Origin of the sequence: Escherichia sp. MOD1-EC5990, assembly GCF_002965285.1 — a bacterium.
Lineage (GTDB): Bacteria > Pseudomonadota > Gammaproteobacteria > Enterobacterales > Enterobacteriaceae > Escherichia > Escherichia coli_F.
This window is the reverse complement of the sequence record NZ_PTRV01000005.1, coordinates 230,687-288,357: the sequence shown is the minus strand read 5'-3', so window position 1 is coordinate 288,357 and position 57,671 is coordinate 230,687. Positions and strand designations below refer to the sequence as shown.

49 protein-coding genes and 2 pseudogenes (2 of these 51 running past the window's edge) are annotated in these 57,671 nt (G+C 51.2%); 32 read left to right on the top strand and 19 right to left on the bottom strand.

Translation table 11 applies throughout. From position 1 onward, the window contains the following. The 3 genes from rclC to rclA all read right to left on the bottom strand — a co-directional run. A protein-coding gene (rclC, locus tag BEB42_RS08600; protein WP_001353425.1) for a reactive chlorine species resistance protein RclC crosses the window boundary here: on the bottom strand, nt 1-578 show its 5' portion. Its footprint begins 16 nt before the window's first position; the window shows 578 of its 594 coding nt (coding positions 1-578); the start codon lies at nt 576-578; the stop codon falls past the left edge of the window. Nucleotides 579-589: 11 nt separating this feature from the next. Further along, nucleotides 590-826 (bottom strand): reactive chlorine resistance periplasmic protein RclB, encoded by a 237-nt coding sequence (gene rclB / locus BEB42_RS08595; RefSeq protein ID WP_000474001.1) that lies wholly within the window; start codon nt 824-826, stop codon nt 590-592. A 108-nt stretch (nt 827-934) separates the two neighbouring features. Continuing rightward, entirely contained in the window at nt 935-2,260 is a 1,326-nt protein-coding gene (rclA, locus tag BEB42_RS08590; RefSeq protein ID WP_001046328.1) for a reactive chlorine resistance oxidoreductase RclA, read from the bottom strand. A 225-nt stretch (nt 2,261-2,485) separates the two neighbouring features. On the opposite strand from rclA, the gene rclR reads away from it, so the two are divergent. From rclR to BEB42_RS08570, 4 genes are all read left to right on the top strand, one after another. Beyond that, nucleotides 2,486-3,340 carry a reactive chlorine-specific transcriptional regulator RclR gene (gene rclR / locus BEB42_RS08585; RefSeq protein ID WP_000339584.1) on the top strand — a complete coding sequence of 285 codons (855 nt, stop codon included), beginning with the start codon at nt 2,486-2,488 and terminating at the stop codon, nt 3,338-3,340. 517 nt (nt 3,341-3,857) lie between these two features. Beyond that, nucleotides 3,858-4,577 (top strand): (Fe-S)-binding protein, encoded by a 720-nt coding sequence (locus BEB42_RS08580; RefSeq protein ID WP_001102126.1) that lies wholly within the window; start codon nt 3,858-3,860, stop codon nt 4,575-4,577. A gap of 10 nt (nt 4,578-4,587) precedes the next feature. Further along, nucleotides 4,588-6,015: a LutB/LldF family L-lactate oxidation iron-sulfur protein gene (locus BEB42_RS08575; RefSeq protein WP_000023917.1), complete on the top strand. Its 1,428-nt coding sequence runs from the start codon at nt 4,588-4,590 to the stop codon at nt 6,013-6,015. Beyond that, entirely contained in the window at nt 6,008-6,703 is a 696-nt protein-coding gene (locus BEB42_RS08570; RefSeq protein ID WP_001353424.1) for a LutC/YkgG family protein, read from the top strand. The genes BEB42_RS08575 and BEB42_RS08570 overlap by 8 nt, the downstream gene beginning before the upstream one ends. Nucleotides 6,704-7,021: 318 nt before the next feature. Here the strand turns inward: BEB42_RS08570 and BEB42_RS08555 are convergent. The 4 genes and pseudogenes from BEB42_RS08555 to betI all read right to left on the bottom strand — a co-directional run. Then, a pseudogene (locus BEB42_RS08555) lies at nt 7,022-7,276 on the bottom strand (hypothetical protein); the annotation flags it as partial. Nucleotides 7,277-7,483: 207 nt separating this feature from the next. Further along, nucleotides 7,484-9,172, bottom strand: a complete 1,689-nt coding sequence (betA, locus tag BEB42_RS08550) for a choline dehydrogenase (protein ID WP_001159118.1) — start codon at nt 9,170-9,172, stop codon at nt 7,484-7,486. Between the two features lie 13 nt (nt 9,173-9,185). After that, nucleotides 9,186-10,658, bottom strand: a complete 1,473-nt coding sequence (gene betB / locus BEB42_RS08545; RefSeq protein WP_000089058.1) for a betaine-aldehyde dehydrogenase — start codon at nt 10,656-10,658, stop codon at nt 9,186-9,188. Nucleotides 10,659-10,671: 13 nt separating this feature from the next. Then, entirely contained in the window at nt 10,672-11,259 is a 588-nt protein-coding gene (gene betI, locus BEB42_RS08540) for a transcriptional regulator BetI (protein WP_001353423.1), read from the bottom strand. Nucleotides 11,260-11,387: 128 nt separating this feature from the next. Here betI and betT point away from each other — a divergent pair, with 128 nt between their 5' ends. Together betT and pdeL are read left to right on the top strand one after the other, a co-directional pair. Continuing rightward, complete coding sequence (gene betT, locus BEB42_RS08530; RefSeq protein WP_000131063.1) at nt 11,388-13,421, top strand: choline BCCT transporter BetT; 2,034 nt, start codon at nt 11,388-11,390, stop codon at nt 13,419-13,421. Nucleotides 13,422-14,296: 875 nt separating this feature from the next. After that, nucleotides 14,297-15,385, top strand: a complete 1,089-nt coding sequence (gene pdeL, locus BEB42_RS08520; protein WP_001305451.1) for a DNA-binding transcriptional activator/c-di-GMP phosphodiesterase PdeL — start codon at nt 14,297-14,299, stop codon at nt 15,383-15,385. Nucleotides 15,386-15,426: 41 nt separating this feature from the next. Here the strand turns inward: pdeL and BEB42_RS08515 are convergent, their stop codons facing one another. Both BEB42_RS08515 and BEB42_RS08510 read right to left on the bottom strand, forming a co-directional pair. Next, nucleotides 15,427-16,359, bottom strand: a complete 933-nt coding sequence (locus BEB42_RS08515; protein WP_001084405.1) for a LysR substrate-binding domain-containing protein — start codon at nt 16,357-16,359, stop codon at nt 15,427-15,429. Nucleotides 16,360-16,450: 91 nt separating this feature from the next. Further along, nucleotides 16,451-16,948, bottom strand: a complete 498-nt coding sequence (locus BEB42_RS08510; protein ID WP_001013872.1) for a DUF1097 domain-containing protein — start codon at nt 16,946-16,948, stop codon at nt 16,451-16,453. Nucleotides 16,949-17,205: 257 nt separating this feature from the next. On the opposite strand from BEB42_RS08510, the gene BEB42_RS08500 reads away from it, so the two are divergent. From BEB42_RS08500 to BEB42_RS26480, 15 genes and pseudogenes are all read left to right on the top strand, one after another. After that, nucleotides 17,206-17,811 (top strand): ankyrin repeat domain-containing protein, encoded by a 606-nt coding sequence (locus BEB42_RS08500; RefSeq protein WP_000023646.1) that lies wholly within the window; start codon nt 17,206-17,208, stop codon nt 17,809-17,811. Between the two features lie 39 nt (nt 17,812-17,850). Continuing rightward, the gene (locus BEB42_RS08495; protein WP_001353422.1) at nt 17,851-18,714 is read left to right on the top strand and encodes a DUF2877 domain-containing protein; all 864 of its coding nucleotides are present in this window, start codon (nt 17,851-17,853) and stop codon (nt 18,712-18,714) included. Continuing rightward, nucleotides 18,704-20,251 (top strand): acyl-CoA synthetase FdrA, encoded by a 1,548-nt coding sequence (gene fdrA / locus BEB42_RS08490; RefSeq protein ID WP_000111785.1) that lies wholly within the window; start codon nt 18,704-18,706, stop codon nt 20,249-20,251. The genes BEB42_RS08495 and fdrA overlap by 11 nt, the downstream gene beginning before the upstream one ends. Continuing rightward, the gene (locus BEB42_RS08485) at nt 20,251-21,669 is read left to right on the top strand and encodes a DUF1116 domain-containing protein (protein WP_074500896.1); all 1,419 of its coding nucleotides are present in this window, start codon (nt 20,251-20,253) and stop codon (nt 21,667-21,669) included. Before fdrA ends, BEB42_RS08485 begins: the two co-directional genes overlap by 1 nt. Nucleotides 21,670-21,764: 95 nt before the next feature. After that, nucleotides 21,765-22,715, top strand: a complete 951-nt coding sequence (locus tag BEB42_RS08480; protein ID WP_000661624.1) for a carbamate kinase family protein — start codon at nt 21,765-21,767, stop codon at nt 22,713-22,715. Between the two features lie 9 nt (nt 22,716-22,724). Then, nucleotides 22,725-24,107, top strand: coding sequence for an amidohydrolase family protein (locus BEB42_RS08475; RefSeq protein ID WP_000740015.1), 1,383 nt, complete (start codon nt 22,725-22,727; stop codon nt 24,105-24,107). A 297-nt stretch (nt 24,108-24,404) separates the two neighbouring features. Then, the gene (locus BEB42_RS08470; protein WP_000152767.1) at nt 24,405-24,815 is read left to right on the top strand and encodes an ASCH domain-containing protein; all 411 of its coding nucleotides are present in this window, start codon (nt 24,405-24,407) and stop codon (nt 24,813-24,815) included. 253 nt (nt 24,816-25,068) lie between these two features. Beyond that, the gene (locus tag BEB42_RS08465; protein ID WP_001042116.1) at nt 25,069-26,052 is read left to right on the top strand and encodes an autoinducer 2 ABC transporter substrate-binding protein; all 984 of its coding nucleotides are present in this window, start codon (nt 25,069-25,071) and stop codon (nt 26,050-26,052) included. 48 nt (nt 26,053-26,100) lie between these two features. Continuing rightward, nucleotides 26,101-27,585 carry a sugar ABC transporter ATP-binding protein gene (locus tag BEB42_RS08460; RefSeq protein ID WP_000447340.1) on the top strand — a complete coding sequence of 495 codons (1,485 nt, stop codon included), beginning with the start codon at nt 26,101-26,103 and terminating at the stop codon, nt 27,583-27,585. Further along, nucleotides 27,578-28,549 (top strand): ABC transporter permease, encoded by a 972-nt coding sequence (locus BEB42_RS08455; RefSeq protein ID WP_000229899.1) that lies wholly within the window; start codon nt 27,578-27,580, stop codon nt 28,547-28,549. Before BEB42_RS08460 ends, BEB42_RS08455 begins: the two co-directional genes overlap by 8 nt. Continuing rightward, complete coding sequence (locus tag BEB42_RS08450; RefSeq protein WP_000750346.1) at nt 28,546-29,502, top strand: ABC transporter permease; 957 nt, start codon at nt 28,546-28,548, stop codon at nt 29,500-29,502. The genes BEB42_RS08455 and BEB42_RS08450 overlap by 4 nt, the downstream gene beginning before the upstream one ends. 86 nt (nt 29,503-29,588) lie before the next feature. After that, nucleotides 29,589-30,638: an NADPH-dependent aldehyde reductase YahK gene (gene yahK, locus BEB42_RS08445; protein WP_000692727.1), complete on the top strand. Its 1,050-nt coding sequence runs from the start codon at nt 29,589-29,591 to the stop codon at nt 30,636-30,638. A 242-nt stretch (nt 30,639-30,880) separates the two neighbouring features. Further along, nucleotides 30,881-31,696, top strand: coding sequence for a hypothetical protein (locus tag BEB42_RS08440; protein ID WP_001353421.1), 816 nt, complete (start codon nt 30,881-30,883; stop codon nt 31,694-31,696). Between the two features lie 220 nt (nt 31,697-31,916). Continuing rightward, a complete protein-coding gene (locus BEB42_RS27200; RefSeq protein ID WP_439218385.1) occupies nt 31,917-32,099 on the top strand; it encodes a hypothetical protein in 183 nt (60 codons plus the stop codon). Beyond that, nucleotides 32,069-32,309 (top strand): annotated as a pseudogene (locus BEB42_RS26480) (hypothetical protein). The gene BEB42_RS27200 and the pseudogene BEB42_RS26480 overlap by 31 nt, the downstream one beginning before the upstream one ends. 16 nt (nt 32,310-32,325) lie before the next feature. On the opposite strand, the gene BEB42_RS08435 reads toward BEB42_RS26480, so the two are convergent. Continuing rightward, nucleotides 32,326-32,958, bottom strand: a complete 633-nt coding sequence (locus BEB42_RS08435; protein WP_000371335.1) for a LysE family transporter — start codon at nt 32,956-32,958, stop codon at nt 32,326-32,328. A gap of 184 nt (nt 32,959-33,142) precedes the next feature. On the opposite strand from BEB42_RS08435, the gene yahO reads away from it, so the two are divergent. Further along, the gene (gene yahO, locus BEB42_RS08430) at nt 33,143-33,418 is read left to right on the top strand and encodes a DUF1471 family periplasmic protein YahO (protein WP_000691948.1); all 276 of its coding nucleotides are present in this window, start codon (nt 33,143-33,145) and stop codon (nt 33,416-33,418) included. A 97-nt stretch (nt 33,419-33,515) separates the two neighbouring features. On the opposite strand, the gene prpR is transcribed toward yahO, so the two are convergent. Continuing rightward, entirely contained in the window at nt 33,516-35,102 is a 1,587-nt protein-coding gene (gene prpR / locus BEB42_RS08425) for a propionate catabolism operon regulatory protein PrpR (protein ID WP_000941016.1), read from the bottom strand. 238 nt (nt 35,103-35,340) lie between these two features. Between prpR and prpB the strand changes: the two genes are divergently transcribed. From prpB to codA, 6 genes are all read left to right on the top strand, one after another. Next, complete coding sequence (gene prpB, locus BEB42_RS08420; protein WP_000052177.1) at nt 35,341-36,231, top strand: methylisocitrate lyase; 891 nt, start codon at nt 35,341-35,343, stop codon at nt 36,229-36,231. Between the two features lie 253 nt (nt 36,232-36,484). Then, nucleotides 36,485-37,654 carry a bifunctional 2-methylcitrate synthase/citrate synthase gene (gene prpC / locus BEB42_RS08415; protein WP_001285904.1) on the top strand — a complete coding sequence of 390 codons (1,170 nt, stop codon included), beginning with the start codon at nt 36,485-36,487 and terminating at the stop codon, nt 37,652-37,654. Nucleotides 37,655-37,687: 33 nt separating this feature from the next. Next, a complete protein-coding gene (prpD, locus tag BEB42_RS08410) occupies nt 37,688-39,139 on the top strand; it encodes a 2-methylcitrate dehydratase (protein WP_001275879.1) in 1,452 nt (483 codons plus the stop codon). A 39-nt stretch (nt 39,140-39,178) separates the two neighbouring features. Further along, complete coding sequence (gene prpE, locus BEB42_RS08405; protein ID WP_000010305.1) at nt 39,179-41,065, top strand: propionate--CoA ligase; 1,887 nt, start codon at nt 39,179-39,181, stop codon at nt 41,063-41,065. Between the two features lie 516 nt (nt 41,066-41,581). Next, on the top strand, nt 41,582-42,841 hold the full coding sequence (codB, locus tag BEB42_RS08400; RefSeq protein WP_000076233.1) for a cytosine permease: 1,260 nt from the start codon (nt 41,582-41,584) through the stop codon (nt 42,839-42,841). Continuing rightward, nucleotides 42,831-44,114, top strand: a complete 1,284-nt coding sequence (gene codA / locus BEB42_RS08395; protein WP_001353418.1) for a cytosine/isoguanine deaminase — start codon at nt 42,831-42,833, stop codon at nt 44,112-44,114. The genes codB and codA overlap by 11 nt, the downstream gene beginning before the upstream one ends. Before the next feature lie 120 nt (nt 44,115-44,234). Here the strand turns inward: codA and cynR are convergent, their stop codons facing one another. Continuing rightward, a complete protein-coding gene (gene cynR, locus BEB42_RS08390) occupies nt 44,235-45,134 on the bottom strand; it encodes a transcriptional regulator CynR (RefSeq protein WP_000952469.1) in 900 nt (299 codons plus the stop codon). A 109-nt stretch (nt 45,135-45,243) separates the two neighbouring features. Here cynR and cynT point away from each other — a divergent pair, with 109 nt between their 5' ends. Genes cynT through cynX form a run of 3 tightly spaced genes read left to right on the top strand, consistent with a single transcriptional unit; the run spans nt 45,244 to nt 47,591 of the window. Further along, nucleotides 45,244-45,903 carry a carbonic anhydrase CynT gene (gene cynT / locus BEB42_RS08385; protein WP_000658634.1) on the top strand — a complete coding sequence of 220 codons (660 nt, stop codon included), beginning with the start codon at nt 45,244-45,246 and terminating at the stop codon, nt 45,901-45,903. 30 nt (nt 45,904-45,933) lie between these two features. Then, nucleotides 45,934-46,404: a cyanase gene (gene cynS / locus BEB42_RS08380; RefSeq protein WP_000616244.1), complete on the top strand. Its 471-nt coding sequence runs from the start codon at nt 45,934-45,936 to the stop codon at nt 46,402-46,404. Nucleotides 46,405-46,409: 5 nt separating this feature from the next. Beyond that, a complete protein-coding gene (cynX, locus tag BEB42_RS08375; protein ID WP_001353417.1) occupies nt 46,410-47,591 on the top strand; it encodes a cyanate transporter CynX in 1,182 nt (393 codons plus the stop codon). 102 nt (nt 47,592-47,693) lie between these two features. On the opposite strand, the gene lacA is transcribed toward cynX, so the two are convergent. From lacA to BEB42_RS08335, 7 genes are all read right to left on the bottom strand, one after another. Beyond that, nucleotides 47,694-48,305, bottom strand: coding sequence for a galactoside O-acetyltransferase (gene lacA, locus BEB42_RS08370; protein WP_024218666.1), 612 nt, complete (start codon nt 48,303-48,305; stop codon nt 47,694-47,696). 65 nt (nt 48,306-48,370) lie between these two features. Beyond that, the gene (gene lacY, locus BEB42_RS08365; protein ID WP_000291531.1) at nt 48,371-49,624 is read right to left on the bottom strand and encodes a lactose permease; all 1,254 of its coding nucleotides are present in this window, start codon (nt 49,622-49,624) and stop codon (nt 48,371-48,373) included. A 51-nt stretch (nt 49,625-49,675) separates the two neighbouring features. Then, nucleotides 49,676-52,750 (bottom strand): beta-galactosidase, encoded by a 3,075-nt coding sequence (lacZ, locus tag BEB42_RS08360; protein ID WP_000177856.1) that lies wholly within the window; start codon nt 52,748-52,750, stop codon nt 49,676-49,678. A gap of 122 nt (nt 52,751-52,872) precedes the next feature. After that, complete coding sequence (lacI, locus tag BEB42_RS08350; protein WP_000805874.1) at nt 52,873-53,955, bottom strand: DNA-binding transcriptional repressor LacI; 1,083 nt, start codon at nt 53,953-53,955, stop codon at nt 52,873-52,875. A gap of 36 nt (nt 53,956-53,991) precedes the next feature. After that, nucleotides 53,992-54,945: a GlxA family transcriptional regulator gene (locus BEB42_RS08345; protein WP_001247700.1), complete on the bottom strand. Its 954-nt coding sequence runs from the start codon at nt 54,943-54,945 to the stop codon at nt 53,992-53,994. A 19-nt stretch (nt 54,946-54,964) separates the two neighbouring features. Next, entirely contained in the window at nt 54,965-55,741 is a 777-nt protein-coding gene (locus BEB42_RS08340; protein ID WP_123058303.1) for an MBL fold metallo-hydrolase, read from the bottom strand. 114 nt (nt 55,742-55,855) lie between these two features. Then, nucleotides 55,856-56,689, bottom strand: a complete 834-nt coding sequence (locus BEB42_RS08335; RefSeq protein ID WP_236942403.1) for a DNA-binding transcriptional regulator — start codon at nt 56,687-56,689, stop codon at nt 55,856-55,858. A gap of 190 nt (nt 56,690-56,879) precedes the next feature. On the opposite strand from BEB42_RS08335, the gene BEB42_RS08330 reads away from it, so the two are divergent. Next, on the top strand, nt 56,880-57,671 hold the start of the coding sequence (locus tag BEB42_RS08330) for a bifunctional 3-(3-hydroxy-phenyl)propionate/3-hydroxycinnamic acid hydroxylase (protein ID WP_105267287.1). It continues 873 nt past the right edge of the window; the window shows 792 of its 1,665 coding nt (coding positions 1-792); it begins with the start codon at nt 56,880-56,882; its stop codon lies beyond the right edge, outside the window.

The following is a 57,671-nucleotide window of genomic DNA, read 5'->3' as shown; positions in this document are numbered from 1 at the left end:
AACGTTGAACTGGATTCATTACTGCGTTGTTTAAGAATTTCCCGCGCCGAATCTGCCATTATCATGGCAGCACCTGCCAGCATCAGAGTATCTTTCAATACCAAGCGACCAGCACCGGATAAATAAGGGAAACCATGATGAGCGTCACCCAATGCGGGTACCCATGCCTCCGGGGTGGTGATTAAAAATGAGAGTGTTACCAACGGTGTGGTAAATGCCATCAGCCCTCCCAATAAACCTAACCAGCGATTGACAGGATTAGCCAAAACCAGCAGAGCAATAATCACCTCCACGACGCCAAGACCGTTGGAAAAACCATAGGTATTATTGGCCGATTGCCATGCCCTTGCTTCTGGTTTGTATTCGCCTTCGTGAGTCAGATACTGTTTATAGTCTTCCGGGTGTTCATAAAAGAACGACATTAGTGGACTGTTTGCGACGAATGGTGTAATGCTGTCTGCCTCGTAAGGGACAAACTTTAATAACCCAATCCACATAAAAACAATCGCAATACTCAGACGAATCAATGTCAGGCCAATTTTATCTCCCCGACTTAACAGGTGCAGGTATTTTTCCATTGTGAACATCCTTATTTATACAATACTGCTGTTGCGGTTGAATTATTATCAATTCGCATCGATGTGACTTTCCAGGATGAAGCATTATATTTTCTGGCTATATCAGCAATGGCATCCTCCAGAACTGTCGGTGATGCTGATACTGACGAGACGCTGATATGTTTCAGAATTATTTTATCATCTGCATTGGTGGAAAATGCCATAACGCCAGATAATAGTGTTGCAAATAAAACAGGTTTTTTAAACATATAAAATACCATCAATGAAGTGATTAAGAAGTTATATAATAACAAGGAATTAATAAGATTCTTTTCTCTGAGACGCCAGAATATTTGTCCTGGCGTCTGATTTTGAGTTTATTTGACTAATGAAAATAGATCATTGAGTGATTCGCTCATCGACGGATGAGTAAATATCTGATCGCGTAATATGCTATAAGGCAGCCCGGCATCCATCACCATTTTTACTATATTGATCATCTCGTGGGAGTCAACACACAGCAGTGATGCCCCTAATATACGTTGGGTTTTATTATCAACAATCGCTTTTAATACCCCACGGGTATCGTTCATCACTCTTGCGCGCGGAATTGCAGCTACAGGCAATGTCACCACCTGAATATCTGCACCACTCTCTCTGGCTTGTTCTTCTGTCATACCAACCCTGGACAGTGGCGGTGTCATGAATACGGAATAAGGCACATTTTTCCGATCATCAGTACTACGTCTGCCTTCTCCCAGCAATTCATCACGCACAATGCGGTAATCATCCAGTGAAATGTAAGTAAATTGCAGCCCGCCGGTAACATCTCCCATCGCCCAAATATTGTCTGCGGTGGTATGTAATTGCTTGTCAACGACAATTGCCCCACGTTCGTTTACTGCGATACCTGCATTTTCTGGATGTAACGAAGCGGTAGCCGGTTGACGACCGGAAGCTATTAACAGTGCATCCACCGCCAGTTGGGCGTGATCGCTATGCACTTGCACTTGATTTTCATGGTGATTGATTCGCTCCACATGGGTATTGAGGATAATATCGACGCCCTGATCGCGTAAAATCGTCGCGATATTATCAGCAATATCCCGATCTTCCCGAGGCAAAAACAGCGAAGTTGCCTCTAAAATGGTTACTTTGCTGCCAAAATTAGCGAACATAGAGGCGAACTCAACGCCAATATATCCGCCGCCCAAAATACCTAAATGCCCAGGCAATTCTTTTAGATTAAGTAATCCGGTGCTGTCATATACACCAGGCGTGGTGGTAATTCCAGGAATTGGCGGAACCACGGCTTGTGCACCGGTATTAATAAAAATTTTCTCGCCATGAATCTCCAGATTTCCCCCAGGCCGATGAACACGCAGGCTATGATTATTGATAAACTCCGCCTGGCCGTCGATCACGTCGATATTGGGCATATCCGCAAGATTATGAAAATTCTTATTACGTAAAAAATTAACCACTTCATTTTTACGCTGTATGGCACGGACAAAATCTGTGTGCTGCTGTGCGTCATGAACCAATGTTTTGGTTGGGATACAGCCGATATTAATACAGGTCCCGCCATACATTGCATTTGATTGTTCGATGAGAGCCACACGCCAACCTGCTTTTGCCAGCGTGACGGCTAATGTTTTTCCAGCCTTGCCAAAACCAATAATAACTGCCTGATATTTATTCATGATGATTTCCTGTCGAAACGCGTTCATTTGACATCATGACTATAGACGCAAAAGAGCAATTAACATTTCTTCACAACGCTTGATATTTTGTCTTATCGTCTGGTATTTTCTTTTTCTTAATCAGAATCACAAAACAAAAATCATGATTAACCATTTGATGGTATTAGATTAATTATTGTCTAAGATTGTTGGTGTTTGTAATCAAAAACCACTCAGGAGTCTGATATGGATGCCCTTAGCCGTTTGTTGATGCTTAACGCTCCACAAGGAACGATCGATAAGAATTGCGTGTTAGGAAGTGACTGGCAGCTTCCACATGGTGCCGGGGAATTATCGGTTATTCGTTGGCATGCGTTAACGCAAGGAGCGGCGAAGCTGGAAATGCCGACGGGGGAGATTTTTACATTACGCCCGGGAAATGTGGTCCTGCTACCACAAAATTCAGCTCATCGCCTGAGTCATGTCGATAATGAATCGACCTGTATTGTCTGCGGCACTCTTCGGCTGCAACATTCGGCGCGTTATTTTTTAACGTCTTTGCCGGAAACGCTGTTTTTAGCACCGGTTAACCACAGCGTGGAATATAACTGGCTGAGGGAGGCGATCCCGTTTTTACAACAGGAGTCCAAATCGGCAATGCCGGGAGTGGATGCACTGTGTAGCCAGATCTGCGCTACATTCTTTACCCTCGCGGTGCGTGAGTGGATTGCACAGGTTAATACTGAGAAAAACATTCTCAGTTTGCTTCTGCATCCACGTCTTGGTGCGGTAATACAGCAAATGCTGGAAATGCCAGGACACGCCTGGACCGTCGAATCGCTGGCCAGCATCGCCCACATGTCCCGGGCAAGTTTTGCCCAGCTTTTCCGTGATGTTTCCGGAACCACGCCGCTGGCTGTATTAACAAAGTTGCGTCTACAAATAGCGGCCCAGATGTTTTCCCGGGAAACGTTCCCTGTTGTGGTGATTGCTGAGTCAGTAGGCTATGCCAGTGAATCATCTTTTCACAAGGCGTTTGTCCGCGAGTTTGGTTGTACCCCGGGAGAATATCGGGAAAGGGTCAGACAGCTTGCACCCTGAATAAAACCGCCAGGAATCGGAGCAAAGATAATCAGCATTCCGGGTGTTGTGAGCCTTTCAACTATTTCTATTTCCAACAGTGTTTTATATGTTTTTTTGAAGAATGCTGGCCCAGTATCTAAATAAAAACGCAAACTAAATTGCTTTAATTAAATAAAATACCGACTATTACTTGATACCTGATTATTGCCGGTGATTTTGTTAGTACACCATCATTGTATATCTCAACAACCCCTGAATAAGTAGCTCTGAATAGGTATAAGGGATGTGGCCTTTTTAAATGAATTTCTTATGCCAAAAATGATCGTCGATTTCCCTATAAAATGTGAGCGATGCCGAAAGAAATAAAATTAGTTATTGCATTTGAAGTTTGGATGAAAGATTATCATTTGTCATACAAATGAGGGGTGGTATGTTGCTAGCCAATTAAAAAAGAACGCCATATTTATTGATGATTGATCCCCTGGTGGGGGGAACCATCGGGCATAAATGGGCATGAAGTAATGGAGTATTAGTTGTGAATGTCAATTTCTTTGTCACCTGTATTGGTGACGCCCTGAAATCAAGAATGGCACGAGACTCCGTGCTGCTACTGGAAAAACTCGGCTGTCGCGTAAATTTCCCGGAGAAACAGGGATGCTGCGGTCAGCCTGCGATCAATAGTGGTTATATCAAAGAAGCGATTCCAGGGATGAAAAATCTGATCGCCGCACTGGAGGATAACGACGATCCCATTATTTCACCGGCTGGCTCCTGTACCTATGCCGTAAAAAGTTACCCAACGTATCTGGCGGATGAGCCTGAATGGGCATCACGTGCCGAAAAGGTTGCCGCGCGTATGCAGGATCTCACCTCTTTTATTGTTAATACATTAGGGGTAGTCGATGTAGGTGCCAGTTTGCAAGGGAGAGCGGTGTATCACCCATCTTGTAGCCTGGCCCGTAAGCTGGGGGTGAAGGACGAGCCACTTACGCTGCTGAAAAATGTGCGTGGACTGGAGCTGTTGACCTTTGCTGAACAGGATACCTGCTGCGGATTTGGCGGCACGTTCTCGGTCAAAATGGCCGAAATATCCGGCGAGATGGTGAAAGAAAAGGTTGTGCACCTGATGGAAGTCCGCCCTGAGTATTTAATTGGTGCTGACGTGAGTTGCCTGCTAAACATCAGTGGACGATTACAACGGGAAGGGCAGAAAGTCAAAGTGATGCATATTGCTGAAGTGCTGATGAGCCGCTGAGGATATAAAGATGTCGATCAAAACCAGTAATACAGATTTTAAGACACGCATCCGTCAGCAAATTGAAGATCCGATCATGCGCAAAGCGGTGGCAAACGCGCAGCAGCGTATTGGGGCAAATCGGCAAAAAATGGTCGATGAATTGGGGCACTGGGAGGAGTGGCGCGATCGGGCCGCCCAGATACGTGATCATGTTCTGAGTAATCTCGACGCTTATCTGTACCAGCTCTCTGAAAAAGTGACGCAAAACGGCGGTCACGTCTATTTTGCAAAAACTAAAGAAGACGCCACCCGCTACATTTTACAGGTCGCCCAACGCAAAAATGCCCGGAAGGTGGTGAAATCTAAATCGATGGTGACCGAAGAGATTGGTGTCAATCATGTGTTGCAGGATGCTGGTATTCAGGTGATTGAAACCGATCTGGGTGAATACATTCTCCAGCTGGATCAAGATCCGCCCTCTCATGTTGTGGTCCCGGCAATTCATAAAGATCGCCATCAGATCCGTCGAGTGCTACACGAACGTCTGGGTTATGAGGGGCCGGAAACGCCTGAAGCGATGACCTTATTCATTCGGCAAAAAATCCGCGAAGATTTCCTCAGTGCTGAAATAGGTATTACCGGCTGTAATTTCGCGGTGGCAGAGACCGGTTCGGTATGCCTGGTGACCAATGAAGGTAATGCGCGAATGTGTACCACGCTGCCTAAAACGCATATTGCCGTGATGGGAATGGAGCGTATTGCCCCCACGTTTGCCGAGGTAGATGTATTGATCACCATGCTGGCGCGCAGTGCCGTTGGTGCACGTTTGACGGGATACAACACCTGGCTGACAGGACCGCGCGAAGCGGGGCACGTTGATGGTCCTGAAGAGTTTCATCTGGTTATTGTCGATAACGGGCGTTCTGAGGTGCTGGCCTCTGAATTTCGGGATGTGCTGCGTTGTATTCGCTGCGGAGCCTGTATGAATACCTGTCCGGCATATCGCCATATTGGCGGTCATGGATATGGTTCTATTTATCCTGGGCCAATTGGTGCGGTGATTTCCCCGTTACTTGGCGGCTATGAAGATTTTAAAGATTTACCCTACGCTTGCTCTTTATGTACGGCTTGTGACAGCGTGTGTCCGGTGCGTATTCCTCTGTCAAAACTGATTTTGCGTCATCGTCGGGTGATGGCTGAAAAAGGGATCACCGCAAAAGCAGAGCAACGGGCGATAAAAATGTTCGCTTATGCCAATAGTCATCCAGGATTGTGGAAAGTCGGGATGATGGCTGGTGCTCATGCGGCAAGCTGGTTTATCAATGGCGGCAAAACACCACTCAAATTTGGCGCGATTAGCGACTGGATGGAAGCACGCGATCTTCCTGAAGCTGACGGAGAGAGTTTCCGTAGTTGGTTTAAGAAACATCAGGCGCAGGAGAAAAAGAATGGATAATCGGAGCGAATTTTTGAATAACGTTGCTCAGGCACTGGGTCGCCCGCAGCGACTTGAACCGCAAGCAGAAGATGCGCCGCTTAACAACTATGCTAACGAGCGGCTTACCGAACTTAACCAACAGCAGCGCTGTGACGCGTTTATCCAGTTTGCCAGCGATGTTATGTTGACGCGCTGTGAACTGACCAGCGAGGCGAAGGCGGCAGAAGCTGCAATATGTCTGTGTAAAGAGCTGGGAGAGCAGTCGGTCGTGATTAGCGGTGACACGAGGCTGGAGGAGTTGGGGATTAGCGAACGTTTGCAGCAGGAATGCAATGCCGTTGTTTGGGATCCGGCGAAAGGTATTGAGAACATATCACAAGCAGAGCAGGCTAAAGTTGGCGTAGTGTATGCTGAATATGGTTTAACCGAATCGGGAGGCGTGGTTCTTTTTTCCGCCGCCGGGCGCGGGCGTTCATTGAGCCTGCTCCCGGAATCTTCTCTTTTTATCCTGCGTAAAAGCACAATCCTGCCGCGTGTAGCGCAACTCGCAGAAAAATTGCATCAGAAAGCGCAGGCCGGTGAACGAATGCCGTCATGTATTAACATCATCAGTGGTCCCAGTTCAACGGCGGACATTGAGCTTATCAAAGTCGTCGGGGTTCATGGTCCGGTGAAAGCGGTGTATCTGATTATTGAGGATTGCTGAGAGAGATATGAAGTCTGGACATAAACCTGAAGGCGGTATACGAGGTTGTGAATAGCGTTAAGGACAACCTGACTTAACCCCGTTCCGTCATGGTTATGCTCCTCTTCTGTAAATATCCTGACATTAATAATGCCAGGATATTTACAGTGAAAAAGACAGGAATCCTTTCCTGAAGACGGGCTCCCTTCCCGGTCATTGTCACTTCAGCTTTATACAGGCACTCTCTGTCAGAATGCTGTTTATTACTGCCCAGAGTTTTGTTTGTATTCATCTACCATTTTTTTGACAAGGCAATTTTTAGCATTAGTACTGGTCTAAAAAACTCGTAATTCGCTGAATAACATCTTCAGTCATTGTGGTCTGACAGGCAAAGTTATTATTGCTATCACAGCTTACAAGTATGCCTGATGTTGTGTGGTTTATTTTTAGGCTGTAACTCAGCTTTATATTGTCTTTATTGATGTACAGAAATAATAGCACCATTGTCATACAAACAGCTATAATAAACAGAATAACACGAATCTTTTTCTTCAGATAAAATAAAATTTCAATCAGATCGATATCCTGTTTGATTTGTCACTCATAATATATCCAGAAAATGAAATCTGTCGCAGATAAGCTTGAATTAATAGTCTGTATCAGGAATATTCTGGTAAAAACATCAGCAAAAAACCAGCATCATGAATACTGGATATGAAGCATGAGAGTTACCTATGTTTTTTATATAAGGATTCGGTCCTTATCGTAGAACGGTAACTCTCAAGCTTATAAGTTCCTGCGTTAGTTCAAATCGCGATTCAGTTTTTTCGCTCTTACTGGCATCCCATTCGCCACAAAATACGCCGCCAGACTTCTGGACAACGCTTCTCGTCCGCGAATTATATCCGCCATTTTCTCGCCAATCATAATGGTCGTGGCGTTCAGATTGCCGGTGATAATCTGCGGCATAATTGACGCATCGACTACGCGTAATCCTTCCAGCCCGTGCACGCGGCCTTCGCCATCCACAACGGACATCTCGTCGTACCCCATTTTGCACGTACCGCATGGGTGGAAGGCGGTTTCGGCGTGATTACGCACGAACTCATCGAGCTGCTCATCTGTCTGGCATTCCGCGCCGGGGCTGATTTCGCGGCCACGGTATTGATCCAGCGCCGGTTGATGCATGATCTCGCGGGTGATGCGAATCGCGTCGCGGAACTCCTGCCAGTCCTGTTCGTGCGACATGTAGTTAAACAAAATCGCCGGATGCTGGTGCGGGTCGCGGGATTTAATCCGCACATGCCCACGGCTTGGCGAGCGCATCGATCCGACATGGCACTGGAAGCCGTGCTCTTTCACTGCGTTCGAGCCGTTATAGTTAATCGCCACTGGCAGGAAATGGTACTGAATATTCGGCCACGCAAATTCCTCACGGCTGCGAATAAATCCGCCTGCTTCAAAGTGGTTGCTGGCACCCACGCCGGTGCCGCCAAACAGCCACTCCGCACCGATTTTCGGCTGATTCCACCACTGCAGGGCAGGGTAGAGGGAAACCGGTTCTTTGCACTCGTATTGCAGGTACATCTCCAGATGATCCTGAAGATTTTCGCCCACGCCGGGCAAATCATGCACCAGCGGAATATCAAATTCGGCCAGCAGTTCAGCGTTGCCGACGCCGGAGCGTTGCAGGATTTGTGGTGAGGCAATCGCGCCTGCACATAACAGCACTTCTTTGTTGGCCGTTGCGCGGGTTGGGATGGTGCTGTCGCCTTCCAGCCACTCGACGCCTACCGCGCGTTTGCCGTCAAAGATAATGTGATCGGTCATGGCGTGAGTTCGAATAGTCAGGTTCGGGCGCGATTTAGCCTGATCGAGATAACCCCGCGCGGTGCTGGCGCGACGGCCCTGCGGCGTGACGGTGCGGTCCATCGGGCCGAAACCTTCCTGCTGATAACCGTTAAGGTCTTCTGTGCGCGGATAGCCCGCCTGCACGCCCGCCTCAATCATCGCTTCAAACAGCGGATTGACACCCGGTTTTGAGGTGGTCACGCTTACCGGGCCATCAGCGCCGTGGTAGTCGTTCTCGCCCACATCGCGCGTCTCGGCCTTGCGGTAGTAGGGCAGGCAGTCGAGGTAGCTCCAGTTCTCCAGACCGGGTTCTTTCGCCCAGTTATCGAGATCCAGCGCGTTACCACGGATGTAACACATGCCGTTGATCAATGATGATCCACCAAGCCCCTTACCGCGTCCGCACTCCATGCGACGGTTGTTCATAAACGGTTCCGGCTCGGTCTCATACGCCCAGTTATAGCGTTTACCCTGTAGCGGGAACGCCAGCGCAGCGGGCATTTGGGTACGGAAGTCAAAGCGATAGTCCGGGCCGCCCGCTTCAAGCAGCAGCACGGTAGTGTTCGGATCTTCAGTCAGACGTGTCGCGAGGACGTTGCCGGCAGAGCCGGCGCCAATAATGATGTAGTCAAATTGCAAATAAACCTCCTGGTTAGAATATGGACTGGAATTTAGCCATCTCAACCTGGATGGACTTCACCTGGGTATAACTCTGGAGCGTCATCACGCCGTTCTCACGGCCAATGCCGGAGTGTTTGTAACCGCCAACGGGCATCTCCGCCGGGGATTCTCCCCAGGTGTTGATCCAGCAAATGCCGGCTTCCAGCTGATGAATGACGCGATGCGCGCGGTTCAGATCCGCCGTGACGATACCCGCCGCCAGACCGTAGTCGGTATCATTGGCGCGGCGAATCACTTCGTCTTCAGACTCATACGTGAGGAGCGACATCACCGGGCCGAAGATCTCTTCGCGCACGATAGTCATTTCGTCGCAGCAATCGGTGAATACGGTCGGAGCAACCCATGCGCCGTTATCGAAGCCATCACCCTTCAGCACATCGCCGCCGCAGAGCACCCGAGCACCTTCCTCTTTGCCTTTGGCGATATAGCGCAGCACGTTATCGCGATGCGGGAAGCTGACCAGCGGGCCGAAGTTAGTTTGCGGATCGAAAACGTCGCCCGCGCGAATGCGTTCAACGCGCGCCAGTATTTTCTGCTCAAACGCGGCTTTGTATTTCGCCGGAATAAACACGCGGGTGCCATTGGTACACACCTGACCGGAGCTAAAGAAGTTCGCCATCATGGCGATATCGGCGGCGAGATCGAGGTCTGCATCGTCGAAAACGATCAGCGGCGATTTACCGCCCAGCTCCATGGTCACCTCTTTCAGGGAAGAGGCCGCCGCGTTAGCCATCACCTTTTTGCCGCTGGCGACGCCGCCGGTAAACGACACTTTGGCGATGCCCGGATGCTCGGTCAGATACTGCCCGGTTTCCGCACCTACGCCCGGCAACACGTTAAATACGCCGTCCGGCAGGCCCGCTTCGCTGTAGATTTCAGCCAGCTTTAACGCGGTAAGCGGGGTGACTTCGCTCGGTTTGAAAATCATCGCGTTGCCTGCCGCCAGCGCCGGTGCGGATTTCCACAAGGCAATCTGGATCGGGTAGTTCCATGCGCCAATCCCTGCCACTACGCCCAGCGGTTCGCGGCGGGTATAAACAAATGACGTCTCACGCAATGGGATCTGGCTGCCTTCCAGCGACGGGAGCAGCCCGGCGTAGTACTCGAGCACGTCCGCGCCGGTAACGATATCGACGGTTGAGGTTTCTGAATACGCTTTTCCGGTGTCGAGGGTTTCCAGTTTAGCGAGTTCGTCATTGCATTCGCGCAGAATATCAACGGCTCGACGCAGAATGCGCGAGCGTTCCATGGCGGTCATCGCCGCCCAGATTTTTTGCCCTTGTTGGGCACTCTTCACGGCGCGATCGACATCTTCGCGCCCGGCGGCCTGCACGGTCGCCAGCACGTTACCGTTGGCCGGGTTAATGGTCTCGAAGGTGCGACCGCTGGTGGCGGAGGTATAACCACCATGTATATAAAGCTGCTGTTCTGCCATTCGGGACATCACGTCTCCTCGGTTAATCGGTGGGTAAATGCTGAGTGATAAAGTGGCGGGTGAGCGAGTGTGCGAGAGATTTATTCAGCGGTTTACCGCTCAATGCCGCGCGCAGCCATAAACCGTCAATCAGCGCGGCCAGGCCATAACCTGCCTCCTGTGCCTCTTTGCGCGGTAACTCGCGGTGAAATTCGCTCACCAGATTCGACAACAATCGGCGGCTGCTCACCTGCTGCAAACGGTAAAGCATCGGCTGATGCATACTGCTGGCCCAAAACGCCAGCCAGGCTTTCATCGCAGCATTACTGACCTGAGTCTCATCGAAATTTCCGTCAACAATCGCCTGTAATCGCTGCTCAGGGCTGCCATCCGGTAGCGCGTGTAAGCGGTTCAAGACCGCGTCACGCAGCTGGCTGGTGATATCACGCATGGTTGCTTCCAGCAGACCATTTTTATCTTTGAAATAGTGGCTAATGATCCCGGTGGAAACGCCCGCCCGGCGGGCGATCTGCGCGATCGTCGCATCGTGCATACCTACTTCATTTATTGCTTCCAGCGTGGCGTCGATCAGTTGTCTGCGCCGGATCGACTGCATCCCCAATTTGGGCATTTTTGCCACTCCATTCATCAGCGTTGTTTATACATTAAAGCCGTTATTGATTGGACGTTCAATATAAAATGTGTCTTAATTGTTACTAATTTGATTTTAAATGGTAACAATAACAGTGGGGATACTGGATGACAGACCTTTCGCACAGCAGGGAAAAGGACAAAATCAATCCGGTGGTGTTTTACACCTCCGCCGGACTGATTTTGTTGTTTTCCCTGACAACGATCCTGTTTCGCGACTTCTCGGCCCTGTGGATTGGCCGCACGCTGGACTGGGTTTCTAAAACCTTCGGTTGGTACTATCTGCTGGCGGCAACGCTCTATATTGTCTTTGTGGTCTGCATCGCTTGTTCGCGTTTTGGTTCGGTGAAGCTCGGGCCTGAACAATCCAAACCGGAATTCAGTCTACTGAGCTGGGCGGCGATGCTGTTCGCTGCCGGGATTGGTATTGATCTGATGTTCTTCTCCGTTGCTGAGCCGGTCACGCAGTATATGCAGCCGCCGGAAGGGGCAGGGCAGACGATGGAAGCGGCGCGTCAGGCGATGGTCTGGACGCTGTTTCACTACGGCTTAACCGGCTGGTCGATGTATGCGCTGATGGGCATGGCGCTCGGATACTTCAGCTATCGTTATAATTTGCCGCTCACGATCCGCTCGGCGCTGTATCCGATTTTCGGTAAACGGATCAACGGGCCGATTGGTCACTCGGTGGATATTGCAGCGGTGATCGGCACCATCTTCGGGATTGCCACCACGCTCGGCATTGGCGTGGTGCAGCTTAACTATGGCCTGAGCGTACTGTTTGATATCCCGGATTCAATGGCGGCGAAAGCGGCGCTGATCGCGCTGTCGGTAATCATCGCGACTATCTCGGTGACTTCCGGTGTCGACAAAGGCATTCGCGTATTGTCTGAACTCAATGTCGCACTGGCGCTGGGGTTGATCCTGTTCGTGCTGTTTATGGGCGACACCTCGTTCCTGCTTAATGCGCTGGTGCTGAACGTTGGCGATTACGTTAACCGCTTTATGGGCATGACGCTCAACAGTTTCGCCTTTGACCGCCCGGTTGAGTGGATGAATAACTGGACGCTCTTTTTCTGGGCATGGTGGGTAGCCTGGTCGCCGTTTGTCGGCCTGTTCCTGGCGCGTATCTCGCGTGGACGCACCATTCGCCAGTTCGTGCTGGGCACGTTGATTATTCCGTTTACCTTCACGCTGTTATGGCTCTCGGTATTCGGCAATAGCGCGCTGTATGAAATCATCCACGGCGGCGCGGCATTTGCCGAGGAAGCGATGGTCCATCCGGAGCGCGGCTTCTACAGCCTGCTGGCGCAGTATCCGGCGTTTACCTTTAGCGCCTCGGTTGCCACCATTACTGGCCTGCTGTTTTATGTGACCTCGGCGGACTCCGGCGCGCTGGTGCTGGGGAATTTCACCTCGCAGCTTAAAGATATCAACAGCGACGCCCCCGGCTGGCTGCGCGTCTTCTGGTCGGTGGCGATTGGTCTGCTGACGCTTGGCATGCTGATGACCAACGGGATATCCGCGCTGCAAAACACCACGGTAATCATGGGGCTGCCGTTCAGCTTTGTGATTTTCTTCGTGATGGCGGGATTGTATAAATCTCTGAAGGTAGAAGATTACCGCCGTGAAAGTGCCAACCGTGATACCGCGCCGCGACCGCTGGGGCTTCAGGATCGCCTGAGCTGGAAAAAACGTCTCTCGCGCCTGATGAATTATCCGGGCACGCGTTACACCAAACAGATGATGGAGACGGTCTGTTACCCGGCAATGGAAGAAGTGGCGCAGGAGCTGCGGTTGCGCGGCGCGTACGTGGAGCTAAAAAGCCTGCCGCCGGAAGAGGGACAACAGTTAGGGCATCTGGATTTGCTGGTGCATATGGGTGAAGAGCAAAACTTTGTCTATCAGATTTGGCCACAGCAATATTCGGTGCCGGGCTTTACCTACCGCGCACGTAGCGGGAAATCGACCTATTACCGGCTGGAAACCTTCCTGTTAGAAGGCAGCCAGGGTAACGACCTGATGGACTACAGCAAAGAGCAGGTGATCACCGATATTCTCGATCAGTACGAGCGGCACCTAAACTTTATCCATCTCCATCGTGAAGCGCCGGGTAATAGCGTAATGTTCCCGGACGCGTGATTGTTATTGCATAAAACCGCGCCATGTCTGCATATGGCGTGGTTTCTCTTACCTCTTGATACGTTATATCTGTACAGTTAAGCCCTTAGTATCGATTGATGATTGCCAGGCAACAGATAATAAAAAAGAAAAGAACTATTGAAGCCCAAACACTACGTTTGGACTGTTGTGAATGTTCAATAAGCTTAGTCTTATTTAATGTAAATATTGGTGCTAATTTGAAATGACGCTTTATTCATGGGGAACGCATAGCGCAAATCAACTAAAATCAATGTAACTGTTTGTTGTTTAAGGTTTAATTGTTTGTGTCTGATATTTTATTGATTGTTTTAAATATTGTTTTTATTGTCATTGTTATAATGTTGGCTATCTATTGCTGAATGGATTCAGTCTTAAAAAGCAGGTTGTTAAGGGATTGGCATAGAGTAATGACGTGTATGCATAACCAACATCTTTACTCATTATGTCATTGAATGTTGACGCTATGTGTTTATGAGGTTGAGGTATTTTCAGTTGATCTGGATTGTTAAATTCATATAATGCGCCTTTACTCATGAATGGGCGTCAATACGTAGTGGGAAATTATAAATATCGAAATAGTCCAACTACTTCTTTATTACCAAAAATGAGTATCTGAATTTTAATATTGCATTCTTGCGTGATTATCTCCTGAGTTTGACTTGTGATTACCTTTTTAAGGTATTTAGCGTAACTGTTTTTGAGCGAGCATCAGAGGTAAAGATAATCTTCTTGATAGTGATGTGGGATGTTATACGTATGGCATCGCTAATGTTTATGGTTACCCCTTATGTGTGCTCAGGAATCCACAGGTAATCACTCATACTGAACAGCGATAAAAGATAAAAGGTGTGTTCATGAATTCATGTGATTTTCGTGTTTTTCTGCAAGAGTTCGGTACAACGGTTCATTTGTCATTGCCTGGTAGCGTATCCGAGAAAGAACGACTGCTACTCAAGCTGCTGATGCAGGGAATGTCTGTAACAGAAATATCACAGTACAGAAATCGCAGTGCAAAGACCATTTCACATCAAAAGAAACAGCTCTTTGAGAAACTGGGGATTCAGAGCGATATTACTTTCTGGCGGGATATTTTCTTTCAGTACAATCCGGAGATCATATCCGCCACGGGTAATAATAGTCACAAATATATTAATGATAATCACTATCACCATATCGTCACGCCTGAAGCCATCAGTCTGGCGTTGGAAAATCACGAATTCAAACCGTGGATCCAACCGGTTTTCTGCGCGCAGACTGGGGTACTGACGGGCTGTGAAGTGCTTGTCCGCTGGGAACATCCGCAAACGGGAATTATCCCACCGGATCAGTTTATTCCTCTGGCGGAGTCATCCGGTCTTATTGTCATAATGACTCGCCAGCTGATGAAACAGACTGCGGATATTCTGATGCCAGTAAAACATTTGCTGCCGGATAATTTCCATATTGGAATCAACGTCTCGGCAGGATGTTTTTTGGCCGCAGGATTTGAAAAAGAGTGTCTGAACCTGGTCAAGAAATTAGGTAACGATAAAATCAAGCTGGTTCTTGAGCTAACGGAACGCAACCCCATTCCGGTAACGCCAGAAGCCAGAGCGATATTTGACAGCCTTCATCAGCATAACATTACCTTTGCGCTGGATGACTTTGGTACGGGTTATGCGACCTATCGTTATCTGCAGGCGTTTCCGGTCGATTTTATTAAAATTGACAAGTCGTTTGTGCAAATGGCGAGTGTTGACGAAATCTCCGGTCATATTGTGGACAATATTGTCGAACTGGCGCGTAAGCCTGGTCTGAGTATCGTGGCGGAAGGGGTAGAAACCCAGGAGCAGGCGGATTTAATGATCGGCAAAGGCGTTCACTTTTTGCAGGGCTATTTGTACTCTCCGCCAGTACCGGGTAATAAATTTATCTCTGAATGGGTAATGAAAGCAGGTGGTTGATGTAAACCGCTATTCACAGCGCATCGGGAGGTTGGCAGCGATTAATTCTCCCGATGCAGTAAATCCTGATAGATCCCCGTTAATATGCCATTTGGCGAAAATTGTTTTTTAATCCACTGCGTCACCTGACCGGTGGCAGAGTGCTGGGTCGCCAGTAACATGCGTGAATCCTGGCGCGGATTATGGATTTGTCGGGTAACCAGCAGGGATTGCGCCATCGCCTCACGGACCATGTAATCCGGCAAAAAACCAATTCCTTCGCCTAAAATCTGGCACTGACATTTGGTGTTGAAATCTGGCACCAGAATCGACTCCTGCCCATGCAGCAACCAGCCCACTTTTTTATTAATCGTATGCGCGGTGTCTTCCACCATGATATTGGGGTAGAGACGTAGCTGACTTTCAGCGATCGGCTCTGGCACAAAGGCTAACGGGTGATCCGGGGCGATAGCAAAAGCCCAGCGAATCGCGCCAATCTCCGTGTAATCAATGCCGCCGCCGTCCAGCAGCGTGTCGGGTGCGCCGATAGCGATATTCGCCTGATTATTAATAATCGCATCCCAGACGCCATTATACACTTCGGTGGTGACGGTAATCTGGCAGGTTGGAAATTGCTTTTTCAGTACCTGTAATAAGCGTGCGGTGTGTTTGGGCGTATAAAGCAGCTGGTTAATACAAATGCGAACCCGTGCTTCAATGCCCTGCGAAATAGTATCAATGCTGCGTTTGATGGCGTGAAAATCATTCAGCAGGTCGGTAGCTTTGCGGAAAAAATAACGCCCGGACTCGGTTAACTCAATACTGCGGGTGTTACGGGTGAACAGCACCACATCCAGCCCCGTTTCCATTCGCTTGATGGTGTAGCTAATGGCGGAAGTGGTTAAACCCAACTCGTCTGCCGCTTTACTGAAGCTGCTAAAACGCGCAGCGGTAGTAAACGCCAACAGGTTTTCTTCGGTGAAAATTGAGTTCATTAAACCATTCCCGCCATTATCTAATTTGAATTTCTCCAGTCATGACTGTAGAGGTATCGGTTAAAGATAGATAATCATTTTTGAATAACTTTTAATACCCGTCGCGTTTAGTCGTCGCTTCGCTTAATTTTTGTCCGCCATATTCTGAAATTATTCCCACGCAGTTACCCGCCAGAAAACCCAGTAATGTCACCGTCCAGTTCATCCCGCTGGCAAAAAATAGCGTCATGCCGAGAAAGCCTCCGGGAATAAAAGACAGTAAACCGAAACGTCCTTGCCAGACCACCACCGCCGAGAAGGGTACAGTCATAATCACGCTCGCCCAGAAGCCGGAAATCCCACTCACCGAGGCTAGCCAACCGGAAGCCAGCGCGGCGAAAAACGCCCACACCATCCCGGAGTAATTAACCGCCAGGCTCTTGATAAACCCCGATTTACCGCCGCCTGCGGCATAAAAACTGCAAAAGGCGACAAAGCCAATGGTTCCTAATAATTCCCATCCCTGAGAGAGCCCGACATGTGAAGACACTAACTGCCAAAGCCCTGCACAAATACCGACGGTGACACCCGTTGCCGTGAGTCCGTTCATCTTGTTCCCCTCTGGTTAGACATGGACGAAAGCTACTCTTACATGTGCAGACTATAGAGAAATAAAACCTGATTGAGTGAAAGGGTATCGGGTCAAAGAAACAAATATTGCACTACCGCACACTGCGAAAAGATTGTTGAACATCATTCAACAAAAAGGCGAAATACGGCGAATTAAATTTAAGCGGGTTCTTTTATCAGATTATCGTTGCTATTCTCAATTCATCGAAAACAGCCACAAATACCAGGGGAATGTGAATGAGTATAAAAAATCTACCTGCCGATTATTTATTGGCTGCACAACAGGGTGATATCGATAAAGTAAAAACCTGCCTTGCGCTGGGTGTCGATATTAATACCTGCGATCGCCAGGGGAAAACGGCAATTACGCTGGCAAGTTTATATCAGCAATATGCTTGCGTTCAGGCGTTAATTGATGCCGGTGCGGATATTAATAAACAAGACCAGACCTGTTTAAATCCTTTTTTAATGAGCTGCCTGAACGGTGATTTAACGCTACTACGAATTATTTTACCGGCTAAACCAGACCTTAATTGTGTAACCCGTTTCGGCGGTGTCGGCCTGACGCCTGCCTGTGAAAAAGGCCATTTAAGTATTGTAAAAGAGCTTTTGGCGCATACGGATATTAACGTTAACCAGACCAACCATGTTGGCTGGACGCCGCTACTGGAAGCGATTGTGCTTAACGATGGTGGGATTAAACAGCAGGCGATTGTCCAGTTATTGCTGGAGCACGGTGCCAGCCCGCATCTGACCGATAAATATGGTAAAACGCCGCTGGAACTGGCGCGGGAACGAGGCTTTGAAGAGATTGCGCAGTTACTGATTGCCGCAGGTGCATAAACCGGGAGGCTTGCTATCAACACACCAGAAAGACGGTGTGTGTGGGCGCTAACTGCGGATGCTGATTTTCTGGCGCAGCGGGGGCAAGGACAGGTTGAACAGGTCTTTGCCAGAGCGGTAAATATCGCACTTCCGGCCCGCCAGCAGTTGCTGACGCTGCTTTGTGAAGAGTACGACAATGCGCCAAACAGTTGTCGGTTGGCACTCACTCACTTTAATGGTCTGTTCCATCATGGTGATAAAGTTCAGTTTGACGATCAAGGCATTACGGTTGGTCAACATCTTCATATAGAGATGAGTCATTGCCAGCGTTGGCTGTCCCCAACCTTGCAAATGACCGCTGAAAAATTTCACCTTATCGCCTGGCAACAGTGGCACGACATTATTCATCAGCACCTGGGGGAAAATGAAACCCTGTTTAATTATTGCGGCGATAATCCGTTTTATCAGGCGTTAAATAAAGAATTACGTATTAAACGACGGGCAGTTATTCAGGCAGTAAGCGATAAACAAAATATCGCTTTGGCGGTTGCTAATATGATGGGGTTAGGGATTGGCCTTACGCCATCAGCCGATGATTATCTGACCGGGCTGGTACTTATTTTATTTATTTCCGGGCATCCGGCGGAAAAATACAAAGAGAAATTTTATCTCGGTCTGCAACGCGGCAGAAATAATACCACGTTACTAAGTGCCATAACGCTGGAAGCCGCATTACAGCAACGTTGTCGGGAAAATATTCACCATTTTATTCACGACATTATTTATGGCATCCCTGGGAATTCAACCCAGGCAATAGAAAAAATTAAACATATTGGCTCCAGTTCCGGCTGCGACATGCTGTATGGCATGGCCGATGCTTGTGCGCTGAGCCAAACCTACGGAGGGAATTATGTCAGTTAAAATAGTCATTAAACCGAATACCTATTTTGATTCTGTCTCGCTGATGTCTATCTCCACACGTGCAAATAAACTCGACGGTGTCGAGCAGGCATTTGTGGCGATGGCGACCGAAATGAACAAAGGCGTTCTGAAGAATTTAGGGCTGCTGACGCCGGAGCTGGAACAGGCGAAAAACGGCGACCTGATGATTGTCATCAACGGCAAAGCGGGCGCAGACAACGAGCAGTTGCTGGTGGAGATTGAAGAACTGTTCAACAGCAAAGCGCAAAGTGGCTCGCACGAGGCGCGTTACGCCACGATTGCCAGCGCCAAAAAGCATATCCCGGAAAGTAACCTGGCCGTGATTTCGGTCAACGGTCTGTTTGCCGCTCGCGAAGCACGTCAGGCGCTGCAAAACGATCTTAACGTGATGCTGTTTTCCGATAACGTCTCGGTTGAAGATGAACTGGCGCTCAAACAGTTGGCCCACGAAAAAGGGCTGCTGATGATGGGGCCAGACTGCGGCACGGCGATTATCAACGGCGCGGCGCTCTGCTTTGGTAACGCCGTGCGTCGCGGCAACATCGGTATTGTTGGCGCATCCGGCACCGGCAGCCAGGAGCTGAGCGTCCGCATTCATGAATTTGGCGGCGGCGTTTCGCAACTGATCGGTACCGGCGGGCGCGACCTGAGCGAGAAAATCGGCGGCCTGATGATGCTCGACGCTATCGGGATGCTGGAAAACGATCCGCAAACTGAAATCATTGTACTTATCTCCAAACCGCCCGCGCCTGCGGTGGCCCGCAAAGTGCTGGAACGCGCACGCGCCTGCCGCAAGCCGGTGGTGGTCTGCTTCCTCGGCCGTGGCGAAACACCGGTGGACGAGCACGGGCTACAGTTTGCCCGCGGCACCAAAGAGGCGGCGTTGAAAGCGGTGATGCTCTGTGGCGTGAAACAAGAACATCTCGACCTGCATACCCTGAACCAGCCGTTGATTGCGGATGTGCGTGCGCGTCTGCAACCGCGGCAGAAATACATTCGTGGCCTGTTCTGCGGCGGCACACTGTGCGACGAAACCATGTTCGCGGTGATGGAAAAACACGGCGATGTCTACAGCAACATCCAGCCCGATCCTGAATTCCGCCTGCAAGATATCAACCGCAGCATCAAACACACCTTCCTCGACTTTGGCGATGACGACTTCACCAACGGCAAGCCGCATCCAATGATTGACCCCACCAACCGCATCAGTCGCTTGATCGAAGAAGCGCGTGATCCAGAAGTGGCGGTGATCGTGATGGATTTTGTGCTCGGATTTGGATCGCATGAAGATCCGGTCGGTTCCACCATCAAGGCGATCAAAGAAGCGAAAGCGATCGCCGCTGCCGAAGGACGCGAGTTGATCATTCTCGCCTATGTACTGGGCACCGATCTCGATACGCCATCATTAGAACAACAAAGCCAGATGCTGCTTGATGCCGGAGTGATTCTGGCGAGCAGTAGCACCAATACCGGATTGCTGGCGCGTGAATTTATCTGCAAAGGGGAGGAAGCCTGATGAGCCAGTCACTGTTTAGCCAACCGTTGAACGTTATTAACGTCGGCATCGCCATGTTTAGCGATGACCTGAAAAAGCAGTATGTAGAAGTGACCCAACTCGACTGGACGCCGCCGGGGCAGGGCAATATGCAGGTGGTGCAGGCGCTGGACAACATTGCCGATTCACCGCTGGCAGACAAAATCGCCGCCGCTAACCAGCAGGCGCTGGAACGCATTATCCAGTCGCATCCGGTACTGATTGGCTTTGATCAGGCGATTAACGTGGTGCCAGGCATGACGGCGAAAACCATTCTTCACGCCGGGCCGCCAGTGACCTGGGAAAAAATGTGCGGCGCGATGAAAGGCGCGGTCACCGGGGCCCTGGTGTTCGAAGGGCTGGCGAAAGATCTCGACGAGGCGGCCGAACTGGCGGCTTCCGGGGAGATCACTTTCTCGCCGTGCCACGAGCATGACTGCGTGGGTTCGATGGCGGGTGTTACCTCTGCCTCGATGTTTATGCACATCGTGAAAAACAAAACCTACGGCAACATCGCTTACACCAATATGAGCGAGCAGATGGCGAAGATTTTGCGTATGGGTGCCAACGATCAGAGCGTGATTGACCGCCTCAACTGGATGCGCGATGTGCAGGGGCCAATGCTGCGTGACGCGATGAAAATTATCGGCGAGATCGATCTGCGCTTGATGCTGGCGCAGGCGCTGCATATGGGCGATGAATGCCATAACCGCAATAACGCCGGGACGACGCTGCTGATTCAGGCGCTGACGCCGGGGATTATTCAGGCGGGTTATTCCGTCGAGCAACAGCGCGAAGTGTTTGAGTTTGTCGCCAGCAGCGACTACTTCTCCGGCCCGACGTGGATGGCGATGTGTAAAGCGGCGATGGATGCGGCGCACGGCATCGAATACAGCACCGTGGTGACCACGATGGCGCGTAACGGCGTCGAGTTCGGCCTGCGGGTCAGCGGCCTGCCGGGGCAATGGTTTACCGGCCCGGCGCAGCAGGTGATCGGCCCGATGTTTGCAGGTTATAAGCCGGAAGATTCTGGGTTGGATATTGGCGACAGCGCCATCACCGAAACCTACGGCATTGGTGGATTTGCTATGGCGACCGCACCCGCTATCGTCGCGCTGGTGGGCGGTACGGTGGAAGAGGCTATCGATTTCTCCCGCCAGATGCGTGAAATCACCCTCGGCGAAAACCCGAACGTCACCATTCCGCTGCTCGGATTTATGGGCGTGCCGTCGGCAATCGACATCACCCGCGTGGGTAGCAGTGGCATTCTGCCAGTGATCAACACCGCCATTGCCCATAAAGATGCGGGCGTCGGCATGATTGGCGCGGGCATTGTGCATCCACCATTCGCCTGCTTCGAAAAAGCCATTCTTGGCTGGTGCGAACGTTACGGCGTCTGACCTGCAAAGTGCACTTTACGATCCCTTCTCCCTTCTGGGGAGAGGGGCAACCTCACTTTCATAACCTCATCACCCTCTGTAGCGGACATAACAATATGAAAGAGCTTGTGGTCGTTGCCATTGGTGGCAACAGCATTATCAAAGATAACGCCAGCCAGTCGATTGAGCATCAGGCGGAGGCGGTGAAGGCCGTCGCCGATACGGTGCTGGAAATGCTGGCTTCCGATTACGACATTGTGCTGACCCACGGCAACGGGCCGCAGGTTGGGCTGGATCTACGCCGTGCGGAGATTGCCCACGAGCGCGAAGGGCTGCCCTTAACGCCGCTGGCGAACTGTGTGGCAGATACGCAAGGCGGCATTGGCTACTTGATCCAACAGGCGCTGAACAATCGGCTGGCGCGCCACGGCGAGAAAAAAGCCGTCACTGTGGTGACTCAGGTGGAAGTGGATAAAAACGATCCGGGGTTTGCCCATCCCACCAAGCCCATCGGCGCATTCTTTAGTGACAGCCAGCGTGACGAATTACAAAAGACTAACCCTGACTGGCGTTTTGTTGAAGATGCCGGACGCGGCTATCGCCGCGTGGTCGCCTCGCCGGAACCGAAACGTATTGTCGAAGCACCTGCCATTAAGGCGCTGATCCAACAAGACTTTGTGGTAATTGGCGCGGGCGGCGGTGGAATTCCGGTGGTGTGCAGTGAAGCGGGGGATTACCAAAGCGTGGACGCGGTTATCGACAAAGATCTCTCTACCGCGCTATTGGCCCGTGAAATTCACGCCGACATTCTGGTGATCACCACTGGCGTGGAAAAAGTCTGTATTCATTTTGGCAAACCGCAGCAGCAGGCGCTGGATCGGGTGGATATTGCCACCATGACCCGCTATATGCAGGAAGGGCATTTCCCGCCAGGCAGCATGTTGCCAAAAATCATCGCCAGCCTGACGTTCCTGGAACAGGGCGGTAAAGAAGTGATTATCACCACGCCGGAATGCCTGCCCGCGGCGCTGCGTGGCGAAACGGGCACCCATATTATTAAAACGTAAGGACGTAAGATGAAAAAAAACAATAGCCGCCGTGAATTTCTGAGCCAGAGCGGTAAGATGGTCACCGCCGCCGCGCTGTTTGGTACCTCTGTGCCATTCGCCCATGCGGAGGTCTCTGGCACAACCCACTGCGACGCGAATAACACCATGAAAATCACTGACCCGCATTACTATCTTGATAACGTGCTGCTGGAAACCGGTTTTGACTACGAAAACGGTGTGGCGGTGCAGACCCGCACGGCGCGCCAGACCGTGGAGATTCAGGACGGTAAAATTGTTGCGCTACATGAGAACAAGCAGCATCCGGACGCCACGCTGCCGCAATATGACGCTGGCGGTAAGCTGATGCTGCCCACTACTCGCGACATGCATATTCATCTCGACAAAACCTTTTACGGCGGACCGTGGCGCTCGCTCAATCGCCCGGCAGGCACCACCATCCAGGACATGATCAAACTCGAGCAAAAAATGCTGCCGGAACTGCAACCCTACACGCAGGAGCGGGCAGAAAAACTGATCGATTTATTGCAGTCGAAAGGCACCACCATTGCCCGCAGCCACTGCAATATCGAACCGGTTTCCGGCCTGAAAAATCTGCAAAATTTGCAGGCGGTGCTGGCGCGACGTCAGGCGGGCTTCGAGTGTGAAATTGTCGCCTTCCCGCAGCACGGTTTGCTGCTGTCGAAATCGGAACCCTTGATGCGTGAAGCAATGCAGGCAGGCGCGCATTACGTTGGCGGGCTGGACCCGACCAGTGTTGATGGCGCGATGGAAAAATCCCTCGACACCATGTTCCAGATTGCGCTGGACTACGACAAAGGCGTCGATATTCACCTGCACGAAACCACTCCGGCGGGCGTGGCGGCCATCAATTATATGGTTGAAACAGTGGAGAAAACGCCGCAGCTAAAAGGCAAGCTGACCATCAGCCACGCCTTTGCGCTGGCTACCCTCAACGAGCAACAGGTAGATGAACTGGCGAACCGGATGGCGGCGCAGCAAATTTCTATTGCCTCGACGGTACCGATTGGCACGCTGCATATGCCGCTTAGACAACTGCACGACAAAGGCGTAAAAGTAATGACTGGCACTGACAGCGTTATTGACCACTGGTCGCCTTACGGCCTGGGCGACATGCTGGAAAAAGCCAATCTGTACGCGCAGCTCTATATTCGCCCTAACGAACAGAACCTTTCCCGCTCGCTGTTTTTAGCCACTGGTGATGTATTGCCGCTCAACGAAAAAGGCGAGCGCGTCTGGCCTAAAGCGCAGGATGACGCCAGCTTTGTGCTGGTGGACGCCTCCTGTTCCGCCGAGGCGGTGGCGCGTATCTCGCCGAGAACCGCAACGTTCCATAAAGGGCAACTGGTGTGGGGGAGTGTGGCAGGTTGATACGAATTTGAAACGCCTGCAACGGTGAATAGTAAGAGATTTAAGCCCCAGGGAGTGGGGCGGGAATGGTTTGTTAATGAATGATCCTGAACTTTATAATCTCCCGGCATAATTTCCAGGGGATTATTTGAGAGAAATACACAAAAGTGAGTTTTAACAAAGGTATTTATCAAGCCATAAATGTGACCTGCTTCGGATAAAAAAGATTAAACATAGAAAAACCAATGATCCTCTTGCTGATAGTTATCGACAGTAATTAAGATGTGATTTTTTTTCCGTAATCGCGAAAATATTCTCATGACCATAAAAGAAAAAATCTCACAAAAATATCCCCATGCTTCCTTTTGTAGTTTTGGCGATTCAGCAGCGTTGGCCGATTACCTCGCAACGTTGATTGCAACTGGTGTTAAAACTGCTTCCTGTGGTTCGCTGGCAGGATGTATTGAAGACAACGCATTTCCGATGATTGGTGAGTATAAGATTGTAGAAAATAGCCGTGGTGAGCCTGTATGTGTTATCAGAGTGATTGGCCTGCATTTACTGCGATTTTCTGATGTCACCGCGGAGCTTGCCCGTAAGGAAGGTGAAGGTGATCTTAGTCTTGAATATTGGCGCAATGAACACCGTCGTTTTTTCCAGGCAGAGGGAAGCTATTCACCCGAAATGGACGTTATTTTTGAAGAATATGCCCTCATTGAAGTTGTGTAGATAACTCTCTATCCGCATGAAATAAACTCACAAACATAAAATATCGTTAATTGTGTTTGTTTTACTATTTTTTACGTGATGATTGTCACACTTATTGTTACTGCCCGTTTTGTCCATATTTATAACCAAATTTTTAATAGCTGCCTGAAATAGGGCTGTTTATTCTGCATAAAAATATTCGAAAATTCTTATTCTCTCCAGCGCGCTAATTTGGGCGAACACTTCCTGACTACCCTGCAATGAGGCTGAAATGATGAATAAACGTTTTGTTATCAATATGGTGTCTTCGCTGTTATTAGGCGCTGCGCTAATTTCCTCGCCGCTCCAGGCAGCGGAAAAAGTCGTGGTGAATATCTCTAAAGTCGATGGTATGCCGTGGTTTAATCGCATGGGCGAAGGTGTGGTCGAGGCGGGTAAAGCCTTTGGTGTTAATGCGTCACAGGTGGGACCTTCAAGTACTGATGCTCCGCAACAGGTTAAAATCATTGAGGATTTAATCGCCCGTAAGGTTAATGCAATTACAATTGTGCCAAACGATGCCAACGTGCTGGAACCGGTATTCAAAAAAGCGCGAGATGCCGGAATTGTGGTTCTGACCAACGAATCCCCCGGTCAGCCAAGTGCTAACTGGGATATCGAAATCATTGATAACGAAAAATTTGCCGCTGAATATGTTGAACATATGGCGAAACGCATGGGTGGCAAGGGCGGCTATGTGATTTACGTGGGTAGTTTGACCGTGCCACAGCATAACTTGTGGGCTGACTTGCTGGTGAAATACCAGAAAGAGCATTACCCGGATATGCATGAAGTTACTCGCCGTATGCCGGTTGCCGAGAGTGTGGATGACTCACGTCGTACCACACTGGACCTCATGAAAACCTATCCTGACTTGAAAGCGGTTGTCTCCTTTGGTTCAAACGGTCCGATTGGCGCGGGACGTGCGGTGAAAGAGAAACGGGCGAAAAATAAAGTCGCAGTCTATGGCATGATGATCCCTTCACAGGCGGCATCACTGATTAAAAGTGGTGATATCACCGAAGGGATTACTTACGATCCGGCCTCTGCAGGTTACGCACTCGCGGCCGTCGCCAGCACGTTGCTGAAGGGTGAAGAGATCAAACCTGGATTAGAAATGGAGAATCTCGGTAAGGCCGACGTAGATATGGATAAGCGAATTATCCGTTTCCATAAGGTATTACTGGTCAACAAAGACAATATTGACTCACTTTATTAATCCATTTCTTCGGGGCGAAAGCCCCGATTCTTATTGCCAGGGGATGCTATGGAAACCTTCCTTTCCCTTCGTCATATCAACAAAACGTTTCATGCCACGCGAGCGCTGCGCGATGTTTCTCTCGACTTTATGTCGGGTGAGGTGCACTGCCTTGCCGGGCAAAACGGCTGTGGTAAATCGACGTTGATTAAAATTATGTCCGGTGTTTATCGCCCGGATGAGGGGGCGGAAATTACGCTTGGTGGGAAAAACTGGTCAAAGCTGACACCCGCCGCTTCGGTGGCGCAGGGGATTCAGGTGATTTATCAGGACCTCTCTTTATTTCCTAACCTGAGTGTCTGGGAGAATATCGCCGTGAATCACTATCACCACGGTCTGTTTGTTAACCGACGTCGTCTGCGTGAGGTGGCGCAGGCGGCAATGACCAGTATTAACGTCACATTGCCACTGGATACGCTCGTTTCTGAGCTTTCAATTGCCCGCTGTCAGCTGGTGGCAATTTGCCGTGCACTGGCGCAGGACGCACGGTTGATCGTGATGGATGAACCAACCGCTTCGCTGACCCATCAGGAAGTGCAAGGGTTATTACAGGTGGTGCATCAATTGCGGGAACGCGGGATTTGCGTGGTCTTCGTCAGTCATCGTCTGGAAGAGGTGATGGAAGTTTCCGACCGTATTTCAGTGTTGAAAGATGGTGAGCTGGTCGGGACCTTTCCGGCTGCAGAGATGACCACAAAACAACTCGGTTTCCTGATGACCGGCCAGGAGTTTGAATATCAGGTGCGAGAGTTGTGGCAGGGAAAATCCAGCACCCCAGTGCTGGAGGTGCGTAATTTAAGTCGTCATGGGGAATATCAAAATATTAACTTGCGGGTGGAAGCGGGCGAAGTGGTGTCGATTGTTGGCCTGCTTGGTGCGGGGCGCACGGAATTATGTCTGAGTCTGTTTGGTATGACCCGACCGGATGCTGGTGAGATCCTCATCAACGGTCAGCCGGTTACACTGCATAGTAACCAGGACGCCATCCGCCACGGTATTGGTTATGTTTCGGAAGATCGCATGTCGCGCGGTTTGGTGATGGCGCAATCTATTGAAGACAACATCATTAGCACTGTTTTTCACAAGGTAAAAGATCGCTTCGGCTTTCTGAGTGAAGCTAAAGTGCGTGACCTGGTGGACAGGCTAATTAAGGCATTGACCATCAAAGTCTCTGACCCACATCTCCCGGTGAATACGCTTTCCGGGGGTAACGCGCAGCGAGTATCGATCGCCAAATGGCTGGCGATTGGGCCACGACTGTTGATTCTCGATAGCCCGACTGTCGGTGTTGATATCGCCAACAAAGCAGGAATATACGGCATTATCAGCGATCTGGCGGCTCATGGCATTGCGGTATTGATGATCTGCGATGAAATTGAAGAAGCGTGGTATCAAAGCCACCGGATTTTGGTAATGCAAAAAGGTCAGATCACCCATAGCTTCCTGCCTGACAGCAGTTCTCAGGCCAGGATTGCGGAGGTGGTAAATGGTTGAACTGAAAAAACGTCATGAATTCTGGCTGGCATTACTGATTGTGGGGCTGTTTGTTGGCCTTGCCTGGCGCAGCGACGAGTTTCTGACATTCGGTAATTTGTACGATCTCGCCAATAACTATGCCATGTTGACTATTCTCGCCTGTGGTTTGTTTGTGGTGTTAATTTCCGGTGGAATTGATATTTCGTTTCCGGCAATGACCATCATTGCGCAATACGGCATGGTGCTGTTGCTACAAAAAATGGGTGGCAACTTTGCTGTCGCGTTTGCCCTGGCGGGCGGCATCGGCATTTTACTTGGCTTAATAAACGCCTTACTGGTTAATCGCCTACGGGTGCCTTCTATCATCATCACCATTTCGACGCTGAATATTTTCTATGGCCTGCTGTTATGGTTGAGTAAAGGTGTGTGGCTGTACGACTTTCCGCCGTGGTTTGAGCAGGGGGTAATGTTGTTCAAGTACACCGATGTTGACGGCTATGACTATGGCCTTGGTCTGCCGCTGATCGCCATGATTACGGTGGTGCTGCTGACAGCGTTTATCATGAATTTCACCAGTGTAGGGCGCAAAATTTATGCCCTTGGCGGTAACCGTGAATCAGCCAGTCGCATCGGCTTTAGCGTGCTGAAACTGCAACTTTTCGTTTACGGCTATATGGGATTGATGTCTGGTGCTGCGGGTGTAGTGCAGTCGTGGACGGTGATGACTGTCGCCCCCGATTCTCTTCTGGGTTATGAGCTGACAGTACTGGCTGCGGTGGTGCTTGGCGGCACTAGTTTGCTCGGCGGGCGCGGCACGTTAACCGGTACTTTGCTCGGCGTGGTGTTGTTGGCAGTGATGCAAAACGGGCTAAATTTATTGGGAGTCTCGTCTTACTGGCAAACATTGATCACAGGCATCATCATCGTTGCCAGCATTAGCGCCACGGCGTGGAGTCAGCATCAGAACCGGAGTCTGCTATGAAAAAATCGTGGCGTAATAACGTTGAGTTTTACTTGATCGGCCTGCTGGTGCTAACTGTTGCCGCCTTCAGCATTACTATGCCGGAGATTTTCTGGTCGATAAGTAATTTCCAGTCCGTCGCTTCGCAAATGCCCGTGCTGGGCATTCTGGCGTTGGCTATGGCGGTGACCATGCTTTGCGGTGGCATTAACTTGTCAATTATTGCCACTGCTAACGCCTGTTCACTGGTGATGGCGTGGGTGGCGACTCAGTATCCACCGGGTATTGCTACGGTTGTCGCTACGCTGCTGGCGGGCGCTGGCGCGGCGGTGATAATCGGTTTATGTAACGGCGTATTGATTGCTGGTATTCGAGTGTCGCCAATTCTTGCAACGCTTGGGATGATGACGTTGCTCAAGGGGGTAAATATTCTGGTGACAGGCGGTAGCGCCATTGCCAATTATCCCTCATGGGTGCTGTGGTTGAATCATGCACAGTGGTTCGGTATTCCGCTACCGATGTGGTTGTTTACCGCAGTGGCGCTGGGGCTGTGGATATTGCTGGAGAAAACGCCGCTCGGTAAATCCATTTATCTGATTGGTTCTAACGAACGAGCAACACTTTACTCCGGTATTAACACGCGTCGGGTGCTGATATGGGTGTATGTCATTTCCGCCTTGCTTTGTGCGGTAGCGGCATTTTTGATGATGTCGAAACTCAACTCGGCTAAGGCCTCTTATGGCGAATCGTACTTGCTGGTGTCAATCCTCGCGGCAGTACTCGGCGGGGTTAATCCGGACGGCGGCAGCGGGCGGATAATTGGTATGGTGCTGGCGCTGTTTCTTCTGCAAATTATTGAAAGCGGCTTCAATATTCTCGGGATAAGCCCCTACCTGACGATGGCCTTATGGGGAACGTTGCTGCTCTGTTTCATTCAGGCTCGCGGCATGTTGGGGCTGGATCGGGTGGTTTAAATATTGGCTATATTCAATGGACGCGTTTTGCCGCGATGACATATCAGGCATCGCCAAATACACATAGCTAATCAGGAGTAAACACAATGAAGATCAAAGCTGTTGGTGCATATTCCGCTAAACAACCGCTGGAACCGATGGATATTACCCGGCGTGAACCGGGACCGCATGATGTCAAAATCGAAATCGCTTACTGTGGCGTCTGCCATTCCGATATCCACCAGGTGCGTTCCGAGTGGGCGGGGACGGTTTACCCCTGCGTGCCGGGTCATGAAATTGTGGGGCGCGTGGTAGCCGTTGGTGATCAGGTAAAAAAACATGCACCGGGCGATTTGGTCGGTGTCGGCTGCATTGTCGACAGCTGTAAACATTGCGAAGAGTGTGAAGATGGGCTGGAAAACTACTGTGATCACATGACCGGCACCTATAACTCGCCGACGCCGGATGAACCGGGCCATACGCTGGGCGGCTACTCACAACAGATCGTCGTTCATGAGCGATATGTTCTGCGTATTCGTCACCCGCAAGAGCAGCTGGCGGCGGTGGCGCCTTTGTTGTGTGCAGGGATCACCACATACTCGCCGCTACGTCACTGGCAGGCCGGGCCGGGTAAAAAAGTGGGAGTGGTCGGCATTGGCGGTCTGGGGCATATGGGGATAAAGCTGGCCCACGCGATGGGGGCGCATGTAGTGGCGTTTACCACGTCTGAGTCAAAACGCGAAGCGGCAAAAGCCCTGGGGGCCGATGAAGTTGTTAACTCACGCAATGCCGATGAGATGGCGACTCATCTGAAGAGTTTCGATTTCATTTTGAATACCGTAGCTGCGCCACATAATCTCGACGATTTTACCACCTTGCTGAAGCGCGATGGCACCATGACGCTGGTTGGTGCGCCTGCGACACCGCATAAATCGCCGGAAGTTTTCAACCTGATCATGAAACGCCGCGCGATAGCCGGCTCTATGATTGGCGGCATTCCAGAAACACAGGAGATGCTCGATTTTTGCGCCGAACATGGCATCGTGGCTGATATAGAGATGATTCGGGCCGATCAAATTAATGAAGCCTATGAGCGAATGCTACGTGGTGATGTGAAATATCGTTTTGTTATCGATAATCGCACACTAACAGACTGAAAAAATTAATAAATGCTCTATGATTTAACATATTAATTTCGCCCTCCACTTAACTTTTTAGTTAAGAAGGGCGAAATACTATCAAAGTAGCAGTAAAATCTATAACGTAAATTCAAATTGTTAAATTAATTCCCTCCAGTACACAATGCTGCATATATTAGTTATGAGCGATTTCTGATAGTGCCTGGTTTAATCAGGGCTTTATTATCTGCGACGTTTATTTTTATTTAAGAGAGATCGCAATGATACCATTAAAAGCGCCGCACAATAATTTGTTGCTATATACGAAACAAAGCGTACACAATACGTTTAAAAACAATCAGTTACCTGAAGATATCAGAAGTACACTGGTTTCTTGTGTCGATATATTCAAGGTTTTGATTAAACAATACTATGATTATCCTTATGATTGTCGTGATGATTTAGTCGATGATGATAAACTCATTTATCTCATGGCTGCCGTACGAGATTGCGAGTGGGCAGCCGACAATGCGCTTACCATAAATGTGCAATTTAATGATTTCCCTGGAGTTTATGACTGGGTGGATTACCCTGATTACCCGATTAAGTTTGTTTTTCGGATACTTGAAAATCAAAAAGGGACCGTTTGGGTATATGATCAGGATGACGTGTTTCTTGATATTAAAGAGAATATCCATGCCGGACGCTTCACCGGACTTAAGAAATTAGTGCAGTTTATCGATTCAGTACGAACAGATTGCAAATGCATTCTTCTTGAGCACCATATGCCTTTGTTGAGACTTTTCCGTGAAGGGAAAGAATGTGAGCATGTAGAAAAATGGCTTCGCGAAATGTCGCGCATTCCGGATGCAGACGCACCTATTAAGCAGGCGCTTGCGTATGAATTATTATTGCACTTAAAAAATATTTACCCTGTTTTTCCTGAATCGCTAGTGATGTTATTGCTCTCCGTTCTGAATGTGAAAACATACAGAGATGATGCACGATTAAATCAATGGGTATCTAATAGAGTGCAGGAATTAGGTGACAAATATTATCCTGTAAATAAGCACGTTAAAATACGCTACACTCTTTAGTTTAGAAACTTTTCCATCTCCAATTTGTTATTCCATCAGAGAGTGAATCGCAAAGCGGGTAATCATTTCATCTGCTTATCTCCACGTCAAATGGCATTTACCCTCCTTTTTCGCCGATATTTTGTTGTGATCGGCGTCATGTTGCTTAAAAAGTGAACTTGTGCGAGTGTTTTATGAATGTGTTGGTTGACATTCATATGAAAAAAATCATAATTCCATCATGTTTGTGTGGGGTCTTTTCTGTATCTTACGCATCGCACTCAAGCCTGACAGACAATATGCTGTAAGGCTCATATCACAAACCGCCATTAGCTCATCAGGAAGAGCAGACGACAACCAGGATTGTTGTATGGTACGGGGTTCGAGGCCTCGATGGCGGTCCAATTTTTCAAAACTCTTCTGAATCAGATCCTCTTATTATCATCCTTGCAGAGTGGATGGAGCATTGCCAGCTACTCACTGAAGCAGACAAATGAAAAAAGCCCACACAGGGGAGAGTGGGCTGAAATGGGAAGCTAAAGACTCAAGTAAACTTATCGGAAATAAGGACCACGCATTACGGGGGGTATCATCGCCGATGAGCGGGATTCGGCAAATCAGGTTGATTACGTAGAGAGTAAATTATCTGCTCACCGCTGCGTTACTCCTTCGTAAATCAGGCGTAGCGCGAATACACCAATAATTGCACCAATAACCCGACTGGCAACGCGTTGCATACGCCCATAAGCACGACGCACAGCGGGCAAAGAAAACGCCTGACTAAGAAAGACTCGCCAGATAATTGATGCGAACACAATTCCCGCCCAAGCCATTAAACGTGCCCAAGTTGGTGTTTCAGCATTTAACGTTACTGAGAAAATACTGATAAAAAATAAAACGGTCTGTGGATTAGAGAGATCGGTAATTAATCCACGGCGAAAAAAGACATACCAGGGGGCGCTAATCGGTTGTTGTAGTGTGCTTATTTGCGGTGTCGACTGGCGGCGCATGCTGCACCACGCAAACCATAAGAGATAAGCGCCGCCGACGATTCTAATAAGCGAAAAAATCTCCTCACACTGCGTAATGAGTGTCGCAAGACCATACAAACCCAACCCGGAATAAAACGCATCGCCCAGTGCCACGCCCAACCCGGTCAGCACTCCTGCGCGTCGACCGGAAGCCAGGCTGGTTTGCACCACCACAAAAAGATTGGCTCCCGGATTAAAAAAAGTCATCACGAACAGTCCTACGGTCAGGTAAACGGCGTGCAAGGGATCCATGTGATTTCATCCATAAATAAGTGAAGTAACTTCATCATATTTCTACAAAAAGTAATCGGATGCGAGAGAGATCACAAAGTGTCTTATTTCCGGTTACTGGCGTTTATGCCCTGACTGAACTAATTATTAATCAGCCCAATAATATGGGTGGGTGATAGTTTGATAACAACTCTGGAGCCGTAATATGAAAATAATCTCTAAAATGTTAATCGGTGCGTTAGCGTTTGCCGTTACCAACGTTTATGCCGCAGAATTAATGACCAAAGCAGAATTTGAAAAAGTTGCATCGCAATATGAAAAAATAGGTGATATTTCAACCAGTAATGAAATGTCGACTGCAGATGCGAAAGAAGATCTGATCAAAAAAGCGGATGAAAAAGGGGCAGATGTGTTGGTGCTGACCTCTGGTCAAACTGACAATAAGATCCACGGCACGGCAAATATTTATAAGAAGAAATAATTCTGCACCCCATGTAAACATGCCCGATGCGTAAGTTTATCGGTGATCATCTATTGAAATTTATGCCGGATAAGGCGTTCGCGCTGGATTCGGCATTTCAGTTTTTCAGCCGCCGCCAGAATGTCGTTCGGCTGATACCTAAATAATTCGCCGCGGCTGTTTTATCGCCATTAAATTTCTCCAGTGCCTGTTGTGGCGTCAGTAAACGTGGAGCGGGAGTTTCCTCCGACTCGCGCGCCAGTTCCGGCAGTAGCAACTGCAAAAATTGCGGCGTTAAATCCGGCGTTGGTTCCACACTTAAAAATAGCGCCAGTCGTTCCATCATATTGCGCAGTTCACGAATATTTCCCGGCCAGTCGTAGCGCAACAGCACAGTTTCACTTGCCTGTAATCCCTGACGTAACGCGGAAGAAAACGGCGCAGTAAGTGCCGCCAGTGACACTTTCAAAAAGCTTTCCGCCAGCGGCAGAATATCCGCCACCCGCTCGCGTAGCGGCGGCAATTGCAGACGCAAAATACTCAGTCGATAAAACAGATCACGGCGAAAACGCCCTTGCTGCATATCCTCTTCGAGATTGCAGTGAGTGGCGCTAATAACCCGCACATCCACCGGAACAGGCTGATGCCCGCCGACGCGGGTGACCTCTTTTTCTTCCAGCACCCGCAGCAGCCGGGTCTGCAACGGCAGCGGCATTTCGCCTATCTCGTCAAGAAACAGCGTACCGCCGTGGGCAATTTCGAACAGCCCGGCGCGGCCTCCGCGTCGCGAGCCGGTAAACGCTCCTTCCTCATAGCCAAACAGCTCCGCTTCCAGCAGAGATTCAGCAATCGCCCCGCAGTTGACGGCAACAAAAGGATGCGACTTTTTGCCCTGTCGCGCATCGTGGCGGGCAAAATATTCCCGATGAATCGCCTGGGCCGCCAGCTCTTTGCCCGTCCCCGTTTCCCCTTCAATCAACACCGCCGCACTGGAGCGGGCATACAGCAAAATAGTCTGCCGTACTTGTTCCATCTGTGGTGATTGACCGAGCATATCGCCCAGCACGTAACGAGTACGCAGGGCGTTGCGGGTGGCATCGTGAGTATTATGGCGTAACGACATGCGCGTCATATCCAGCGCATCGCTAAATGCCTGGCGCACGGTGGCGGCAGAATAGATAAAAATTCCGGTCATTCCGGCTTCTTCTGCCAGATCGGTAATCAGCCCCGCGCCGACCACCGCTTCGGTGCCGTTGGCTTTTAGCTCGTTAATCTGCCCACGTGCGTCTTCTTCGGTAATGTAGCTACGTTGGTCGAGGCGCAAATTAAAGGTTTTTTGAAACGCTACCAGTGCCGGAATGGTTTCCTGATAGGTGACAACGCCGATAGAAGAGGTGAGTTTTCCGGCTTTTGCCAGTGCCTGTAACACATCGTAGCCACTCGGTTTTATCAGAATCACCGGTACCGACAGGCGGCTTTTCAGGTACGCGCCGTTAGAGCCAGCGGCAATGATGGCGTCGCAGCGTTCGCTGGCCAGTTTTTTGCGGATGTAGGCCACCGCTTTTTCAAAGCCAAGCTGGATAGGGGTAATGTTTGCCAGGTGATCAAACTCGAGACTGATATCGCGAAACAGCTCGAACAGCCGCGTTACAGATACCGTCCAGATAACCGGTTTGTCGTCATTCAGCCGTGGTGGATGTGCCATAGCGCACCGCAAAGTTAAGAAACCGAATATTGGGTTTAGTCTTGTTTCATAATTGTTGCAATGAAACGCAGTGAAACATTGCCTGAAACGTTAACTGAAACGCATATTTGCAGATTACTTCATGACTTTTTCTCTAACAAATTGAAATAAAACATTTAATTTCATCCATGTAATTGTGGCACACCCCTTGCTTTGAGTTTATCAACGTAAATAACAAGTTGATAACAAAGGATGGGCTATGTCTCTACACTCTCCGGGTAAAGCGTTTCGCGCTGCACTGTCTAAAGAAAATCCATTGCAGATTGTCGGCACCATCAACGCTAATCATGCGCTGTTGGCGCAGCGTGCCGGATATCAGGCGATTTATCTCTCCGGCGGTGGTGTGGCGGCAGGTTCGCTGGGGTTGCCGGATCTCGGTATTTCTACTCTTGATGATGTGCTGACTGATATTCGTCGTATCACTGACGTCTGCTCGCTGCCGCTGCTGGTGGATGCGGATATCGGTTTTGGCTCTTCGGCTTTTAACGTTGCCCGCACTGTGAAATCGATGATTAAAGCCGGTGCGGCGGGCTTACATATTGAAGATCAGGTTGGAGCAAAACGCTGCGGTCATCGCCCGAACAAAGCGATCGTCTCGAAAGAAGAGATGGTGGATCGGATCCGCGCGGCGGTGGATGCGAAAACCGATCCTGATTTTGTGATCATGGCGCGCACCGATGCGCTGGCGGTTGAAGGGCTGGATGCGGCGCTCGAGCGTGCGCAGGCCTATGTTGAAGCGGGTGCCGAAATGTTGTTCCCGGAAGCAATTACCGAACTCGCTATGTACCGCCAGTTTGCCGATGCGGTGCAGGTGCCAATCCTTGCCAACATTACCGAGTTTGGCGCAACACCGCTGTTTACCACCGACGAATTACGCAGCGCCCATGTCGCAATGGCGCTGTATCCCCTTTCTGCTTTCCGCGCCATGAACCGCGCCGCTGAACATGTCTACAACGTCCTGCGCCAGGAAGGCACGCAGAAAAGCGTCATCGACACCATGCAGACCCGCAACGAGCTGTATGAAAGCATTAACTACTACCAGTACGAAGAAAAGCTCGACGACCTGTTTGCCCGTAACCAGGCGAAATAAAAAACGCCCTTTGGTTGTATTCGACAACCGATGCCTGATGCGCCGCTGACGCGGCTTATCAGGCCTACGGGATGAACTGAACTGTAGGTCGGATAAGACGCATGACGTCGCATCCGACAACCGATGCCTGATGCGTCGCTGACGCGGCTTATCAGGCCTACGGGATGAACTGAACTGTAGGTCGGATAAGACGCATAGCGTCGCATCCGACAACAATCTCGACCCTACAAATGATAACAATGACGAGGACAACATGAGCGACACAACGATCCTGCAAAACAGTACCCATGTCATTAAACCAAAAAAATCTGTGGCACTTTCTGGCGTTCCGGCGGGCAATACGGCGCTCTGCACCGTGGGTAAAAGTGGCAATGATTTGCATTACCGCGGCTACGACATTCTTGATCTGGCGGAACATTGCGAATTTGAAGAAGTGGCGCATCTGCTGATCCACGGCAAACTGCCGACCCGTGACGAACTCGCCGCCTACAAAACGAAACTGAAAGCCCTGCGCGGTTTACCGGCTAACGTGCGTACCGTGCTGGAAGCCTTACCAGCGGCGTCGCATCCGATGGATGTCATGCGCACCGGCGTTTCCGCGCTCGGCTGCACGCTGCCAGAAAAAGAGGGGCATACCGTCTCCGGCGCGCGTGATATTGCCGACAAACTGCTGGCATCACTTAGCTCGATTCTTCTCTACTGGTATCACTACAGCCACAACGGCGAACGCATTCAGCCGGAAACCGATGACGACTCCATCGGCGGTCACTTCCTGCATCTGCTGCATGGCGAAAAGCCGTCGCAAAGCTGGGAAAAGGCGATGCATATTTCGCTGGTGCTGTACGCCGAACACGAGTTTAACGCCTCCACCTTTACCAGCCGGGTGATTGCGGGCACCGGCTCTGACATGTATTCAGCGATTATCGGCGCGATTGGCGCACTGCGCGGGCCGAAACACGGCGGGGCGAATGAAGTGTCGCTGGAGATCCAGCAACGCTACGAAACGCCGGACGAAGCCGAAGCCGATATCCGCAAGCGCGTGGAAAACAAAGAAGTGGTGATTGGTTTTGGACATCCGGTTTATACCATCGCTGACCCGCGTCATCAGGTGATCAAACGCGTGGCGAAGCAGCTCTCGCAGGAAGGCGGCTCGCTGAAGATGTACAACATCGCCGATCGTCTGGAAGCGGTGATGTGGGAGAGCAAAAAGATGTTCCCCAATCTCGACTGGTTCTCCGCTGTTTCCTACAACATGATGGGCGTTCCCACCGAGATGTTCACGCCACTGTTTGTTATCGCCCGCGTCACCGGCTGGGCAGCGCACATTATCGAACAACGTCAGGACAACAAAATTATCCGTCCTTCCGCCAATTACGTTGGACCGGAAGACCGCCAGTTTGTCGCGCTGGATAAGCGCCAGTAAACCTCTACGAATAACAAGAAGGAAACGTACCCAATGTCAGCTCAAATTAACAACATCCGTCCGGAATTTGATCGTGAAATCGTTGATATCGTCGATTACGTGATGAACTACGAAATTAGCTCCAAAGTAGCCTACGACACCGCCCATTACTGCCTGCTTGACACTCTCGGCTGCGGTCTGGAAGCTCTCGAATACCCGGCCTGTAAAAAACTGCTGGGGCCAATTGTCCCCGGCACCGTCGTACCTAACGGCGTACGCGTCCCTGGAACCCAGTTCCAGCTCGACCCCGTTCAGGCGGCATTTAACATTGGCGCGATGATCCGCTGGCTCGATTTCAACGATACCTGGCTGGCGGCGGAGTGGGGCCATCCTTCCGACAACCTCGGCGGCATTCTGGCAACGGCGGACTGGCTTTCGCGCAACGCGGTCGCCAGCGGCAAAACGCCGTTGACCATGAAACAGGTGCTGACCGGAATGATTAAAGCCCATGAAATTCAGGGCTGCATCGCGCTGGAAAACTCCTTTAATCGCGTCGGTCTCGACCACGTTCTGTTAGTGAAAGTGGCTTCCACCGCCGTGGTCGCCGAAATGCTTGGCCTGACCCGTGATGAAATCCTCAACGCCGTTTCGCTGGCATGGGTAGACGGACAGTCGCTGCGCACCTACCGCCATGCGCCGAACACCGGCACGCGTAAATCCTGGGCGGCGGGCGATGCTACATCCCGCGCGGTACGTCTGGCGCTGATGGCGAAAACGGGCGAAATGGGTTACCCGTCAGCCCTGACCGCGCCGGTGTGGGGTTTCTACGACGTCTCCTTTAAAGGTGAATCGTTCCGCTTCCAGCGCCCGTACGGTTCCTACGTCATGGAAAATGTGCTGTTCAAAATCTCCTTCCCGGCGGAGTTCCACTCCCAGACGGCAGTTGAAGCGGCGATGACGCTCTATGAACAGATGCAGGCAGCAGGCAAAACGGCGGCAGATATCGAAAAAGTGACCATTCGCACCCACGAAGCCTGTATTCGCATCATCGACAAAAAAGGGCCGCTCAATAACCCGGCTGACCGCGACCACTGCATTCAGTACATGGTGGCGATCCCGCTGTTATTCGGGCGCTTAACGGCGGCAGATTACGAAGACAACGTTGCGCAAGATAAACGCATCGACGCCCTGCGCGAGAAGATCAATTGCTTTGAAGATCCGGCATTTACCGCTGACTACCACGACCCGGAAAAACGCGCCATCGCCAATGCCATTACCCTTGAGTTTACCGACGGTACGCGATTTGAAGAAGTGGTGGTGGAGTACCCAATTGGTCATGCTCGTCGCCGCCATGACGGTATTCCGAAACTGGTCGATAAATTCAAAATCAACCTCGCGCGCCAGTTCCCGACTCGACAGCAGCAGCGCATTCTGGACGTTTCTCTCGACAGAGCTCGCCTGGAACAGATGCCGGTCAATGAGTATCTCGACCTGTACGTCATTTAAGTAAACGGCGGTAAGGCGTAAGTTCAACAGGAGAGCATTATGTCTTTTAGCGAATTTTATCAGCGTTCGATTAACGAACCGGAGCAATTCTGGGCCGAGCAGGCCCGGCGTATTGACTGGCAGACGCCCTTTACGCAAACGCTCGATCACAGCAATCCGCCGTTTGCCCGTTGGTTTTGTGAAGGCCGAACCAATTTGTGTCATAACGCCATCGACCGCTGGCTGGAGAAACAGCCAGAGGCGCTGGCATTAATTGCCGTCTCTTCGGAAACAGAAGAAGAGCGCACCTTTACCTTTCGCCAGTTGCATGACGAAGTGAACGCGGTGGCGTCAATGCTGCGCTCACTGGGCGTACGGCGTGGCGATCGGGTGCTGGTGTATATGCCGATGATTGCCGAAGCGCATATTACCCTGCTGGCCTGCGCGCGCATTGGCGCTATTCACTCGGTAGTGTTTGGTGGATTTGCCTCGCACAGCGTGGCTGCGCGGATTGATGACGCTAAACCGGTGCTGATTGTCTCGGCAGATGCCGGAGCGCGCGGTGGCAAAATCATTCCTTATAAAAAATTGCTCGACGATGCGATAAGTCAGGCGCAGCATCAGCCGCGCCACGTTTTGCTGGTGGATCGCGGGCTGGCGAAAATGGCGCGCGTCAGCGGGCGGGATGTCGATTTCGCGTCGTTGCGCCATCAACACATCGGCGCGCGGGTGCCGGTGGCGTGGCTGGAATCCAACGAAACCTCCTGCATTCTCTACACCTCCGGCACGACCGGCAAACCAAAAGGCGTACAGCGTGACGTCGGCGGTTATGCGGTGGCGCTGGCGACCTCAATGGACACCATTTTTGGCGGCAAAGCGGGCGGTGTGTTCTTCTGTGCGTCGGATATCGGCTGGGTAGTGGGGCATTCGTATATCGTCTACGCGCCGCTGCTGGCGGGGATGGCGACTATCGTTTACGAAGGATTGCCGACTTATCCTGACTGCGGTGTGTGGTGGAAAATCGTCGAGAAATATCAGGTTAGCCGGATGTTCTCAGCGCCGACCGCCATTCGCGTGCTGAAAAAATTCCCTACCGCTGAAATTCGCAAACACGATCTCTCGTCGCTGGAAGTGCTCTATCTGGCGGGAGAACCGCTGGACGAGCCGACCGCCAGTTGGGTGAGCAATACGCTGGATGTGCCGGTCATCGACAACTACTGGCAGACCGAATCCGGCTGGCCGATTATGGCAATTGCTCGCGGTCTGGACGACAGGCCGACGCGTCTGGGAAGCCCCGGCGTGCCGATGTATGGCTATAACGTGCAGTTGCTCAATGAAGTCACCGGCGAACCGTGCGGCGTCAATGAGAAAGGGATGCTGGTGGTGGAAGGGCCGTTGCCGCCGGGCTGTATTCAGACCATCTGGGGCGACGACGACCGCTTTGTGAAGACGTACTGGTCGCTGTTTTCCCGTCCGGTGTATGCCACCTTTGACTGGGGCATCCGTGACGCTGACGGTTATCACTTTATTCTCGGGCGCACTGACGATGTGATTAATGTTGCCGGGCATCGGCTTGGCACACGCGAGATTGAAGAGAGTATCTCCAGTCATCCGGGCGTTGCTGAAGTGGCGGTGGTTGGGGTGAAAGATGCGCTGAAAGGGCAGGTGGCGGTGGCGTTTGTCATTCCGAAAGAGAGCGACAGTCTGGAAGATCGCGAGGTGGCGCACTCGCAAGAGAAGGCGATTATGGCGCTGGTGGACAGCCAGATTGGCAACTTTGGCCGCCCGGCGCACGTCTGGTTTGTCTCGCAATTGCCAAAAACGCGATCCGGAAAAATGCTGCGCCGCACGATCCAGGCGATTTGTGAAGGACGCGATCCGGGAGATCTGACGACCATTGATGATCCTGCGTCGTTGGATCAGATCCGCCAGGCGATGGAAGAGTAAGGTATTGTCGGATGTGTCGTGTGGCGCGTCCGACACCGTGCGCAGATGCCTGATGCGACGCTGACGCGTCTTATCATCCCTACAGGCCTGAACCGCAGGTCGGATAAGGCGCACGCGGCGCATCCGACAGCTATGCGTAGATGCCTGATGCAACGCAGGCGCGTCTTATCATGCCTACAGGCCTGAACCGTAGGTCGGATAAGGCGCACGCGGCGCATCCGACACCGTGCGCAGATGCCTGATGTGACGCTGACGCGTCTTATCATGCCTACAGGCCTGAACCGCAGGTCGGATAAGGCGCACGCGCCGCATCCGACACCGTGCGCAGATGCCTGATGCGACGCAGGCGTGTCTTATCATGTGTACCCATTTTTTCTCAAATAAGTTTTTATCCACTTTTCCGCATTCATCCATATAAAAAATATACCCCCTCCACGAAAACGATTGCTTTTTATCTTCAGATGAATAGAATGCGGCGGATTTTTTGGGTTTCAAACAGCAAAAAGGGGGAATTTCGTGTCGCAAGATAACAACTTTAGCCAGGGGCCAGTCCCGCAGTCGGCGCGGAAAGGGGTATTGGCATTGACGTTCGTCATGCTGGGATTAACCTTCTTTTCCGCCAGTATGTGGACCGGCGGCACTCTCGGAACCGGTCTTAGCTATCATGATTTCTTCCTCGCAGTCCTCATCGGTAATCTTCTCCTCGGTATTTACACTTCATTTCTTGGTTACATTGGCGCAAAAACCGGCCTGACCACCCATCTTCTTGCTCGCTTCTCGTTTGGTGTTAAAGGCTCATGGCTGCCTTCACTGCTGCTGGGCGGCACTCAGGTCGGCTGGTTTGGTGTTGGCGTGGCGATGTTTGCTATTCCGGTGGGCAAGGCAACCGGGCTGGATATTAATTTGCTGATTGCCGTTTCCGGTTTACTGATGACCGTCACCGTCTTCTTTGGCATTTCGGCGCTGACGGTACTTTCGGTGATTGCGGTTCCGGCGATTGCCTGCCTTGGCGGTTATTCCGTATGGCTGGCCGTTAACGGCATGGGCGGTTTGGACGCCTTAAAAGCGGTCGTTCCCGCACAACCGCTAGATTTCAATGTCGCGCTGGCGCTGGTTGTGGGGTCATTTATCAGTGCGGGTACGCTCACCGCTGACTTTGTCCGCTTTGGTCGCAATGCCAAACTGGCGGTGCTGGTGGCGATGGTGGCCTTTTTCCTCGGCAACTCGTTGATGTTTATTTTCGGTGCGGCAGGCGCTGCGGCACTGGGGATGGCGGATATCTCTGATGTGATGATTGCTCAGGGCTTGCTGCTGCCCGCGATTGTGGTGCTGGGGTTGAATATCTGGACCACCAACGATAACGCGCTCTATGCGTCGGGTTTAGGTTTCGCCAATATTACCGGTATGTCGAGCAAAACTCTTTCAGTAATCAACGGTATTATCGGCACGGTCTGCGCACTATGGCTGTATAACAATTTTGTCGGCTGGCTAACCTTCCTTTCGGCTGCTATTCCTCCGGTGGGTGGCGTGATCATCGCCGACTATCTGATGAACCGTCGCCGCTATGAGCACTTTGCGACCACGCGTATGATGAGTGTCAATTGGGTGGCGATTCTGGCGGTCGCGCTGGGGATTGCCGCAGGCCACTGGTTACCGGGCATTGTTCCGGTCAACGCGGTATTAGGTGGTGCGCTGAGCTATCTGATCCTTAACCCGATTTTGAATCGCAAAACGACAGCTGCAATGACGCATGTGGAGGCTAACAGTGTCGAATAACGCTTTACAGACAATTATTAACGCCCGGTTACCCGGCAAAGAGGGGCTATGGCAGATTCATCTGCAGGACGGAAAAATCAGCGCCATTGATGCGCAATCCGGCGTGATGCCCGTAACAGAAAACAGCCTGGATGCCGAGCAAGGTTTAGTTTTACCGCCGTTTGTGGAGCCGCATATTCACCTGGATACCACGCAAACCGCCGGGCAACCGAACTGGAATCAGTCCGGCACGCTGTTTGAAGGCATTGAACGCTGGGCCGAGCGCAAAGCATTATTAACCCATGGCGATGTGAAACAACGCGCCTGGCAAACGCTGAAATGGCAGATTGCCAACGGTATTCAGCATGTGCGTACCCATGTCGATGTTTCGGATGCAACCCTGACTGCGCTAAAAGCGATGCTGGAAGTGAAGCAGGAAGTCGCGCCGTGGATTGATCTGCAAATCGTCGCCTTCCCGCAGGAAGGGATTTTGTCGTATCCCAACGGTGAAGCGTTACTGGAAGAGGCGTTACGCTTAGGGGCTGACGTAGTGGGGGCGATTCCGCATTTTGAATTTACCCGTGAATATGGCGTGGAGTCGCTGCATAAAACCTTCGCCCTGGCGCAAAAATACGACCGTCTCATCGATGTTCACTGTGATGAGATCGATGACGAACAGTCGCGCTTTGTCGAAACCGTTGCCGCCCTGGCTCACCGTGAAGGCATGGGCGCGCGAGTCACCGCCAGCCACACCACGGCAATGCACTCCTATAACGGGGCGTATACCTCGCGGCTGTTCCGTTTGCTGAAAATGTCCGGTATTAACTTTGTCGCCAACCCGCTGGTCAATATTCATCTACAAGGGCGTTTCGATACGTATCCAAAACGTCGCGGTATTACGCGCGTTAAAGAGATGCTGGAGTCCGGCATTAACGTCTGCTTTGGTCACGATGATGTCTTCGATCCGTGGTATCCACTGGGAACGGCGAATATGCTGCAAGTGCTGCATATGGGGCTGCATGTTTGTCAGTTGATGGGCTACGGGCAGATTAACGACGGCCTAAATTTAATCACCCACCATAGCGCCAGGACGTTGAATTTGCAGGATTACGGCATAGTCGCCGGAAACAGCGCTAACCTGATTATCCTGCCGGCTGAAAATGGGTTTGATGCGCTGCGCCGTCAGGTTCCGGTACGCTATTCGGTACGTGGTGGTAAGGTGATTGCCACCACGCAACCGGCACAAACCACCGTGTATCTGGAGCAGCCGGAAGCCATCGATTACAAACGGTAATCGGCTGGGTTGCAGCGAGCGTAGTTTATGTCGGATGCGGCGTGAACGCCTTGCACTGAACTCGTAGGCCTGATAAGCGTCGCGCATCAGGCAATTCCAGCCGCTGACCTGTGTCAGCGGCTACCGCGATTCATTCCCGCCAACAACCGCGCATTCATCCAACGCCATTTGCAAAAATGCCTTTGCGGCTGCTGTCTGCCCGCTATTTTTCCGCCGCAACAAAACCGCCGTTCTCTCCAGTAACGGTGGGGCAAGGGATATAGCTTTAAGCCCGTCATGTTGTGTGGCAATCGCTGCTGGCAACAATGTGGAAAGGGAAGTGCGGCGAATCAGCGCCAGAACTGCGCTAATTGAGTTCGCCTCTATCACCACCTGTGGATGTAGCCCCGCTTTCTCGCAGTAGTGGTCAATTTGCTCTCTGGTGGCAAATTCCGCGCTGAGCAGTACCAGTTTTTCATCATGCAAGCAACTCAACGCCACCTGTTCATGGACTGCCAGTGGATGATGTTGCGCCACGACTAACGCTAAACTTTCTGTCAGTAAAGGTATTGCCTCCAGTTCCGGCGAATGCACCGGCGCGAAGGCAATCCCAACATCCAGCTCGTCGCGGCAAAGCAGATCTTCGATTTTCTCCTGTGACATTTCCTGTAGCTGGAGCGTGATGCCGGGATAACGCGCATAGAAATCCGCCATTAAAGGGCCGATAAAGTAGCTCGTGAAGGTGGGGGTGACGGCGATGCGCAGCGATCCTCGCGTCAAATCGGCAACATCATGAATCGCCCGTTTACCCGCCCCCAGTTCCTGTAACGCACGGCTGGCGTACTGTCGCCAGACTTCTCCCGCATCGGTGAGACGAATCGTTCGCCCGCTACGGTCAAACAGCGGTACGCCCAAACTCTCTTCTAACTGGCGAATCTGCTGGGAAAGCGCAGGTTGGGAGATATGCAACGCACTGGCGGCACGGGTGAAGCTGCCATGTTCAGCCACGGCAAGAAAGTAATTGATATGTCGAGAGAGCATTCGCCAACCTATAAGTAAATCCAATAGAACTCATCATAAATGAGTCTTTTACCTTATGGCAATCGGCGAGTAGTCTGCCTCTCATTCCAGAGACAGACAGAGGTTAACGGTGAAAGAGATTATTGATGGATTCCTTAAATTCCAGCGCGAGGCATTTCCTGAGCGGGAAGCCTTGTTTAAACAGCTGGCGACACAGCAAAGCCCGCGCACACTTTTTATCTCCTGCTCCGACAGCCGTCTGGTCCCTGAGCTGGTGACGCAACGCGAACCTGGCGATCTGTTCGTGATTCGCAACGCGGGCAATATCGTCCCTTCCTACGGACCGGAACCTGGTGGCGTTTCTGCTTCGGTGGAGTATGCCGTCGCTGCGCTTCGGGTATCTGACATTGTGATTTGCGGTCATTCCAACTGTGGCGCGATGACCGCCATTGCCAGCTGTCAGTGCATGGACCATATGCCTGCCGTTTCCCACTGGCTGCGTTATGCCGATTCAGCCCGCGTCGTTAATGAGGCGCGCCCGCATTCCGATTTAGCGTCAAAAGCTGCGGCGATGGTACGTGAAAACGTCATTGCTCAGTTGGCTAATTTGCAAACTCATCCATCGGTGCGCCTGGCGCTCGAAGAGGGGCGGATCGCTCTGCACGGCTGGGTCTACGACATTGAAAGCGGAAGTATCGCAGCCTTTGACGGCGCAACCCGCCAGTTTGTGCCACTGGCAGCTAATCCTTGCGTTTGTGCCATACCGCTACGCCAGCCGACCGCAGCGTAACCTTATTTTTAAACCTTCAGGAGATTCACCATGATTCAGTCGCAAATTAACCGCAATATTCGTCTTGATCTTGCCGATGCCATTTTGCTCAGCAAAGCTAAAAAAGATCTCTCATTTGCCGAGATTGCCGACGGCACCGGTCTGGCAGAAGCCTTTGTGACCGCGGCTTTGCTGGGGCAGCAGGCGCTTCCTGCCGACGCTGCCCGCCTGGTCGGGGCGAAGCTGGAGCTCGACGAAGACGCCATTTTACTGTTGCAGATGATTCCACTGCGTGGCTGCATTGATGACCGTGTTCCAACCGACCCAACGATGTACCGTTTCTATGAAATGTTGCAGGTGTACGGTACGACCCTGAAAGCGTTGGTTCATGAGAAGTTTGGCGATGGCATTATCAGTGCGATTAACTTCAAACTCGACGTCAAGAAAGTGGCGGACCCGGAAGGTGGCGAACGTGCTGTCATCACTTTAGATGGTAAATATCTGCCGACCAAACCGTTCTGACAGCCATGCGCGACCATCAAAAGACGTTCACGATGCTGCTGGTTCTGGTGCTGATTGGTCTTAATATGCGACCACTGCTCACCTCCGTCGGGCCACTGCTACCGCAATTGCGCCAGGCGAGCGGAATGAGCTTTAGCGTGGCTGCCCTGTTGACCGCTCTGCCGGTGGTCACCATGGGCGGGCTGGCGCTGGCCGGAAGCTGGCTTCATCAGCATGTCAGCGAACGTCGCAGCGTCGCCATCAGTTTGTTGCTGATTGCCGTCGGTGCATTGATGCGTGAGCTTTACCCTCAAAGTGTGCTGCTGCTTAGCAGCGCACTGCTCGGTGGAGTGGGGATCGGCATCATTCAGGCGGTGATGCCTTCGGTGATTAAACAGCGGTTTCAGCAGCGCACGCCACTGGTGATGGGGCTGTGGTCTGCGGCTCTGATGGGCGGCGGTGGACTTGGTGCCGCCCTGACGCCCTGGTTAGTTCAACACAGCGAGATTTGGTTCCAGACTCTCGCCTGGTGGGCGCTGCCTGCCATTATTGCGCTCTTTGCCTGGTGGTGGCAAAGCTCCCGCGAGGTCGTATCTTCCCACAAGACAACAACCACTCCGGTTCGCGTAGTCTTCACTCCCCGCGCCTGGACGCTGGGTGTTTACTTCGGTCTGATTAACGGCGGTTACGCCAGTCTGATTGCCTGGTTACCCGCCTTCTATATTGAGATCGGTGCCAGCACGCAGTACAGCGGTTCCTTGCTGGCGTTGATGACGCTTGGTCAAGCCGCAGGGGCATTGCTGATGCCTGCTATGGCTCGCCATCAGGATCGGCGCAAACTATTAATGCTGGCACTGGCGTTACAACTGGTGGGTTTCTGCGGCTTTATCTGGCTGCCGCTGCAATTGCCGGTCTTCTGGGCGATGGTGTGTGGGTTAGGTCTGGGTGGCGCATTTCCGCTCTGTTTGCTGCTGGCGCTCGATCACTCTGCGCAACCCGCTATTGCTGGCAAACTGGTGGCGTTTATGCAGGGGATCGGTTTTATCATTGCCGGGCTTGCTCCGTGGTTTTCTGGTGTGCTGCGTAGTATCAGTGGCAATTACCTGATGGACTGGGCGTTTCATGCGCTGTGCGTCGTTGGGCTGATGATCTTAACCCTGCGTTTTGCACCAGCACGTTTTCCGCAGCTGTGGGTCAAAGAGGCATGATGCGACGCTCGTTCCTGCGCTTTGTTTACGCCGGATGCGGCCTACGTAGATCACTGAACTTATAGGCCTGATAAGCGGAGCGCATCAGGCAATTTTGCTTATTCAAACTGACGATTCAACTTTAAAATCTTTGAAATAATATTGCTTATCCCGGTCGTTTATTTCGCGAATAACCCGACAAGGAATGCCAGCAGCTACGACGTTTGGTGGAATGTCTTTTGTGACGACACTTCCCGCGCCAATAACAGAATTATCCCCGATGGTGACGCCTGGATTAATGACCACATGGCTGCCGATCCAGACGTTATTACCAATCGTTATCGGAAAAGAGTACATCTCTCCGTTTTTTCTTAACTCATGGTGTACAGGGTGTCCCGTAACGGAAATGGTAACGTTGGGGGCAACCAGTACGTTATCACCGATCGTTACCGTGTAATCATCGACAATGGTTAAATTGAAATTTGCATAAAAATTGCGGCCTATATGGATGTTGGAGCCGTAAGAGAAATAGACAGGTGGTTCTACCCAGGCATTTTCCCCTACCGTGGCAAACATTTTTTTTATCAGGCTTTCTCTTTTTTCAACTTCCGCTGGATGCGAATGATTAAACTCATACATTAATGTTTTCCCACGAAGTCTTTTTTCAGGTAAGCCTTCGCACATATCGGTAAATAGCTTTCCTGCTTTTATTCTTTCTGTCATCGACATGTTCATTTTGATCATTCTGTCCTGATATGCTGGTCGGATAAGGCGCGTGCGCCGTATCCGACATTGATTACTTAAGCGACTTCCTTCACCTGGCGACGTAGTAGAGAAAGCGGACCGGGGCCGCTAAGCGTGAACACGGAAATTAAGGTGAAGCCCAGTGCTACCAGACCCAGCACCAGATAAGCGCCCTGGAAACCGATGCTTTCATACATATTACCCGCCAGAACAGACATGAAAATCATCGCCAACTGCTTAAAGAAGCAGAAACAGACCAGATAAATTGTCGCTGAAAAACGCACTTCAAACTGGCTGGTAATATATTTAAAGCAGCCCACCAGCAGGAACGGTACTTCAAACATATGCAGTGTTTTCAGAATAACCACTTCCAGCGCTGAGGTAGCGAACGATGAGCCAATAATACGTACTGACATAATAGTGCCAGCCAGCAGCAGAGCGTTTTTTCCACCGATGCGATTAATGATCAGTGGCGCAAAGAACATAATCGAGGCGTTAAGTAATTCGCCCATTGTCGTTACGTAGCCAAATACCCGCGTACCCTGCTCACCGGTGGCAAAGAACGAAGTAAAGAAATTAGCAAACTGTTGGTCAAAAACATCGTAGGTGCAGGAAACGCCAATAACATACAGTGACAAAAACCACAGTTTTGGCTGTCTGAACAGTTCCAGCGCCAGCTTAAGGCTAAATGCCGAATGGTTGGCACCTACCGCATTGGCAACCGTGGCAGAAGAGGGCGCATCCGTTTTGGCGAAAAAGAGTAAAACGGCGAGGATGAGTGCACAGCCAGAGCCCAGCCAGAAAACAAACTGATTATTGATGGTGAACATGATGCCGACAATCGAGGCACACAGCGCCCAGCCAACACAGCCAAACATCCGCGCGCGACCAAATTCGAAATTACTGCGACGGCTGACTTTCTCGATAAATGCCTCTACTGCTGGCGCACCGGCGTTAAAACAAAAGCCAAGATAAATACCACCAACAATCGACCCTACTAAAATGTTGTATTGTAATAGTGGCCCGAAGATAAAAATAAAGAACGGCGCAAACATTACTAACATGCCGGTAATCATCCACAGCAGGTATTTGCGCAGCCCGAGTTTGTCAGAAAGCAGACCAAACAGCGGTTGGAATAATAGCGAGAACAGAGAAATAGCGGCAAAAATAATACCCGTATCACTTTTGCTGATATGGTTGATGTCATGTAGCCAAATGGGGAAAAACGGGAAGTAGGCTCCCATGATAAAAAAATAAAAGAAAAAGAAAAAACCGAACATCCAAAAGTTTGTGTTTTTTAAATAGTACATAATGGATTTCCTTACGCGAAATACGGGCAGACATGGCCTGCCCGGTTATTATTATTTTTGACACCAGACCAACTGGTAATGGTAGCGACCGGCGCTCAGCTGGAATTCCGCCGACACTGACGGGCTCCAGGAGTCGTCGCCACCAATTCCCATATGGAAACCGTCGATATTTAGCCATGTGCCTTCTTCCGCGCGCAGCAGATGGCGATGGCTGGTTTCCATCAGTTGTTGTTGGCTGTAGCGGCTGATGTTGAACTGGAAGTCGCCGCGCCACTGGTGTGGTCCATAATTCAATTCGCGCGTCCCGCAGCGCAGACCGTTTTCGCTCGGGAAGACGTACGGGGTATACATGTCTGACAATGGCAAGTCCCAGCGGTCAAAACAGGCCGCAGTCAGACGGTCGGGATAGTTTTCTTGCGGCCCTAATCCGAGCCAGTTTACCCGCTCTGCGACATGTGCGAGCTCGCAGGTCAGGCCAATCCGCGCCGGATGCGGTGTGTCGCTCGCTACTTCAACATCCACACTGACGACCATTTCACCGTGCCCATCGATACGGTAGGTTTTCCGGCTGATAAATAAGGTTTTCCCCTGATACTGCCAGGCGTGGACAGTGGTAATCAGCACCGCGTCGGCAAGCGTATCTGCCGTGCACTGCAACAACGCGGCTTCGGCCTGGTAATGGCCCGCCGCCTTCCAGCGTTCTACCCAGGCATTCGGGTCATTGCGGGTCGCTTCACTGACGCCAATGTCGTTATCCAGCGGGGCACGGGTGAACTGATCGCGCAGCGGCGTCAGCAGTTGTTTTTCATCGCCAATCCACATCTGTGAAAGAAAGCCTGACTGGCGGTTAAATTGCCAACGCTTATTACCCAGCGCGATGCAAAAATCCGTTTCGCTGGTGGTCAGTTGCGGAATGGTGTGGGGCGCGGAGGGGAGTGCCACACTGAGGTTTTCCGCCAGTCGCCATTGTTGCCAGGCGCTGATGTGTCCGGCTTCTGACCAGGCGGTCGCGTTAGGTTGCACTACGTGTACCGTAAGCCAGAGTTGTCCGGCGCTCTCCGGCCGCGTCAGTTTAGGCAGTTCAATCAACTGTTTACCTTGTGGAGCGACAGTCAGAGGCACTTCACCGCTTGCCAGCGGCTTGCCATCCAGCGCCACCGACCAGTGCAGGAGCTCGTTATCGCTATGACGAAACAGGTATTCGCTGGTCACTTCGATGGTTCGCCCGGATAAACGGAACTGGAAAAACTGCTGTTGGTGTTTTGCTTCTGTCATTGCCGGATGTGGCGTGCGGTCGGCAAAGACCAGACCGTTCATGCAGAACTGGCGATCGTTCGGCGTATCGCCAAAGTCACCACCGTAAGCCGACCACGGGTTGCCGTTTTCATCATATTTAATCAGCGACTGATCCACCCAGTCCCAGACGAATCCACCCTGTAAACGGGGGTACTGACGAAACGCCTGCCAGTATTTCGCGAAGCCGCCAAGACTGTTACCCATTGCGTGGGCGTATTCGCAAAGGATCAGCGGGCGCGTCTCTCCAGGCAGCGAAAGCCATTTTTTAATGGACCATTTCGGCACAGCCGGGAAGGGCTGGTCTTCATCCACACGCGCGTACATCGGGCAAATAATATCGGTTGCAGAAGTGTCGGCTCCGCCGCCTTCATACTGCACCGGGCGGGAGGGATCGACAGATTTAATCCAGCGATAGAGTGCGTCGTGATTAGCACCGTGGCCCGATTCATTACCCAGCGACCAGATAATTACGCTCGGGTGATTTCGATCGCGCTGCACCATCCGCGTTACGCGTTCACTCATGGCCGGTAGCCAGCGTGGATCATCGGTCAGACGATTCATTGGCACCATGCCGTGGGTTTCAATATTGGCTTCATCCACCACATACAGGCCGTAGCGGTCGCACAGCGTGTACCACAGCGGGTGGTTCGGATAATGCGAACAGCGCACGGCGTTAAAGTTGTTCTGCTTCATCAGCAGGATATCCTGCACCATCGTTTGCTCATCCATGACCTGACCATGCAGAGGATGATGCTCGTGACGGTTAACGCCGCGAATCAGCAACGGCTTGCCGTTCAGCAGCAGGAGACCATTTTCAATCCGCACCTCGCGGAAACCGACATCGCAGGCTTCTGCTTCAATCAGCGTGCCGTCGGAGGTGTGCAGTTCAATAACTGCACGATAGAGATTCGGGATTTCGGCGCTCCACAGTTTCGGGTTTTCGACGTTCAGACGTAGTGTGACGCGATCGGCATAACCGCCACGCTCATCGATAATTTCACCGCCGAAAGGCGCGGTGCCGCTGGCGACCTGCGTTTCACCCTGCCACAAAGAAACCGTCACCCTCAACGCATCGCGCAGTTCACCGCACATCTGAATTTCTGTTTCCAGAACAGCGCGGCTGAAATCATCATTAAAGTGAGTAACAACATGGAAATCGCTGATTTGTGTGGTCGGTTTATGCAGCAACGAGACGTCACGGAAAATGCCGCTCATTCGCCACATATCCTGATCTTCCAGATAGCTACCGTCACTCCAGCGCAGCACCATCACCGCGAGGCGGTTATCTCCGGCGCGTAAAAATGCGCTGAGGTCAAATTCAGACGGCAAACGGCTGTCCTGTCCGTAACCGACCCAGCGCCCGTTGCACCACAAATGAAACGCCGAGTTAACGCCATCAAAAATAATTCGCGTCTGGCCTTCCTGTAACCAGCTTTCATCAACATTAAATGTGAGCGAGTAACAACCTGTCGGATTCTCCGTGGGAACAAACGGTGGATTGACTGCAATGGGATAGGTCACATTGGTGTAGATAGGCGCATCGTAACCGAGCATCTGCCAGTTTGAGGGGACGACGACAGTATCGGCGTCAGGAAGATCGCGCTCCAGCCAACTTTCCGGCACCGCTTCTGGGGACGGGAACCAGGCAAATTGCCACTCACCATTCAGGCTGCGTAACTGCCGGGAAGGGCGATTATTGCGGGCCTCTTCACTATTTCGCCAGCTGGCGAAAGGAGGATGCGCCGCAATGCGGTTGAGTTGGGTAACGCCAGGGTTTTCCCAGTCACGACGTTGTAATACGACGGCCAGTGAATCCGTAATCATGGTCATAGCTGTATCCTGTGTGAAATTGTTATCCGCTCACAATTTCATACAACATACGAGTCGGACACATCAGGTGTAAAGCCTGGGGTGCCTAATGAGTGAGCTGACTCACATTAATTGCGTTGCGCTCACTGCTCGCTTTCCAGTCGGGAAATTTGTCGCGCCAGTTGCATTAAGGAATCAGCCAACGCCTGGGGAGAAGCGGTTTGCGTATTGGGTGGCAGGGTGGTTTTTCGTTTCACCAGTGAGACGGGCAACAGCTGATTGCCCTTCACCGCCTGGCCCTGAGAGAGTTGCAGCAAGCGGTCCACGCTGGTTTGCCCAAGCAGGCGAAAATCCTGTTTGATGGTCGTTAATGGCGGGATATAACACGAGCTGTCTTCGGTATCGTCGTATCCCACTACCGAGATATCCGCGCCGACGCGCAGCCCGAACTCGGTAATGGCGCGCATTGCACCCAGCGCCATCTGGTCGTTGGCAACCAGCATCGCGGTAGGAATGATGCCCTCATTCAGCATCTGCATGGTTTGATGAAAACCGGACATGGCGCTCCAGTCGCCTTCCCGTTCCGCTATCGGTTGAATTTGATTGTGTTTAAGATATTTATGCCAGCCCGCCAGACGCAGACGCGCCGAGACAGAACTTAATGGGCCCGCTAACAGCGCGATTTGCTGGTGACCCAATGCGACCAAATGCTCTACGCCCAGCCGCGTACCGTCTTCATGGGAAAAAATAATACTGTTGATGGGAGTCTGGTCAGAGACATCAAGAAATAGCGCCGGAACATTAGCGCAGGCTGCCTCCACAGCAATGGCATCCTGGTCATCCAGCGGATAGTTGATGATCAGACCACTTACGCGTTGCGCGAGAAGATTGTGTACTGCCGCTTTACAGGCTTCGACACCACTTCTTTCTACCATCGACACCACCACGCTGGCACCCAGTTGATCGGCGCGAGATTTAATCGCCGCGACAATTTGCGACGGTGCGTGCAGGGCCAGACTGGAGGTGGCAACGCCAATCAGCAACGACTGTTTGCCCGCTAACTGTTGTGCTACGCGGTTGGGAATGTAATTTAGCTCCGCCATCGCCGCTTCCACTTTTTCCCGCGTTTTCGCTGAAACGTGGCTAGCCTGATTCACCACGCGCGAAACGGTCTGATAAGAGACACCGGCATACTCCGCGACATCGTATAGCGTTACTGGTTTCACATTCACCACCCTGAATTGACTTTCTTCCGGGCGCTATCATGCCATACCACGAAAGGTTTTGCGCCATTCTGCGGGGCTGACGCCGAAGTGAGATTTAAAATGCTGACGCCAGGTCACAGGTGAGAGAAAACCCACCTCAGCCGCTATCCGCTCAACGGGCAACTGACTGGATCCCAACAGTTCCTGGCTACGGCGTAAGCGTTCAGTGATGAGCCATTCGGCGATACTCGAACCGGTCGCTTTCATAAAATGACGGGTTAGTGTGCGGCGACTCATCATTACTCGCTGAGCCAGCGAGTCGAGATCATGCTGTTGCGCAATGTTTTGCCGCAGGTAATCCAGCAGGAGGTTAATGCGTTCATCATGGGTATTTTTCGGCACCGGTTGCTCTATAAACTGCGCCTGACCGCCGGTGCGATATGGCGGTACGACCATCCGTCGGGCAATATGGTTAGCATAGTCGCTGCCAAAATGTTGCCGAACAATATACAAACAGCAATCCAGCGCCGCGGCAGTACCGGCAGAGGTAATAATGCCATCATCGTCTACATACAACGCGTTAATATCCAGATGTGTTTGTGGAAAACGTGCCTGAAATTCACGCTCGAACTCCCAGTGCGTGGCAGCACGCTTATTGTTCAGTAAACCTGCATAGCCGAGCACAAACGTGCCCAGGCAAAGCCCGACAATCTGTGCCCCGTTATCTCGTGCGGTCGTTAAGGCTTCCAGCAGTTTTTGTGGCGGTTTTTGTGTAATTGTTCCCCAGTAAGGAATTATCACAATATCCGCCTGGATGACTGCCGTATAGTCATGGGTGGCGGTTACGGAAAACCCATCGGCAGAGTCCACGTTTCCCGGCTTTTCAGCGCAGATAATTACATGAAAGCGTTTTTTCTCCGCCATTTTTTCGCTAAACACGATAAACGGTACGGAAAGGTGAAAAGGACTAAAACCGGCAACGGCGATAATGGCAACAGTTAGCGGGCGCATAACACTCTTTATCTCCGAATTAGAATGTCAACGTTTCACCATCTTCTGGTACGTTCACAAATTCGATAATTTGATTATCTCTGGCGTATTCCTTGAGCGCATCACGCGTCAGCAAACAGTGGTTTACGGCCTCCATATGTGTCGCGACAATTTGCGCTTCTGGCAGGGTGAAATGTGTTTTGAGAATATCTTCAGCTCCCATAATTATCGCGCCATGCCCCAGAACATGCGCAAATCCGGCATTCAACACCACCACTTCTGGTTGGAAAGTTAGCATTGTAGCCTCGACGTCATCACGCCAGAGGGTATCGCCAGCCAGATAGAGCGTTTTCTCTGTCGGGTGCTGGAAAACAACGCCGCAGGCTGCGCCTAAACGCTTCGCCATAGCCGGGTCTGCATAGGTGCGATCGGAGCCGTGCTGCCCTGTCGTTTTATGCAGAGTAATATCGCCAAATTTAGTCTCGTCGGCAAGTACGGTAAGATGCGTAAATCCTTGTTTATCCAGTGATTCAGCATCTTGCTCATTTTGCACATAAATCTGTTTATCTTTGGGGACGACGCGGGAGGCTGTTTCGTCCCAGTGATCTTCATGCAAATGGGTCACTATTAGGGCGTCAACGTTGAGTAACGTTGTTAAATCGCACGGTAATTCTACCGTTGGATTGCGGATTTCTGCGCGTGCCGTTCCGGCAAAACCCGGATAACTTCCTTTAGGCGCGAGTAACGGGTCAATAAGAAATGTTTTGCCAGCGTATTGGATAATTTGGGTGGCATTACGAATTTGAGTAATTTTCATGATTTGCTCCACATCACAGTATTGATGGCATTAGCGTAGCGTGCAGCCCGTACTGTGCATGTGGGCAAATGGGCGAATAACGATGAGAATGGGCCAAATTACACATTGGCGCAACTAGCGTAAATGCACGCCGCTTCGCCGTCCGGCCACCAGAATAGCCTGCGATTCAACCCCTTCTTCGATCTGTTTTGCTACCCGTTGTAGCGCCGGAAGATGCTTTTCCGCTGCCTGTTCGATGGTCATTGCGCTTGCCATATACACCAGATTCAGACAGCCAATCACCCGTTGTTCACTGCGTAGGGGCACGGCAATGGAGGCGATCTTCTCTTCCTGATCCCAGCCACGGTAGTTCTGTCCGTAACCCTCTTTGCGTGCGCGCGCCAGAATGGCTTCCAGCTTTAACGGTTCCCGTGCCAGTTGATAGTCATCACCGGGGCGGGCGGCTAACATTTCGATTAACTCCTTGCGTTCTTGTTCCGGGCAAAAGGCCAGCCAGGTCAGGCCCGAGGCGGTTTTCAGAAGCGGTAAACGTCGCCCGACCATTGCCCGGTGAAAGGATAAGCGGCTGAAACGGTGGGTGGTTTCGCGAACCACCATTGCATCTACATCCAGCGTGGACACATCTGTCGGCCATACCACTTCGCGCAACAGATCGCCCAGCAGCGGGGCTGCCAGTGCAGAAATCCATTGTTCGTCACGAAATCCTTCGCTTAATTGCCGCACTTTGATGGTCAGACGAAAACTGTCATCGGAGGTACTGCGCCGGACATATCCCTCTTCCTGCAGCGTTTCCAGCAGTCGCCGCACAGTGGTGCGATGCAGGCCGCTGAGCTCCGCCAGCAGCCCGACGCTGGCACCGCCGTCAAGTTTATTTAACATATTTAATAACATTAGACCGCGGGTTAAACCGCGCACGGTTTTGTATTCCGTCTGCTCATTGTTCTGCATATTAATTGACATTTCTATAGTTAAAACAACGTTGTGCACCTGGTGCACATTCAGGCATGTTTTGATTGTAGCCGAAAACACCCTTCCTATACTGAGCGCACAATAAAAAATCATTTACATGTTTTTAACAAAATAAGTTGCGTTGAACTGTGCGCGCAACGGCATTTTGTCCGAGTCGTGAGGTACTGAAATGGCAATACAACACCCTGACATCCAGCCTGCTGTTAACCATTGCGTTCAGGTGGCGATCGCTGGTGCCGGTCCGGTCGGGCTGATGATGGCGAACTATCTCGGCCAGATGGGCATTGACGTGCTGGTGGTGGAGAAACTCGATAAGTTGATCGACTATCCACGCGCGATTGGAATTGATGACGAGGCGCTGCGCACCATGCAGTCGGTTGACCTTGTCGATAATGTTCTGCCGCATACTACGCCGTGGCATGCGATGCGTTTTCTTACCCCAAAAGGCCGCTGTTTTGCTGATATTCAGCCAATGACCGATGAATTTGGCTGGCCGCGTCGTAACGCCTTTATTCAGCCGCAGGTCGATGCGGTGATGCTGGAAGGGTTGTCGCGGTTTCCGAATGTGCGCTGCCTGTTTTCCCGCGAGCTGGAGGCCTTCAGCCAGCAAGATGACGAAGTGACCTTGTATCTGAAAACGGCAGAAGGGCAGCGGGAAACGGTCAAAGCCCAGTGGCTGGTAGCCTGTGACGGTGGAGCAAGTTTTGTCCGGCGCACCCTGAATGTGCCGTTTGAAGGTAAAACCGCACCAAATCAGTGGATTGTGGTGGATATCGCCAACGATCCGTTAAGTACGCCGCATATCTATTTGTGTTGCGATCCGGTGCGCCCGTATGTTTCTGCGGCTCTGCCTCATGCGGTACGTCGCTTTGAATTTATGGTGATGCCGGGCGAAACCGAAGAACAGCTCCGCGAGCCGCAAAATATGCGCAAGCTGTTAAGCAAAGTGCTGCCTAATCCG

What these genes read in the sequence shown, in the direction of transcription:
- cynX (WP_001353417.1), top strand. Translation starts at nt 46,410, where the DNA reads ATGCGCGACCATCAAAAGACGTTCACGATGCTGCTGGTTCTGGTGCTG.
- BEB42_RS08485 (WP_074500896.1), top strand. Translation starts at nt 20,251, where the DNA reads ATGAGCCAGTCACTGTTTAGCCAACCGTTGAACGTTATTAACGTCGGC.
- BEB42_RS08475 (WP_000740015.1), top strand. Translation starts at nt 22,725, where the DNA reads ATGAAAAAAAACAATAGCCGCCGTGAATTTCTGAGCCAGAGCGGTAAG.
- betI (WP_001353423.1), bottom strand. Translation starts at nt 11,259, where the DNA reads ATGCCCAAATTGGGGATGCAGTCGATCCGGCGCAGACAACTGATCGAC.
- yahK (WP_000692727.1), top strand. Translation starts at nt 29,589, where the DNA reads ATGAAGATCAAAGCTGTTGGTGCATATTCCGCTAAACAACCGCTGGAA.
- BEB42_RS08460 (WP_000447340.1), top strand. Translation starts at nt 26,101, where the DNA reads ATGGAAACCTTCCTTTCCCTTCGTCATATCAACAAAACGTTTCATGCC.
- BEB42_RS08455 (WP_000229899.1), top strand. Translation starts at nt 27,578, where the DNA reads ATGGTTGAACTGAAAAAACGTCATGAATTCTGGCTGGCATTACTGATT.
- BEB42_RS08500 (WP_000023646.1), top strand. Translation starts at nt 17,206, where the DNA reads ATGAGTATAAAAAATCTACCTGCCGATTATTTATTGGCTGCACAACAG.
- BEB42_RS08450 (WP_000750346.1), top strand. Translation starts at nt 28,546, where the DNA reads ATGAAAAAATCGTGGCGTAATAACGTTGAGTTTTACTTGATCGGCCTG.
- lacY (WP_000291531.1), bottom strand. Translation starts at nt 49,624, where the DNA reads ATGTACTATTTAAAAAACACAAACTTTTGGATGTTCGGTTTTTTCTTT.
- BEB42_RS08515 (WP_001084405.1), bottom strand. Translation starts at nt 16,359, where the DNA reads ATGAACTCAATTTTCACCGAAGAAAACCTGTTGGCGTTTACTACCGCT.
- rclR (WP_000339584.1), top strand. Translation starts at nt 2,486, where the DNA reads ATGGATGCCCTTAGCCGTTTGTTGATGCTTAACGCTCCACAAGGAACG.
- BEB42_RS08470 (WP_000152767.1), top strand. Translation starts at nt 24,405, where the DNA reads ATGACCATAAAAGAAAAAATCTCACAAAAATATCCCCATGCTTCCTTT.
- BEB42_RS08345 (WP_001247700.1), bottom strand. Translation starts at nt 54,945, where the DNA reads ATGCGCCCGCTAACTGTTGCCATTATCGCCGTTGCCGGTTTTAGTCCT.
- cynR (WP_000952469.1), bottom strand. Translation starts at nt 45,134, where the DNA reads ATGCTCTCTCGACATATCAATTACTTTCTTGCCGTGGCTGAACATGGC.
- betT (WP_000131063.1), top strand. Translation starts at nt 11,388, where the DNA reads ATGACAGACCTTTCGCACAGCAGGGAAAAGGACAAAATCAATCCGGTG.
- fdrA (WP_000111785.1), top strand. Translation starts at nt 18,704, where the DNA reads ATGTCAGTTAAAATAGTCATTAAACCGAATACCTATTTTGATTCTGTC.
- BEB42_RS08510 (WP_001013872.1), bottom strand. Translation starts at nt 16,948, where the DNA reads ATGAACGGACTCACGGCAACGGGTGTCACCGTCGGTATTTGTGCAGGG.
- cynS (WP_000616244.1), top strand. Translation starts at nt 45,934, where the DNA reads ATGATTCAGTCGCAAATTAACCGCAATATTCGTCTTGATCTTGCCGAT.
- BEB42_RS08340 (WP_123058303.1), bottom strand. Translation starts at nt 55,741, where the DNA reads ATGAAAATTACTCAAATTCGTAATGCCACCCAAATTATCCAATACGCT.
- yahO (WP_000691948.1), top strand. Translation starts at nt 33,143, where the DNA reads ATGAAAATAATCTCTAAAATGTTAATCGGTGCGTTAGCGTTTGCCGTT.
- prpR (WP_000941016.1), bottom strand. Translation starts at nt 35,102, where the DNA reads ATGGCACATCCACCACGGCTGAATGACGACAAACCGGTTATCTGGACG.
- prpD (WP_001275879.1), top strand. Translation starts at nt 37,688, where the DNA reads ATGTCAGCTCAAATTAACAACATCCGTCCGGAATTTGATCGTGAAATC.
- lacZ (WP_000177856.1), bottom strand. Translation starts at nt 52,750, where the DNA reads ATGACCATGATTACGGATTCACTGGCCGTCGTATTACAACGTCGTGAC.
- pdeL (WP_001305451.1), top strand. Translation starts at nt 14,297, where the DNA reads ATGAATTCATGTGATTTTCGTGTTTTTCTGCAAGAGTTCGGTACAACG.
- betB (WP_000089058.1), bottom strand. Translation starts at nt 10,658, where the DNA reads ATGTCCCGAATGGCAGAACAGCAGCTTTATATACATGGTGGTTATACC.
- prpB (WP_000052177.1), top strand. Translation starts at nt 35,341, where the DNA reads ATGTCTCTACACTCTCCGGGTAAAGCGTTTCGCGCTGCACTGTCTAAA.
- BEB42_RS08575 (WP_000023917.1), top strand. Translation starts at nt 4,588, where the DNA reads ATGTCGATCAAAACCAGTAATACAGATTTTAAGACACGCATCCGTCAG.
- lacA (WP_024218666.1), bottom strand. Translation starts at nt 48,305, where the DNA reads ATGAACATGTCGATGACAGAAAGAATAAAAGCAGGAAAGCTATTTACC.
- rclB (WP_000474001.1), bottom strand. Translation starts at nt 826, where the DNA reads ATGTTTAAAAAACCTGTTTTATTTGCAACACTATTATCTGGCGTTATG.
- rclA (WP_001046328.1), bottom strand. Translation starts at nt 2,260, where the DNA reads ATGAATAAATATCAGGCAGTTATTATTGGTTTTGGCAAGGCTGGAAAA.
- BEB42_RS08480 (WP_000661624.1), top strand. Translation starts at nt 21,765, where the DNA reads ATGAAAGAGCTTGTGGTCGTTGCCATTGGTGGCAACAGCATTATCAAA.
- BEB42_RS08335 (WP_236942403.1), bottom strand. Translation starts at nt 56,689, where the DNA reads ATGCAGAACAATGAGCAGACGGAATACAAAACCGTGCGCGGTTTAACC.
- prpC (WP_001285904.1), top strand. Translation starts at nt 36,485, where the DNA reads ATGAGCGACACAACGATCCTGCAAAACAGTACCCATGTCATTAAACCA.
- BEB42_RS27200 (WP_439218385.1), top strand. Translation starts at nt 31,917, where the DNA reads ATGTTTGTGTGGGGTCTTTTCTGTATCTTACGCATCGCACTCAAGCCT.
- BEB42_RS08440 (WP_001353421.1), top strand. Translation starts at nt 30,881, where the DNA reads ATGATACCATTAAAAGCGCCGCACAATAATTTGTTGCTATATACGAAA.
- prpE (WP_000010305.1), top strand. Translation starts at nt 39,179, where the DNA reads ATGTCTTTTAGCGAATTTTATCAGCGTTCGATTAACGAACCGGAGCAA.
- BEB42_RS08570 (WP_001353424.1), top strand. Translation starts at nt 6,008, where the DNA reads ATGGATAATCGGAGCGAATTTTTGAATAACGTTGCTCAGGCACTGGGT.
- BEB42_RS08465 (WP_001042116.1), top strand. Translation starts at nt 25,069, where the DNA reads ATGAATAAACGTTTTGTTATCAATATGGTGTCTTCGCTGTTATTAGGC.
- BEB42_RS08435 (WP_000371335.1), bottom strand. Translation starts at nt 32,958, where the DNA reads ATGGATCCCTTGCACGCCGTTTACCTGACCGTAGGACTGTTCGTGATG.